Below are 55725 nucleotides of genomic sequence, written 5' to 3'. Positions count from 1 at the left end.
ATTGTGCGTGTCCTCCATCCTGCAGGGCGCTGCGAAAGCGCATCCAATCAAAAGCGGGCCCGGGATCGGTCTTGCGCCCCGGGGCGATATCGCTGTGACCACAAATGCGCTGACGGGTGATGCCCGGGTAAGTCGCCAGCAACTGACGTGTCAGGTCGATCAGTGACGCATATTGGGCATCGGTAAAGGGCAGGTCATCCGTGCCTTCCAGCTCGATCCCCAGGGAAAAGTCATTGCACGTTTCGCGCCCCTCGAAGCTGGAAACCCCGGCATGCCAGGCGCGGTCGAGGCAGGACACAAACTGCGTCACCCCTCCGTCGCGTTCAATCAGAAAATGCGCTGACACGCGTAGGTCGGCAATCCCTGCAAAGTAAGGATGTTCCGTGACATCCAAGCGATTCTGGAAAAATTCCTGCACCTTGCCGGTGGCGAACTGCGCCGGCGGCAGGCTGATGTTATGCACCACCAACAGCGAGACTTCACCTGCGGGGCGCTCGTTGAAGTTGGGCGAAGGGCAATGACGAACACCCTGGCACCAACCGCTGGCGGGGTCCAACTGCATACAGGTTCCTTGAACGTGACTAAGTCTGACCAGTATGCCGCGTTCAGCCCTATGGTTGCGATCACTTGCCGCGATTGAGTTGACGCAAGTTACCCGCCACCGTCGCCAGCGCACGCTCGAACAGCAGGGCTTCGTCCAGGATACGCAACGCACCACGCTTGAACGCCAGGGCCAGTTGGCCGGCGCTGCGCTCGAGCACCTTGAGTCCGGCGCGGTTGACGAAAACATAGCGATCGGCCGGTGCCATGATCGCGTTCAGTTTGCCGCGCAGAGCGGTTTTCTCGGGTTCCAGGAACTCCAGCCAAACGCCAACGCGCAATTGGCGCACCTTGAGCAGGTCGGGATCATCCGCGGCCAGGTCCTGCGCGGCATCGGGCAGGCCTGGGTCGAACACGAAGGGCTCCTGCACCTCGATCAACCTCTCGCCGCCCTCGAACGCCTGAACATGCAGGGCCTGCAGCCGAACAAAGAACTCACGGGTGCTGAAAGGGTCGAACCCCGCGCCGCTCACCCCGTCGCGCAAGGCCTTGAGCAACGCCGGCAACTGCTCCAGCAGATGCCGCCCGGCCTCGGTGTCGTCGTGCAGGCCAACGCTCCAGATCAACTCGTCCAGGGTGCGCAGCCCCGCCTGCCACTGCACCGATTGCTCACCGTGCTTGAGGCTGGCCAGCAACAGCACCTGGCTCCAGGCCTGTTGCACAAACTGCACCACCGAGCGCGGCAGGACCTTGCCCAGCAAACGCCGGTTCAGCACGTCGGCCACGCGCTGTCGGGCCGCCTCGTTACGCAGGCGCGCTTCCTCGGTATCGCGGGTGTGCTGTTCGAGCAATGCACTGTGCCGGCGCTCGTCAGCGGTAAACGCGCAGAACTCCGACAGCAGTTCGGAAAAAATCGCCGGGTCTTCGGCAAAATCATTCAGCAACCGCTGCACCACCTGCTCGATGCGCAGGTACAGGCTGTCACGCGGGTTGCCCTCAGCCGGGCTCCAACCAATGGCGGCACCGGCGATTTCGTTGAGCAGCCGCCGCGCCGGATGGCCGGCGCGGCTGAAAAGGCTCTTGTCCAGCACCGCCAGTTTGAGCATCGGGATCTGCAACCGGGCGATCAAGGCCTTGAAGGCGTCCGGGACGGCGTGGTCATTGAGGATGAATTCGAACAACAGCGCGACCAGGTTGATCACGTCTTCGTCGGCCTCTTCCACGACCCGGGATTTGCCGCTCTTGACGCTGACTCGGGTCAGCAGTTGCTTCAACTGGTTGCGCAGGTCGAAGTCGTCCTCGACATCCGGCTCCGGCACGTATTGCTGCAAATGGGACAACAGCCGCAGCAGGTCGCGAGTGGCAATGGGCTGGGGCTCGGCGCTGGCTTCCAGGGTCGGCGTGACACTGCCGCGCACGGCGCCCAGCAGCGCTCGCAAGGTAGAAAAGGCGTGCTCGCCATTTTCGTCGACTGGCTGGTCGGCGCTTGGCAACCGGGCTTCACGCGTGTGCTTGCACGGTACGCGCCCGCCGGAACGACGGGCCGGCACCGCCTTGAGTTCAGGCAGCACGCCGGTGGCGACCAGCAACTGATTGGCCTCACCGTACAGGTGGTCGGCGTCGCTGAGCACGTACTTTTCAAAGAGCTTGAGCATGACCAGCTTGACGCGAATTTCCACGCCCAGGCTGCGCCCCGCGCGTAGGAAAAACTCGCACAGCAGCGCCGGCCCCAGGGGGTTCTCGCAGTCATCCATGGACCTGCCGAGCAAGGCGCCCAGGCGAGTGGTCAGTTGCCCCAGGGCGAGGCCGTCGCGATGCTGCACCCGCCCGAGCATTGCCTCCAGCGCCAGGGCTTTTTCCAGGTCCTCCCTGAGGATGCCGGGCACCTTGTCGTAGGACACCACCGGCACCAACTGCCGTTCACCACGCCCTGCCCCGCCCAGGTTGGCGAAGGCCTCGAACAGTTGCCCCATGAACACGCGCTCGAAATTCTTGCGCTTGAGACGCAGGTCGCGCATGGCTTCAAAGAAAATATGGTGGTCGACGTTGTTAAGGGCCTTGTCGGCCATTTCGAACAGGGTGTCGTCGGCGTTATCGAACAGCTCCTGCAAACCTTGCTGCAGTTGCTGCGCAGCCTTGTCGCGAACCTGCAGCAACACCACCGGTAGGCGCGCGAGCGGCGATGGCGTGGTCTGTGCCTTATTGATCGGCACCACCTTTCCGTCGTTGTGCATCCAGGCCTCCTGAAACGGCGGTGTGGGTAGGGCAAAGTCGGGGCAGGCCCAGTTGGGCACTGCGAATATCCGGTTACCACCAGGACGTCAAAGCTATGACGCCAATTGCAAGGCGCGAGATTATCTTGCAAATGGGGGTCGTTGCGCCAGCGAACTCTGTCATAACGCTGTAAATGAGCACGCCACTGGGTTCAAACGCGCACAGCCCCTATAATCGGCGCACTTTGTTTGTGGAGCCTGTTATGCCGAATCTCCGTCTTGCCGACCTCACCGCCGAAATCGAAGCCAACGTGCGCCGCGCACTGCGCGAAGACATCGGCAGCGGCGACATCACCGCGCAATTGATCCCGGCCGAACGGCTGGCCAAGGCCACGATCATCACCCGCGATGCGGCCGTTATCGCTGGCACGGCCTGGGTGGACGCGGTGTTCCGCCAACTGGACCCGCGGGTCGCGGTGCATTGGCTGGTGGCCGACGGTGAACGCGTCAGCCCCAACCAGGCACTGTTCCACCTCGAAGGCCCGGCACGTTCGCTGCTCAGCGGCGAACGCAGCGCGCTGAATTTCCTGCAGATGCTCTCCGGCGTCGCCACACGCGCCCAGTACCTGGCGGATAGCGTCGCGAGCACCCAGGTCAAGTTGCTCGATACGCGCAAGACGCTGCCGGGCCTGCGTCTGGCGCAGAAATACGCCGTGACCTGTGGCGGTTGCCACAACCATCGCATCGGTTTGTATGACGCGTTCCTGATCAAGGAAAACCATATCGCCGCCTGTGGCGGTATCGCCCAGGCGATTTCGGCCGCGCACAAGATCGCCCCGGGCAAACCGGTGGAAGTCGAAGTGGAAAGCCTGGACGAATTGCGCGAAGCGTTGGCGGCGGGCGCCGATATCATCATGCTCGACGAACTGAGCCTGGACGACATGCGTGAAGCCGTGCGCCTGAACGGCGGCAAAGCCAAGCTGGAAGCCAGCGGCGGGATCAACGAAAAAACCCTGCTGCCCATCGCTGAAACCGGGGTGGACTACATCTCCATCGGCGCGATGACCAAGGATGTGAAAGCGGTGGACCTGTCGATGCGCCTCAGTATCTGAAGCCCGTTGCAGGAGCCGGGTTGCCGGCTCCTGCAACAGCGGTTCAGACCACCAGGTTATTCATCTCGCAATACTCTTCCCATTCGACACCGAGCACTTCAGCCGCCTCTTGGTGCAAGGCCAGCCGTGCGGCTTCGAACTCGTCCGCTGACGAGGTGTACTTGAGGCTCAGCTCCCATGGCTGGAGGCCCTGGCTCTCGGCCTCGTCCTCAAATGCCCACTGGATCTGGTCGCGCTGATCGTCAGCGCTCAGGTCCTTGATCTCTTCTTTAAGCTGCGGCGATTCCCCGAGGTATTTGTCGAGGGCTGCTTGGTGCCGAACTTCCTGGGTCATTTCAGTCGTGGTCATGTTGTTCTCTTAGATCGAGGAATGGGGATGCATCTGGGTCATCAAGGTTGCGCAGATACAAAAGAGCGGGCACGAATGCCGACTCGCCTGGCCTTCAGAACCATTCTGGGATCATCTGAAAACGGTGTTGCTTTGGTGCCCGAGACAGGAATCGAACCTGCGACCTTCGCGTTACGAGTGCGCTGCTCTACCGGCTGAGCTACACGGGCGGTGGGCTAAAGCTAGCACCGCATCGGGCGTCCGGCAACTCACTGACGTCGCAGGGCAATCACCCCTTGGGCCCAGAAGCGCGGCTGCAGGTGTTGGTTGCCACCTTCAAGATAGTCTTGCTGGGCTTGCTCGATGTTCGGGGCATCACGCATCACGACCCACACCAGCAGGCCAACGGACAGCACCGCCGCCACCCGCCACCCTGCCCAGGCCCATGGCAGCGACGCGCCAGGAGCGGCGCGCCACACGTGCAGCGCCATCAACCAGCCCACCACCAGCGCCAACCAGACCTGCGAGTTGGGCATCACGATGACGCCGTCGACCATCGCTTGCGTGAGCGCGCCCAGCAATGCCGCGAACAGGCACCCGCGCAGCAAGTCCACGCGCTCTGTAGAACAAGCCCGCGCCCGCAACACGCGGAGGGTGGCCCAGCCACCGCGCCACGCCAAGGCTGCCACGCACAAGGCCGAGGGAACGCCCCACTCGCTGGCCCATTGCAGGATTGCCTGGTGCGGGTGCGCGGCGACCGGGTTGGCGATATCCGCGAAATGCATCGGCCCGAACCCCAGCCACGGACGCTCGGCGATCATGTGCCAGGCCTGCCACCAGATCGGACCACGCCCCGACAGCGAAGTGGTGAGGCGATCGCTGACGCCACTGCCGACCTCGACACCCAGCGCACCCGTCAACAGCGTGAACAACGCCGTATACAGCAACAAACCGCCGCACACCGCAGCCAATTGCCAGGCCAACCAGCGTCGCCCCCACGGCCCGAGCAGCGCCAACGCCACCCCGGCCACCGCCATGCCGAGCCAGGTGCCGCGGGTGCCGCCGCTGATCGCGATCAACCACCACACACACAGCAACGCAAACACCGCGCCGCGCACGGAGCGGGAGACCTTGGGCATCAGCAAGGGCAGCGCCAGCAATGGCAGGGTGAAGGTCTGGAATTGACCGTAGAAGCGCTTGTTGGAAAACCCGGACAGCAACGCGTCCGGATCAAGAACCCGCGCGCCACTGGCGAAGGCGAGCGCGCCGGCATACAGATATTGGATCGACTTGATCAGGCACAACAGCACCACCATCAGGATCAGCACGCGGTCCAACGGCTCACCTGCATGACGGCGCAGCAGGGCAACCGCGACGGCGATCGCCCCACAACTGATGAACAGCGCGACCTCGGTGAAGGCCCAGAGCGGCTGATGGGCCAGTGCCGATGACACCAGGCCCAGCCCAACGATCAGCACCAGGCCCAGGGCCGTCGGCCGGTCCACCAGACGCTCGACGGGAACGACCGTCAGCCCATACACCACCGCACCCAGGCCCATGGCCACCTGCATTGCGCGCTGCCAGTCATGCCCGCTGAACGGTGCGCAGATACCCAGCGCGAGCAAGCACGCTGCAATCACCAGGAACGTCTTGTCGCGCTGCTGCGGGGATAACGACATCGGCCACCTTTACGTCCGTGCGCAGGGTTTGGCAGTCATGCTCCGTCGGCGCCACACCCTTTGGCGGCGTACTTGGCCTCTGCCGTCGTGGCGCATTTCCAGCCGGCGGTGGCGCTGCGCGTCAGGGTAATGGTCTTGCCCAGTACCGGTGCCGGGGCGTCGAGTATTTCGCAACTGATGGAACCGGCGCCGGTGGCGACATCCCCTGCCACATCGATCTTGCAATTGGCGGTCGGGCTAGTGCCACCGATCAATGCCACGGTTGGCACTGTGCCTTGGTTGAATACATCCTCGTAGCCGGCTTTCAACGCGGTGATTTCAGCCAGCCCGGCCGTGAACTTGGCCTTGGCCTGATGCGTGGTGTACATGGGCAAGCCAATGGTGGCCAAAATGCCGATGATTGCCACGACGATCAATAACTCGATCAAAGTAAAACCTTTCTGACGCATCACATTCCTCTCCAGAACAGAACCCATGACAAGGCGCGTCCTGCGCCCCGTATCGTGCAGCCGCGCCAGTGTACTCACCCGCGAGCGGCCAATCGCGTCCAAGACGCACAATCTGACATTTTATCGTTGAACGCCGAGCAATCCGAATCCGTCACCTGGCTACGCTATAAAGATTCGACGACCTGTGTGCGGAACAGAGACATGACCAACGCTGCCACGACATACGCCTGGGAAGGCATCAACCGCCAGGGACGCAGGGTGTCCGGGCAAACCGTCAGCCACGACCTCGCGCGGGTCAAGGCACAACTGCGCCAGCAAGGGATTTGCCCTGGCCGCGTGCGCAAACAATCCGCCGGCCTGCCAAGCCTCGCTGCGCCGATCAAACCGGCGGACATTGCCCTGTTCACCCGCCAACTGGCGACACTGCTGAAGGCCGGCATTGCCTTGCTGCAAGCCTTCGACGTGATCAGCGAAGGCTTCGACAACCGCCACATGTACAGGCTGGTAAAAGGCCTGAAACAGGAGATCGGCGCCGGGAATACCCTGGCGTCGGCACTGCGCAAACAGCCGCGCTACTTCGATGACCTGTACTGCAACCTGGTGGCAGCGGGTGAGCAGGCCGGCGCCCTGGAAACCCTTCTGGAGCGGGTGGCGGATCACCTGGAAAAGAGCGAACGGCTCAAGGCCCGGATCAAGAAGGCCATGACCTACCCCATTGCAGTCATCGTGGTCGCCAGCCTCGTCAGCAGTCTCTTGCTGATCCATGTGGTGCCGCAATTCCAGAACCTGTTCGCCAGCGTGGACAGCGAGTTGCCCGGTTTTACTCTGTACGTGATTGCCTTGTCCGAGTTCCTGCAACAAGCCTGGTGGATGCTGGCGCTCAGCCTGGGCGCGGGAGGTCTGGGGTTGCGCCGGGCCTATCGCGTATCGCCGGGTTTTCGTCATTGGCTGGATGCCGGTTTGTTGAAAGCGCCCCTGGCGGGCACACTGCTGAAAAAGTCGGCAGTCGCCCGCTACGCACGCACGCTTTCAACTACGTTCGCGGCCGGAGTGCCGTTGGTGCAGGCCCTGGATTCAGTGGCGGCCGCTGCCAGCAACCAGCTATTCAAACAGGCTATCGAACATATGCGTCACGATGTATCCACAGGCATGCCGCTGAATCGGGCCATGGCCGCCAGCGGTCTGTTCCCTGGCATGGCGATCCAGATGACGGCGATTGGTGAAGAATCCGGCACCCTGGAGCACATGCTGGAAAAAGTCGCGAGCCACTATGAGTCGGACGTCGACACGCTGGTCGACCAACTCACCAGCCTGATGGAACCGCTGATCATGGTGGTGCTCGGCGGGATTGTCGGCGCTTTGGTAATCGCCCTGTACCTGCCGGTCTTCCAACTCGGTACGGCATTTTGAGCCTGCTGTTGAGCCAGCAGCCGTGGGCCTTTGTCGCCATGGCAATGGTGCTGGGCTTGATCGTGGGCAGTTTCCTCAACGTGCTGGTGTGGCGCCTGCCGAAAATGCTTGAACGGGAATGGCGCGCACAGGCCCATGAAGTGCTCGGTTTGCCCGGCGACCCCGTCGGGCCGAGATACAACCTGATGCAGCCCAATTCCTGCTGCCCGCACTGCAATCAGCCGATTCGGCCGTGGGAAAACATCCCGCTACTCAGCTACCTGATGCTCCGGGGCCGCTGTGCCCATTGCCGCGAAGCGATCAGTGCGCGTTATCCCTTGACCGAACTGGCGTGCGGGTTGATCTCGGCCGTGGTGGCCTGGCATTTTGGCTTTGGCTGGCAAGCGGGCGCAGTGATGCTGTTGAGCTGGGGCTTGTTGGCGATGAGCCTGATCGATGTCGACCACCAACTGCTGCCCGACGTGCTGGTCCTGCCGCTGTTGTGGCTGGGGCTGATGCTTAACAGCGTCGAGCTGCTGGTGCCCCTGCCCGATGCACTGTGGGGTGCGGTGATCGGCTACATGAGCCTGTGGACGGTGTTCTGGCTGTTCAAGCTGGCCACCGGCAAGGACGGCATGGGCTACGGCGACTTCAAGTTGTTGGCGCTGCTCGGCGCCTGGGGTGGCTGGCAAATCCTGCCGATGACGCTGCTGATGTCATCGCTGGTGGGCGTGTGCGGCGGGCTGATCCTACTGCGTCGGAGCAAGATCCAGGCGGCCACGCCGATGCCGTTTGGTCCCTATCTGGCAATTGCCGGCTGGATTGCCGTGCTCTGGGGTGGTCAAATAACCGACTTCTATTTGCAGTCTGTCGGTTTCAAATGACCACTCCTGTTGCAACACCCTGGATTCTTGGCCTTACGGGCGGCATCGGCAGCGGCAAGAGCGCCGCGGCCCAGCACTTCAGCGACCTCGGCGTAGACCTGGTAGACGCCGATCACGCCGCGCGCTGGGTGGTCGAACCCGGCCGGCCGGCGCTCGCCAGCATTGTCGAACACTTCGGTGCCGGCGTGCTGCAGCCCGACGGCCAGTTGGACCGCGCCGCATTGCGCAAGTTAATCTTTGAAGTGCCGCAAGAACGCCGCTGGCTGGAAGCCTTGCTGCACCCGTTGATTGGCGAAGAGATTCGCAACCACCTGGCGCGTGCGCGCTCGCCTTACGCGATCCTGGTGTCGCCGCTGCTGATCGAATCCGGCCAGCACAGCATGACCCAACGCATCCTGGTGATCGACGTGCCGCAATCCCTGCAGATTCAGCGTACCCTGCAGCGCGACGGCATCAGCGAACAACAGGTGCAGGCGATACTCAAGGCCCAGTCCAGCCGCGAAGACCGCCTGAGCCATGCCGATGACGTGCTGGTCAATGACCGCGACCTCGCCTGGTTGCACAGCGAGGTCGAACGACTGCACCACTTTTACCTTACTTTGCGTGGAGGCCGATCATGAGCCAACCCTTGACCGTCGAATGCCCAACCTGCGGCGCACCCGTGGAATGGAAAGCGACCAACCTCAACCGGCCGTTCTGCTCGGACCGTTGCAAGCTCATCGACCTGGGTGCCTGGGCCGCTGAGGAACATAAGATCCCCGTGGCGCCGGACGCCGAAGACGAGCTGTTTTCCGAAGACCTGCCACCGCGCCATTAAGGCCGCATAAAGGCATATTCCTGCTGGTCGTCGAGGTTCTCTGCCAGGTATTGCAACTCGTCGGCCAGGTCTTCGAAACTGCGCACGCCCTTGCTCTGCTGCACCACCGCGCTGAGCATCGCGCGCAAGGTCAAGCCTGGATCAAAGCCGATTTCTTGTGCCGCGTCCTGGCTTCTGCGCAACTCCTGACGTGCCCATTCATACACACTCATGATCCGTGCTCCCATCTTGCTCAGGAAAAGTTTCGCAAAGCATGGGCCCGCCACGCTGGGCGCGATTTGATCTGAGTCAAGTCTGCGAATTGTCGTCTTTCCAGGGCGCCGAGAGGTAGCGCGTGCGGTTGAATGTCTCCAGCCATTCCGGGCAAAACACCACCAGGGCGCTGATGACCATGCCGTTGATGAAGGCCTCGGGGAAGATGATCAGCCACAGGTAACCGATAAAATCCTCCAGCCATTCCGGCATCGCGAAACGCCCGTCGAACCACAGCAACCCCAGCCCGGCCAACAGGCAGAGCAAGGCCGACAATGCAGCGGCGAAAAAGCCGGAACAGAAGATATAGACGAACGGGTTACGCGGTTGTGCCCGCTCGACAAGCACCGCGCAGGTTTCAGTGACCAGCACCGGCAGCACGATCAGCAGCAGGCCGTTGATGCCCACGGCGGCCAGGTCCTGGCGACCCAGCAACAGCAAGCCCAACGGCGCGGCGAAACCGCCGACGATTGCCAGCGGCCAGTCGAGCAGCAGGGTCACGGCCGTCATGCCGATAAAGTGGTAGGAGACCCCGGTATCGAAGTCCCGTCTCACCAACCACAACATGAATAACGCGAACACCGTACCGAACAGCAAATGCTGGCGCCGCCGGTCAGCAAACAGCTCGACCCACGGCGAACGCAAGATCGCCCACAACAGCACCGGCGCGTACAACAGCCAGCCGATGCCGAGGGTTCCCGGCGCCAGCACCGCGGCACTGATCACGGTTTCACCTGCTCCAGGGCCTCGCGCAGTTCAGCCGCAGAGCCGTACTCGTGGCGCGCTGTCAGCTTGCCATTATCCAATTGCAGCCACAGCACCTTATCCACAGGCGCGGGATAACGCGGAGCGATGCGTGCGTCCCGGTCCAGCATGACCCGGTAGTTGTAGGACTGCATGGCCGGCACCGCGAACAGCTTGGCGACCAGCCGAGGCATGCGCTGGATATCCGCGACAAACACCCCATGCCGCGCTTCGAGATAGCCTTTGGGCTGGCCTTGCAGGGCGGCGTTCACTAGCTTGGCGGCATCCATGCTGCGGGCCACCAACAGGACCTGTGCCTGGTCATCCAGGGTGTAGGCCTGATCGAACTGATCCAGCAGAGTCCAGGGCGCCACGCGCTCACCCACTTCAACCGCCTGGGCCCACACGGGCAACAGGCTCAACAACAGCACGGCGAAAAACTTCACTGCACACCTCATGCTTGAGAGAAAACCGAGTCGACAGTTTACACCGGGCTTTCACGTCGGGACTTCCTGAGGTCATCATTTGGGCGCTAAGCTGCACGCATGGATGACTCAGATTATTTGCGCCTGCTCACCGTGGCAGCCGAACAAGCCAATGCGTTCCTGTCCAATGCCCGTAAATGGGAGCGTGAGCGTTGGGTCTGCCAGCGCCTGCTGCAAGGCTTGAACGTGCCGTACCGCGCCGAAGAGTTTCATGCCGCCGGGCAAGAACCGCCGGACGTGCTGTTTCGTGACGCCAGTTTCGAAGTGTTTTTCGTGCTGGACGAAGGACGCCGTCTGAACGATGAATGGCGCGACGAATTGCTGCGTCGACGCAGTGCGTTTTCCCTCAGCCAACTGGTCAGGCGCGAAGCCAAGCCGCGGCGGATTCCGGCCCATGAATTCCTGCTGCGCCTGGCGCCGACCCTGCGTAAAAAAGCGCACAACTACAAAGAACGCGGGATGGACCTGGGCGAGCTGGATATCGTCGCCTTCGCCAGCCTCAAGCGCGAGGTGCTGGACCTCAACAGTCATTTCCCGCCGCCCACCGAATACTTGCGCCAGGGCTGGCGCTCGCTGTCGCTGGTGGGGCCGACGTTTGCCCGGGTACTGTTCGCCCACCCGGACGCGCCGGATTTCTTGCGCAACAATCTGGGGCGCAGCATCGTGTTCGACGTGGGCATCAGCCTGTGACGCGAGCACAGGCTACGCTTATGGCGATACCGCCAACTCCCTGACCGTAACGTGACACCCTTTTGCAACGTCTACCTGACGAGGCCTTATATGACCAGCCGCCTGAACCCCGACGACCAACAGCATGTCGAAGAGTACCTGCAACTCTCCCAGAACCGAGTCGAGCGCAAGCCTTTCCGGCCGTGGCTGCTCCTTGGTGTGGTGCTGGTGGTGGTGATCGGGCTCGGCCTGCTGAGCCGCCTTTTGAGTTACCTGACGCTATGAGCTGCCTGGCGCTCGCGGGGGTAACCGCTCCGATTTCTTTTAGCCTTGCGAGATATCCCCATGACCCATCGTATTATTATCGTCGGCGGCGGCGCCGGCGGCCTGGAGCTGGCTACCCGCCTGGGTAAGACCCTGGGCAAGCGCGGCACCGCCAGCATCACGCTGGTGGACACCAACCTGACCCATATCTGGAAACCGCTGCTGCACGAAGTGGCCGCCGGCTCGCTGAACTCTTCGGAAGACGAACTCAATTATGTCGCCCAGGCCAAATGGAACCACTTCGAGTTCCAGCTGGGGCGCATGAGCGGGCTCGACCGTGAACAGAAGAAAATCCAACTGGCCGCGACCCTCGACGAAGAAGGCCGCGAACTGGTGCCTGCGCGCGTACTGGGCTACGACAGCCTGGTGATCGCGGTCGGCAGTACCACCAATGACTTCGGCACCGAAGGCGCGGCGCAACACTGCCTGTTCCTCGACACGCGCAAACAGGCGGAGCGCTTCCATCAGCAGTTGCTCAACCACTACCTGCGTGCCCATGCCGGGCAAACCGACGTGGTGGAAAAGATCAGCGTGGCCATCGTCGGCGCTGGCGCCACCGGGGTTGAACTGGCGGCCGAACTGCATAACGCCGCCCATGAACTGGCAGCCTACGGGCTGGACCGGATCAAACCGGAAAACATGCACATCACCCTGATCGAAGCCGGCCCACGGGTCCTGCCTGCCCTGCCGGAGCGGATCGGCGGACCTGTGCATAAAACCCTGGAGAAGCTCGGCGTGACGGTGCTGACCAACTCGGCGGTCAGCGAAGTGACGGCCGACGCGCTGATCACCAGCAGCGGCCAAGTGATTCCGGCCAGCCTGAAAGTGTGGGCCGCCGGCATCCGTGCGCCCGCCTTCCTCAAGGACATCGACGGCCTGGAAACCAACCGCATCAATCAACTGCAGGTGCTGCCGACACTGCAAACCACCCGCGATGAAAACATCTTCGCCTTCGGTGACTGCGCCGCCTGCCCGCAACCCGGCACCGACCGCAACGTACCGCCACGCGCCCAGGCCGCGCACCAGCAGGCTTCATTGTTGGCCAAATCGTTGAAGCTGCGGATCGAAGGCAAGGACCTGCCATCGTACAAGTACACCGACTACGGCTCGCTGATCTCGCTGTCGCGCTTCTCGGCGGTGGGTAACCTGATGGGCAACCTCACAGGCAGCGTGATGTTGGAAGGCTGGTTGGCGCGGATGTTCTATGTGTCGCTGTACCGCATGCACCAGATGGCGCTGTATGGCGCCTTCCGCACGGCGATGCTGATGCTGGGCAGCCGGATTGGGCGCGGAACTGAGCCACGTCTCAAACTTCACTAAACACGCGATCAATGTGGGAGGGGGCTTGCTCCCTCCCACATTGGTGTTGTGGTGGATTTGGGATAATTTCAGGCAAAAAAAATCCCCATATCTTTCGATACGAGGATTTTTAATATGGTCGGGGTAAGGGGATTCGAACTCCTGACATCCTGCTCCCAAAGCAGGCGCGCTACCGGACTGCGCTATACCCCGGTGAAACAAAGGCGACCTCTCAGCCGCCTTCTTCGATCAGGGCTTTTGGCCGCTGATCTTAAGATCTGATTCCAGCGTTAACTGGTTTCAAAAATGGTGGGTCGTGTGGGATTCGAACCTACGACCAATTGGTTAAAAGCCAACTGCTCTACCAACTGAGCTAACGACCCAAAAATGGTCGGGGTAAGGGGATTCGAACTCCTGACATCCTGCTCCCAAAGCAGGCGCGCTACCGGACTGCGCTATACCCCGGTTTTGAAATTGGCTCCGTGACCAGGACTCGAACCTGGGACCCAATGATTAACAGTCATTTGCTCTACCGACTGAGCTATCACGGAACTACACATTTCAAATTTACAACTTTTACTGCGGTGTAACCTTCTCTTCGATGCGTCCGTATCGCTACGTTCGTGTCTCTGAGGCGCGCTATTCTACAATCTTAAAAACCCCTGTCAACCCTTTAAATTGCTTTTAAGACAATGATTTGCGCTTCTTTCTGATTTCTTCTTGGGGAGAAGAAACCCGTGGGCTGACGTTGCTGCGGGGCGCACTTTACAAGCCTTTGCCTTACAGTTCAACGCCCTATCGAAAAAAAAGGCCTCGCAACGCGAGGCCTTCTCTTTATAGCCCGACCGACCGAACTCAGTGGAAGACGATTTCGTCGTTTTCCACCGTGGCCTTGACGCTGGTGCCCGGCATAAAGCTGCCCGACAGAATCAACTGGGCCAGCGGGTTTTCGATCCAGCGCTGGATCGCACGCTTCAACGGCCGTGCGCCATACACCGGGTCGTAACCGACCGCGATCAGCTTGTCCAACGCCTCGGGGCTCAGCTCCAGCGCCAGCTCGCGCTCAGCCAGACGGCTGCGCAGGCGGCCCAACTGGATCTCGGTGATGCCCGCGATCTGATCCCGTGCCAAAGGCTCGAAGATCACCACTTCATCGACCCGGTTGATGAATTCCGGGCGGAAGTGCGTGGTCAGCGCATCCATCACAGCTGCGCGCTGGGCTTCACGATCGCCCACCAGTTCCTGGATCTGCACCGACCCCAGGTTGGAGGTCATCACGATCACCGTGTTGCGGAAATCCACAGTACGCCCGTGGCTGTCCGTCAGCCGGCCATCTTCCAGCACCTGCAGCAAGATGTTGAACACGTCCGGGTGGGCCTTCTCGACCTCATCCAGCAGGATCACCGAGTAAGGCTTGCGCCGTACCGCTTCGGTCAGGTAACCGCCTTCCTCGTAGCCTACGTAGCCCGGTGGCGCCCCGATCAGGCGAGCCACGGAATGTTTCTCCATGAACTCGGACATATCGATCCGCACCATGGCTTCTTCGGTGTCGAAGAGGAACTCGGCCAAGGCCTTGCACAACTCGGTCTTACCCACACCGGTCGGGCCGAGGAACATGAACGAGCCACTTGGACGATTCGGGTCGGACAACCCGGCACGGGAACGCCGTACCGCGTTGGACACCGCCACCACCGCCTCTTCCTGGCCGATGACGCGCTGGTGCAACAGGCTTTCCATCTTCATCAGCTTGTCGCGCTCGCCTTCGAGCATTTTCGACACGGGGATACCGGTCCACTTCGAGACAACTTCGGCAATTTCTTCCTCGGTCACCTTGCTGCGCAGCAATTGGTTCTCGCTGTGACCATGCTGGTCGACCATCTGCAGGCTGCGTTCCAGGTCCGGGATCACCCCGTACTGCAACTCGGCCATGCGGTTCAGGTCGCCCTTACGGCGTGCGGTTTCCAGCTCCTGGCGCGACTGCTCGATCTTTTGCTGGATCTGTGCCGAACCCTGTACTTCGGCTTTTTCCGCGTTCCAGATTTCCTCGAGGTCCGAATACTCGCGTTCCAAGCGGAGGATTTCTTCCTGGAGTTTTTCCAGGCGTTTTTTCGCCGCTTCGTCCTCTTCTTTTTTCAGTGCCTGGGATTCGACTTTCAGTTGAATCAGGCGCCGATCCAGACGGTCGAGCACTTCCGGCTTGGAGTCGATCTCCATGCGGATACGGCTGGCCGCTTCGTCGATCAGGTCGATGGCCTTGTCGGGCAACTGCCGGTCGGTGATATAGCGATGGCTCAACTTCGCCGCCGCAATGATCGCGCCGTCAGTGATCGCTACCTTGTGGTGGACCTCATAGCGTTCTTTCAGGCCCCGCAGGATCGCGATGGTGTCTTCTTCGCTCGGTTCTTCCACCAGCACTTTCTGGAAACGCCGCTCAAGGGCCGCATCCTTCTCGATGTACTGGCGGTATTCGTTGAGCGTGGTGGCACCCACGCAGTGCAACTCGCCCCGCGCCAAGGCAGGCTTGAGCATGTTGCCGGCGTCCATCGAGCCTTCGCCTTTACCGGCGCCGACCATGGTGTGCAGCTCGTCGATAAACAGAATGATCTGCCCTTCCTGCTTCGACAGCTCGTTAAGCAGGGATTTGAGACGTTCTTCGAACTCGCCGCGGAATTTCGCGCCGGCGATCAGCGACCCCATGTCCAGGGACAGCAGGCGCTTGCCCTTGAGGCCGTCCGGCACTTCACCGTTGATGATGCGCTGGGCCAGGCCCTCGGCAATCGCGGTTTTACCCACGCCAGGCTCACCGATCAGCACCGGGTTGTTCTTGGTACGGCGCTGCAGGACCTGGATGGTGCGACGAATCTCGTCGTCACGGCCGATCACCGGGTCAAGCTTGCCTTCTTCGGCGCGCTTGGTCAGGTCGACAGTGTATTTATCCAGGGCCTGGCGCGACTCCTCGTGGTTGGGGTCGTTCACCGCTTCGCCGCCACGCAGGTTGTTGATGGCGTTTTCCAGGGCTTTTTTGCTGACGCCCTGGCCCAGCAACAATTTGCCGAGCTTGCTGTTTTCGTCCATGGCGGCGAGCAGCACCAGCTCGCTGGAGATGAACTGGTCGCCCTTCTGCTGGGCCAGGCGGTCCGCTTGATTGAGCAGGCGCGCCAAATCCTGGGACATATTCACGTCGCCGGTAGGATTCTGGATTTTCGGCAGTTGGTCGAGCTCTTTGCTCAACTCTTTGCGCAGGCTGTTGACGTCGAAGCCTACCTGCATCAGCAAGGGCTTGATAGAACCACCTTGCTGCTCCAGGAGCGCCTGCATCAAGTGCGCAGGCTCAATGGCCGGGTGGTCGAGGCCGACCGCCAGGGATTGGGAGTCGGATAAGGCCAATTGCAATTTACTGGTTAAACGATCAATACGCATTAGTCACCTTCCTTTTGAGCAGGCCGGAGCTACAAACACATCCTGAATGAAGAAACCTGCCAGATAGCCCTATAGATGTGGTCGATTCTGGGAGATTCAAGCGTCGGACAGTTGACGTAGATCAGAAGAGTCTAGCGCTCCAGCCAAATAAGGGAGGCGAACCGACCCGTGCGTGGACTGCGGCGGAAAGAAAAGAAGCGCGGATCGTTCACGGTGCAGAACCCGCCACCGTAAACGGCAGTGATACCGCGGGCAGCCAGGCGCAAACGGGCCAGTTGGTAGATGTCGGCCATGAACTTGCCGGGGTTGCGACTGGGCACAAAGGCCTGGGCAGTGCCCGGCAGTTGCTGCACGAACGCTTCCCGCACTTCCGGGCCGACTTCGAAGGCTTGCGGGCCAATGGCCGGGCCCAGCCAGACCAATATGTCGGCAGGCTCGGCTTGCAGGCTTTCGGCGGTGGCCTCCAGCACGCCCGCGGCCAAGCCACGCCAACCCGCGTGAGCGGCGGCGACGCGTGTGCCGGCGCGGTTGCAGAACAACGCAGGCAGGCAATCGGCGGTCATGGAGGTGCAGGCGATGCCCGGCGTGCTGGTCCAACTGCCGTCGGCTTCGGCAATGCGCTCGGGGTCAGCCTCGACCACGTTCACGCCGTGGACCTGGCGGAGCCAGGCCGGCCGGACATGAAAGACTTCGGTGAGGCGACGGCGATTTTCAAGCACAGCCTCGGGGCTGTCCTCGACGTGATCGCCCAGGTTGAGGCTGTCGAACGGCGCCAGGCTGACGCCGCCCGCACGGGTGGTGACGCAGGCCTTGACCTGAGCCGGCGCGGGCCAGTCAGGAATCAGCCAGTCACTCATCCGATAAATGCCTCGCGATCCTGCCTGAGCAGCGACAGCAACCAGACCAGATCGTCCGGCAGAGGCGATTCCCAGCTCATCCGTTTACCGCTCGTCGGATGATCCAGCTCCAGGAACCGCGCATGCAGCGCCTGACGCGGGAAGGACTTCAGCGATTCAACCATGGTGGCACTGGCCGCCGGCGGAATACGGAAGCGACCGCCGTAGGCCGGATCTCCGACCAACGGGAAGTTGATGTGCGCCATGTGTACGCGAATCTGGTGGGTACGGCCGGTTTCCAGCTTGACCCGCACATGGGTGTGGGACCGGAAACGCTCCAGCACACGGTAGTGGCTGACGGCCTGCTTGCCGCCTTCCATCACCGCCATACGCTGGCGCTGCTGGCCGTGACGACCGATAGGCGCATTGATCTTGCCACCCGCCACCACGACGCCGATCACGATGCACTCGTAGATCCGGCTGACGCTGCGGCTCTGCAACTGTGTAACCAGCTGCGTCTGGGCCTGAATGGTCTTGGCCACCACCATCAAGCCGGTCGTGTCCTTGTCCAGGCGGTGTACGATGCCGCAGCGCGGGACATTGATGATGTCCGGCACATGGTGCAACAGGGCATTGAGCAAGGTGCCATCAGCGTGCCCGGCCGCCGGGTGAACCACCAGGCCTGCGGGTTTGTTGATGACCAGGATGTCGTCGTCTTCATAGACGATGTCCAGCTCGATGTCCTGGGCGATCCATTCTCCCTGGGCTTCCTGCTCGGCAGTCAGCTCAAGAATCGCACCGCCATGGACTATGTCTCGCGGGCGGATAACCGCTCCATCCACAGTCAGGCGGCCGTCTTTGATCCAGGCGGAAAGGCGCGAGCGCGAGTGCTCAGCGAATAATTGTGCGGCGACTTGATCGAGGCGTTGGCCGCCCAATTCGGACGGCACCTCTGCGCGAAGTTCAATTTTATCGGACATGCTCAGACTAGGCGTGGCACAGCCTTTGGTTTCGGCTGCGCGCTTGTGGTTAAATACGGCGTCTTTTGCCCCGATGCTTTCAACGGGGCGCTCATCATAACAGGACGGCCCCGCCCAAGACAGCGGCCGTCATAGGGACGCAAGCCGCCATGCAAGTGAAACACCTGCTGCTGATCGCCATCCTCGCCATGACTGCTGCTTGCTCGTCAACAAAGGAAGTCGTCGACGAAAACCTGAGCGAAGTCGAGCTGTATCAACAAGCTCAAAAAGACTTGGACAATAATAGCTACACCAGTGCCACAGCCAAGCTGAAGGCCCTGGAGTCGCGCTATCCGTTCGGGCGCTACGCCGACCAGGCCCAGCTCGAGCTGATCTACGCCAACTACAAGAACGCCGAGCCGGAAGCCGCCAAGTCCGCCGCCGAGCGTTTTATCCGCCTGCACCCGCAGCACCCGAACGTCGACTATGCCTACTACCTCAAGGGCCTGACCTCGTTCGACCAGGACGTTGGCCTGCTGGCGCGCTTCCTGCCGCTGGACATGACCAAGCGTGACCCGGGCGCTGCCCGCGACTCCTACAACGAGTTCGCCCAGCTGACCAGCCGCTATCCCAACAGCCGCTACGCGCCGGACGCCAAGCAGCGCATGATCTACCTGCGCAACCTGCTGGCCTCCTACGAAATCCACGTGGCCCACTACTACCTGACCCGTCAGGCTTACGTGGCAGCCGCCAACCGTGGTCGCTATGTCGTGGAAAACTTCCAGGAAACCCCTTCCGTGGGTGATGGCCTGGCGGTGATGACCGAGGCCTACCAGCGCCTGCACCTGGACGCCCTGGCGGCCACCAGCCTGGAAACCCTGAAGCTCAACTACCCGGATCACCCAAGCCTGAAAGACGGCCAGTTCGTGCCTCAGGTTGCCGAAGCGGACAACCGTTCGTGGCTGAGCAAGTACACCCTGGGCCTGATCGAGTCGCGTCCACCGCTGCCGCCGGGTGAAACCCGCGCCAACCAGGACGTGATGAAACAGTTCCAGGACGCCAAGGAAGCCATCCCAGCGGACCTCAAGCCCCATGATGAAAATGGCGATGTGATCGAAGAACAAGCGCCGCAAGCCCTGGGCAACAACCAGGACCGCTCGTGGTTCAGCTACATGACCTTCGGTGTGTTCGACTGATCATCCGACGCAACGTAAAAAGGGAGCCCTCGGGGCTCCCTTTTTTATGCGCAAGCATTATTGCGCTGTGCGCCTGCCACGTCCTTGGCTAAACTGGCGCATTCCTTGTCGAGAAACTGCCCATCATGGTTCGTCTACTGTTCTGGATTGCCGTCATTGCTGCCGCGGTATGGTTCTGGCGCAAATTCAAAAACCCGGCCGTCAAACAACAACGTTCCGGCGAACCCGACGCAACGCCAATGGTGCGCTGCGCTCACTGCGGCGTGCATCTGCCGCAGGACCGAGCACTGAGCTCACGGCAAGAATGGTATTGCACCCAGGCGCATCTGGAGCAAGGGCCGAAAGCTATCCAACGTTGATCCGACCTGCGGGCGCGTAGGGCGCCGGGTCGATGATCGGCGTGTGCCCCAGCAACAAATCGGCGAATAACTGGCACGACGCCGGCGCCAGCACGAGGCCGTTGCGGTAATGCCCGCAATTGAGCCACAGCCCGTTGAAACCGGGGACCGGACCGATGTAGGGAATACCTTCCGGCGAGCCTGGCCGCAGGCCCGCCCAATGGCCCACCACCTCGGCATCCGCCAGGGCGGGAATCAACTCCACGGCCGAAGCCTTCAGGCTCTCCAGCGCTGATCCGGTCGGCGTCTTGTCGAACCCTTCATGTTCCAGGGTACTGCCAATCAGAATGTGCCCGTCACGCCGCGGGATCGCATAACGCCCGTTGGCCAGGACCATGCTCGACAGAAAGTCCGAGGCGCATTTGTACAGAATCATCTGGCCCTTGACCGGCTCAACCGGCAGCGACAGGCCCAGCTTGTCCAGCAACTGCCCACTCCAGGCCCCCGCCGCAAGCACGACCTGATCACCAAGCACCGGCCCGGCAGGCGTATTCACGCCGACGACGTTGTCGCCGTCCAACACAAACCCGTCAACTTCGCACTGTTCATGAATCGTCACGCCTGGCAGCGCCAGCAGCGCCGCCTTGAGCGATTTGATCAGGCGCGGGTTGCGCACATTCGCCACATTCGCCATGTAGATCGCCTGGGAGTAACCACCGCCCAACACCGGAACCGCATCATGGGCGACCGACACATCCACCTTGCTCAATGGTCGTCCTTCGCGCGCGGCCCAGGCCAATGCGTCGGCTTCATCCTCCAGGTCCAGCCAGTAGAGGCCGGTGGTGTGGACCTCCGGGTCAACGCCGGTATCGGCAAACAAGCGCTCGGCCAGTTGTGGATAAAAGTCCTGGGACCAATGAGCCAAAGCCGTGACTGCCGGGCTGTAGCGCCACGGGTACAGTGGCGAGACAATGCCGCCACCTGCCCACGAGGACTCCTGCCCGAGCCCCGAGCGCTCCAGCAGTACGACTGCCAGGCCCTGGGTCGCCAGGTTGAACGCCGTCAACAAGCCGATTACTCCGCCACCGACCACCACCACTCGCTGTTGCTTAGCCATCATTTGATCCAGCCGATAAACAGGGAAAAGCGCACTCGGCGCCCACTCATGGAGTACACCCATCACTGCCCCCAGCATGTCTTGCGTGACATGCCTGGGGCCGCTCCGGGGTTGGTCCGCGCACCGCTACTGGTCAGGCTGAATGCCCCGCAAGCGTCGCCTGCCATGACAGAGTCGACGCCTGGTGTGGCCAGCAGGCTGAAATCCTGAGGGTTCAGCGCAGCCGTGATTCTATAGCGATCATTGCCGACGCTGACGCCGCTTGCATCAATAAAACTGCCATTGCTCGTGTAATACCGCTCCAGAGACTGAGCTTGCTCGGTCAACAGCACGACAATTTCCGCGCGATAGGCCTTGTTCACATGGCCGACATACGCCGGATAAACGACACCGGCCAGCACCGCGACGATCGCCACGGCAGTCAGTAACTCAATCAATGTAAAACCCTGGCTATCCATGCCCATTGCGCCGCTCCTCAGTAAAGTTGTCGCCACATCACTCGCTGAAACCGCGAGCGCCCCCCCTCGTCCACCCGCGCATACATGGCCTCCAGCACCGTGCGCGATTGGCCACGGAGCCCCACCGCCGTAACCCGATAGAGCATTGCCGGCATCTGCGCAGGCAAATGAGCCAGCCCCACGACAGGCCCGAGCGCCTGAACCGCGTAAAGACCGCCGTCCATGGCGGCCCAGTTCACCCTCGAAACGGGATCGGTTCCGGGAGCTATCACCGAAGACGACTCGCGCGGCGGCGCACAGGTGATGATCGCCGCGCACACAGGCCACGCGGCGCCTGCCCGCCGCACGGCCGCCTCCCCCAGCCTCAGGCCACTTTCGGCACTTTGTAGCGACTGGTTGCGATGCCAGACACTGCCAACGACCTTCTGCTGGGACACCGCACCCTGCATCGAAGACAACGCGATCAGCGATAACAGCAACAGGAACACCAGGCTGATCAGCAGCACCATGCCCGCCTGCCGTCGCTCAACAATACGAAACCCTGCCATGGTCGCCCTACCCCAGCCGGTTGCGCAGCGCTGCAACCACGCTCCAGGTTTGCGCCTTCACCAACCCGTCCGGGTCTTGCAGCGTCAAACGGATGCGTACACTGCGTATCAGCGAATTGTCGGCCGGGCCGGGGTCATAACCCACCACCGGCGTCGAGTCAGGCTTGGCTGCGACGCCGAAACTGATCTCGAACGCCTGCACGTTGTCCACCAGCACCGCCCTGGCCGGGGCTGACGGGGTACTGACTTTCAGCTGGCCAGCCTCGAAGGTGTAGGTGAGCTGGCGTATCGCAAAGCGTATCTGCCCCGGCACGGCGGGTGGTGGCGTACCGGTATAAGCGTGGGCAGAGCCGGAGCAGTCGGACAATACGGTCCAATCCGGCTTGCCGCCGTCCTCGCCGACCTCAGCGCTGACCAGCGTCAGCGACCTTGCGTCACCCGTGGCACTCCAGCTGATTGGTCGATCGAAAGCCAACGGCGCACCTTCGATCGATGCCGTAGCCAGGCAACCGAACATGCCCGCCAGGCGAATGTCCTGAATCAGCTTGCCGAGCGCAAACCGCGCATCATCCTGCAGCAGCATGGCGGCCTGCTGGCTGGCATCGGTGGTTCGAGCGCTGATGGCGATTTGGCTGAACCCAAGGCTCAGCACCAACCCGAGCGTCAACGCCAGCAGCAGCTCCAACACACTGAAACCCCGCACCCGCCGATTCATTGCGACACCTGCGATTCATCGGCGATGCGGCTGGTGAGTGTGAGCGTTTCCCTCGCCCCGGCTTTTTTTTCCCCCCTGGCATCATCCCAACTGATGCTCACGGTCACCTCGTCGGCACGAACGAGCACCGAGCCACTGCCGCTGTCGCCGGCGAAACCGATGATATTGGCCTCGAAATCGTGCAGGTCGAGGTCGCGCACGCTGCCCGTCGACGTGAACAGTGGCGCGCGCTCGGTTCGCACCCACGAATAGTCGGCGCCAGCATTGGCGCGAATGCGGTCCAGCATGTCGTAGGCGATGAAGCTGGCCTGGCTGGTCATCCGCGTACTGTCGGTGTACTTGAGCGCATTGAGCTGGACCACCGCAGCGCCCAGCAGGCCGATCACCAGAATCAGCACCGCCACCACCACCTCGATCAGGGTCATGCCGGTTTGGTGGCGGGAAGTCACCGGTCGAAACAAAGCAGTCGAGCAAGCAAGCATTACCGTCGTCATCCCTGTCAGAGGCCGGAAAAAGCAGGAAAAACCTGCTGTGCGGCCCAAGACTAGCGGCGGTTTTCGGCCTGTGCCGCTCCCGGAACAAAGGGAAATACTTTGGACATAAAGGCCAGCATTCAACGCCACGACCGGAGCGCTATACCTAGGCATGCCACCTGAATATTCATCGAGTCCACGGAGGGACCGCACATGACACAACGAGGCTTCACCCTGATCGAACTACTGCTCGGGCTGATCCTGAGCGGCATCCTCGCGCAGCTGGCGGTCCCCAGTTTCAAGGGGTTGCTGGAGTCCCAGCAGCGACACAGTGCGGCCCAGTCTCTGGTTGGCGGCCTGCGCTATGCGCGCAGCGAAGCCATCGCACGCAACCGGGCGGTAGTCATTCATGCCTTGGACGACGATTGGAGCCGGGGCTGGCGGGTGATCGTGGACCTGAACGGGCGCGGCCATCTGGACGACGATAATCCCGTACTGCTGGAACACCAGGACAATGGGCGCGTACCGATCGTGGGCAATGGCCCGGTCAGGAGCCAGGTACGCTTCAGCGGGCTGGGCGAGCCGGTCTTTGCCGGCGGGGGCTTTCGTGCCGGCACCGTGCATGTATGCGCCACGGATCAGGCACAAAGCCTGTTTCAAGTGGTGCTGGCCCCCAGCGGACGCATCAGCCTGCGCCGGGATAAAACCGAGCAGGCATTATGCCGGGGCTCGCTCAACACCCTGGGACTCAGAGCAGCGAACGCACCCGCAGCTCCTTGGGCATGGAGAAAGTGATGTTCTCCTCACGACCGGCCAACTCATCGGCACCGGTGGCGCCCCAGGCCTGCAACTGCTGGATCACACCGCGCACCAGCACTTCCGGCGCCGAGGCGCCCGCAGTGATGCCGATGCGCTCGACACCGTCGAACCAACTGCGCTGCATGTCCTCGGCGCCGTCGATCAGGTACGCCGGCGTGGTCATGCGTTCAGCCAGTTCACGCAGGCGGTTGGAGTTGGAGCTGTTAGGGCTGCCGACAACCAGCACCACATCACATTCATCGGCCAGCTGCTTGACTGCGTCCTGGCGGTTTTGCGTGGCGTAGCAGATGTCGTCCTTGCGTGGGCCGCCAATTGCCGGGAAGCGTGTGCGCAGGGCATCGATCACTCGGCTGGTGTCGTCCATCGACAACGTGGTCTGGGTGACGAAGGCCAAACGCTCAGGGTTGCGTACCTGCAGGTTGGCGACGTCTTTTTCGTCTTCCACCAGGTAGATCGCGCCACCGTTGCTGCCATCGTACTGGCCCATGGTGCCTTCGACTTCCGGGTGGCCGGCGTGGCCGATCAGGATGCATTCACGGCCATCGCGGCTGTAGCGCGCGACTTCGATATGCACCTTGGTAACCAATGGGCAGGTGGCATCGAACACTTTCAGGCCGCGGCCTGCCGCTTCGGTCCGCACCGCCTGGGATACGCCGTGGGCGCTGAAGATAACGATAACGTCGTCCGGCACCTGGTCGAGTTCTTCGACAAAGATGGCGCCGCGAGCGCGCAAGTCTTCGACCACGAATTTGTTGTGGACGACTTCATGGCGCACATAAATCGGCGGCCCGAAGACTTCCAGGGCACGGTTGACGATTTCGATCGCGCGGTCCACGCCGGCGCAGAAGCCACGGGGGTTGGCGAGTTTGATTTGCATGCTGTGCCTCGTGTCTTTGTGGGAGCTGGCTTGCCTGCGATGCGGTCGACTCGGTGTATCAGGTACACCGAGGTGATGCCATCGCAGGCAAGCCAGCTCCCACACAAGCCAGCGCCCGCAGGAGCCGGTTCTGTCAGTTAGAGCGCTTTAACGTCGAAGATTTCTACGTCAAACGTCAAGGTTTTACCGGCCAACGGATGGTTGAAGTCGATGGTCACTTGCGCGTCATCGAAGGCTTTGACCACACCCGGCAGCTCGGTGTTCGCTGCATCGTTGAAGATCACCAGCAGGCCTTCCGACAGCTCCATGTCCTGGAACTGCGAACGCGGGATGATCTGTACGTTTTGCGGGTTGGGCTGGCCAAAGGCGTTTTCCGGCAGGATCTGCAGGGTGCGCTTGTCGCCGGCCTTGAAGCCGAACAAGGCCGCTTCAAAACCCGGCAGCAGGTTGCCATCGCCCACCTTGAAGGTCGCGGGGGATTTGTCGAACGTGCTGTCGACCGTGTCGCCATTCTCCAGGCGCAATGCGAAATGCAAGGTGACTTCCGTGTTCTGGCCGATGCGTTGTTCAGCCAATACCTGATCAGTCATGAACGGTCTCTCCGGTTTTCTTACTTTTGAACATATCGAGTGCCAGCATGATTGCACCGACGGTGATGGCGCTGTCGGCAAAATTGAACGCGGGGAAGTACCAGCGGTTCTGCCAATGCACCAGAATGAAGTCGATCACATGGCCCAGGGCGATGCGGTCGTACAGGTTGCCCAGCGCGCCACCCAGCACCAGTGCCAAGGCGATGGCCAGCCAGGTGTCATCGCGCCCCAGGCGCTTGAGCCAGACCACCAGCACCGCACTGACCACCACGGCGATCAGGGCGAACAACCAGCGTTGCCAGCCGCCGCCATCGGCCAGGAAGCTGAACGCCGCGCCGGTGTTATAGGCCAGCGTCCAGCTGAAGTAATCCGGGATCACCACGATCTGCTGGAACATCTCCAGGGAGCCCTCGAAGTGAGCCTTGCTGACCTGGTCGATGACCAGGACCAGCACGCTCAATACGAGCCAGCCAAGACGTCCGAAACGACTGGCGTTAGGCATAGTGACGAACCTCGCCGGCACCGCTGATGTTGTCGACGCAACGACCGCAGATTTCCGGATGCTCAGGGTTCACGCCGACATCTTCACGGCAGTGCCAGCAACGGGCGCACTTGGGGAAGGCCGACTTGACGACTTTGAGCTTCAGGCCAGGCACTTCGGTGGCCACGGCGTCCGCCGGGGCCTGGGCGAATGGCGCCAGGCTCGCGGTGGAGGTGATCAGCACGAAGCGCAGTTCGTTGCTCAGCTTGGCCAGGTCGGCGCTCAGGCCCTCCTCGGCAAACAGGGTGACTTCGGCTTGCAGGTTGCCACCGACGGCCTTGGCCGCGCGCTGCACTTCCAGCTCCTTGTTCACGGCCACTTTCACCGCCATCACGCCGTCCCAGTACTCGCGACCCAGTTCGAAGTCGGCCGGCAGTTCGGTCAGGCCTTCGTACCAAGTGTTGAGCATCACCGATTCGTTGCGCTCGCCCGGCAGGTATTCCCACAGTTCGTCGGCGGTGAAGGCCAGGATCGGTGCGATCCAGCGCACCAGCGCTTCGGAGATGTGGTACAGCGCGGTCTGCGCCGAGCGGCGCGCCTTGCTGTTGACGCCGGTGGTGTACTGGCGGTCCTTGATGATGTCGAGGTAGAAACCGCCCAGCTCCTGCACGCAGAAGTTGTGGATCTTCGAGTAGACGTTCCAGAAGCGGTATTCGCCGTAGTGCTCTTGCAACTCGCGCTGCAGCAACAGGGTACGGTCCACGGCCCAACGGTCCAGGGCGAGCATGTCCTCGGCCGGCAGGATGTCGGTGGCCGGGTTGAAACCGGTCAGGTTCGACAGCATGAAGCGTGCGGTATTGCGGATACGGCGGTAGGCATCGGCGCTACGCTGCAGGATCTGCTCCGACACGGCCATCTCGCCCGAATAATCGGTCGAGGCCACCCACAGACGCATGATGTCGGCGCCCAGGGTGTCGTTGACCTTTTGCGGCGCGATCACGTTGCCCAGGGACTTGGACATCTTGCGGCCGTTTTCGTCGACGGTGAAACCGTGGGTCAGCAGTTCGCGGTACGGTGCGTGGTCGTCGATGGCGCAACCGGTCAAAAGCGACGAGTGGAACCAGCCACGGTGCTGGTCCGAACCTTCCAGGTACAGGTCGGCGCGCGGGCCGGCTGCATGACCCATCGGGTGCGAACCGCGCAGCACGTGCCAATGGGTGGTGCCGGAGTCGAACCACACGTCGAGGGTGTCGCTGATCTTGTCGTACAGCGGCGCTTCGTCGCCCAACAGCTCGGCGGCGTCCAGCTTGAACCAGGCTTCGATGCCTTCCTGCTCAACGCGCTGGGCCACGACTTCCATCAGCTCGACGGTACGCGGGTGCAGCTCGCCGCTTTCCTTGTTGAGGAAGAACGGGATCGGCACGCCCCAGTTGCGCTGGCGGGAGATGCACCAGTCCGGACGGTTGGCGATCATCGAGTGCAGGCGCGCCTGGCCCCAGGCCGGGACGAACTTGGTGTCTTCGATGGCTTTGATTGCGCGATTGCGCAAGGTGTCGCCGCTGGCTGGTTCTTTATCCATACCGATGAACCACTGCGCGGTGGCGCGGTAGATCAGCGGGGTCTTGTGGCGCCAGCAGTGCATGTAGCTGTGCTTGATGGTCTCGGTGTGCAGCAGCGCGCCGACTTCCGACAGCTTGTCGATGATCGGCTGGTTGGCCTTGAAGATGAACTGGCCACCGAAGAATTCCAGGGACGGCGCATAAACACCGTTGCTCTGCACCGGGTTCAAGATGTCGTCGTTGACCATGCCGTAGGCCTTGCAGGTCACGAAGTCGTCTACGCCGTAAGCAGGCGCGGAGTGAACGATGCCGGTGCCGGCGCCCAGTTCAACGTAGTCAGCCAGGTACACCGGCGACAGGCGGTCGTAGAACGGGTGACGGAAGTTGATCAGTTCCAGCGCAGAACCGGTGGTGGTGGCGATCACCGAACCTTCCAGCGCGTAACGCGCCAGGCAGGCTTCGACCATCTCTTCGGCCAGCACCAGCAGGCGATCACCGACATCCACCAGGGCGTAGGTGAATTCCGGGTGGACGTTCAGCGCCTGGTTGGCGGGGATGGTCCACGGGGTGGTGGTCCAGATCACGATGGCGGCTGGCTTGGCCAGGCTTGCCAGGCCAAAGGCCGCGGCCAGCTTGGCGTCGTCGGCGATCGGGAAGGCCACGTCGATGGTCGAGGACTTCTTGTCTTCGTACTCGACTTCCGCTTCAGCCAGGGCCGAACCGCAGTCGAAGCACCAGTTCACGGGCTTGAGGCCCTTGAACACGAAACCGCCCTTGACGATTTCGGCCAAGGCGCGGATTTCACCGGCCTCGTTCTTGAAGTCCATGGTCTTGTAGGGATTGGCCCAGTCGCCCAGGACACCCAGGCGGATGAACTCGGACTTCTGCCCTTCGATCTGCTCGGTGGCGTAGGCACGGCACAGTTCGCGGGTTTTATCGGCGCCCAGGTTCTTGCCGTGGGTCACTTCGACTTTGTGTTCGATCGGCAGGCCGTGGCAATCCCAACCCGGGACATACGGCGCGTCGAAGCCCGACAGGGTCTTCGAGCGGACGATCATGTCCTTGAGAATCTTGTTCAGCGCATGACCGATGTGAATCGTGCCGTTGGCATAAGGAGGGCCGTCGTGCAGGACGAATTTCGGACGATCCTTGCCAATTTCGCGCAACTTTCCGTACAGGCCAATACTGTCCCAGCGCTGCAGGATCTGCGGTTCGCGCTGTGGCAGGCCGGCCTTCATTGGGAAGGCGGTGTCCGGAAGGTTTAGCGTGGCTTTATAGTCGGTCATTTAAGGCTCTTCGGTTAGCGATGGGCGCTAGGTGCGGCTAGGGCACGGGCGGCGGCGACATCCGCATTGATCGCCGTTTTCAACGCCTCGAGGGAGGCGAAACGCTGCTCTTCACGCAGCTTTTGGTGGAAAACCACCGTCAAACGCCGGTCATACAGATCACCGGCAAAATCCAAAAGGTGAACTTCCAGGTGGGCCTTGCCATCACCTGCAACCGTGGGCCTAACGCCTATATTGGCGACTCCCGGCCACGATTGGCCGTCGATGTCGACGCTCACCAGGTAAACCCCGGTCAGCGGCACACGACGGCGCTTGAGCTGCACGTTGGCGGTTGGCGTGCCCAGTTGGCGCGCCAGCTTCTGGCCGTGCAATACCCGCCCGGCAATGCGGAACGGGCGACCGAGCAAACGCTCGGCCAAGGCGAAGTCGGCAGCGGCCAGGGCATTACGCACCTGGGTACTGCTCACGCGCCGGCCGTCCAGTTCGACGGTTTGCGCGGCTTCGACGGTAAAACCCTGGGTTACGCCGGCGTGCTGCAGAAAATCGAAATCGCCGACCCGATCACAGCCGAAACGGAAGTCGTCGCCGACCTCCAGGTGCTGTACGCCCAAGCCATCCACTAGGATACGGTCGACGAACTCGGCGGCGCTGAGGCTGCGCAAACGCTGGTTGAAGGCCAGGCACAGCACACGGTCCACGCCCTCCTCGGCCAACAGTTGCAGCTTGTCGCGCAAGCGGGCCAGGCGCGCTGGCGCCGTTTCCGGGGTAAAGAATTCCCGCGGCTGTGGCTCAAAAATCACCACGCAGCTGGGCACGCCCAACTCGACCGCGCGCTCGCGCAGCCGGGCCAGGATAGCCTGGTGGCCACGGTGTACACCGTCAAAGTTGCCAATAGTGGCGACGCAGCCCCGATGCTGGGGGCGCAGGTTGTGGAGACCTCGAACCAGCTGCATAACGCGCTTCTTGCTCATAAAGTGGTCGATTATAACCACACCCGGCCCCGGATCACAGGCAACAGCGCAGGGCAAAATGGATGGAATCGATAAAACACCGGTTTTATCGCGGCAAACTCGCTAACCCAGCGCCTTGCGATTGAAATCCCGCAGGCGGAAACCTTGCAGCAGCAACATCCCGAAGTACACCACCACGCCCGCCACCACCAGCACGCCCAGGCGCAAGAAACGCTCGAGCATATGGCCTTGATCCCAGGCCGGCATGAAGTGCATCAGGCCCAGCAATACCGCCGACATCATCGCCACCGCCACCAGCAGTTTGAGGGCAAACATGCCCCAGCCAGGCTGCGGCTGGAACATCTGCTGTTTGCGCAGTTGGTAAAACAGCAGGCCGGCATTGATACAAGCACCAGCGCTGATGGCCAGGGCCAGGCCGGCATGCGCCAGCGGACCGATGAACACCAGGTTGAGCAGTTGCGTGACGACCAGCGTGAAGATCGCAATCTTCACCGGCGTGCGGATGTTTTGCTGGGCGTAGAACCCCGGCGCCAGCACTTTGATCACGATAATCCCAAGCAGACCGACCGAGTAAGCGATCAGCGCGCGCTGAGTCATCAAGGCATCGTGTGCGCCGAATTGCCCGTACTGGAACAACGACACCGTCAGTGGCTCGGCGAGGATTCCCAGGGCCAGCGAGCACGGCAACACCAGCACGAAGCACAGGCGCAGGCCCCAATCGAGAATGCGCGAGTATTCATGGCGGTCCTTGCTCGCGTAAGTACGCGCCAGCGTCGGCAGCAGAATCGTGCCCAGGGCCACGCCGAGGACGCCGGACGGCAGCTCCATCAAGCGATCGGCGTAGTACATCCACGACACCGAACCGGACACCAGCAATGAGGCGAACGCGGTGTTGATGATCAGCGAAATCTGGCTGACCGACACCCCGAGGATCGCCGGCAGCATATTGCGCATCACACGCCAGACGCCGGTGTCCTTGAGGTTCAGGCGCGGCAACACGAGCATGCCGATCTTTTTCAGGTGCGGCAGTTGGTAGAGCAATTGCGCCAGACCGCCGGCCAGGACGGCCCAGCCCAGGGCCATGACCGGCGGATCGAAGTAAGGCGTGAGGAACAGCGCGAAAATAATCATGCTGACGTTAAGCAGGGTCGGCACGAACGCCGGCACCGAGAAACGGTTCCAGGTATTGAGGATGGCGCCAGCCAGGGATGACAGGGAAATCAGCAATATGTAGGGGAAAGTCACCCGCAGCAGATCAGTGGTCAGTGCGAATCTTTCCGGCGTATTGGCAAAACCAGGCGCCGTGGCCCAGATCACCCACGGCGCGGCGAGCATGCCGGCCACAGTCACCAGCATCAACACCAGGGTCAGCAAGCCCGAGACATAGGCGATGAATGTGCGGGTCGCCTCCTCGCCCTGCTGCGTCTTGTATTCCGCCAGAATCGGCACGAACGCTTGGGAAAACGCGCCCTCGGCGAAGATCCGCCGCAACAGGTTGGGCAGTTTAAAGGCAATGAAGAACGCATCCGTGGCCATGCTGGCGCCGAAAATGCGTGCCAACAAGGTGTCACGCACAAACCCCAATACCCGGGAAATCATCGTGATTGAGCTGACGGCAGCCAACGATTTGAGCAGATTCATTGAAAGAGTTTGCGCCTATAGATAAAGAGCAGGCGAACTACGCGCCTACTTATGCGATACTGCGCGCCTGCAACAGCACAGCGCCAAAGCTCGCGAGTTTACAGGTCAAGCGCCGGAAATAAATCACCCGCCTCTTCAGATCGACCACTCAGCAGTTCGCATCAACCGCCCTTGACAACCCATCAACTCATCGGCATGATTCGCGGCCTATTTTGTTTGCTATTTCCTAAAAAGTCTTTCGAGGAGCTCGACGGTGGCCAACACACCTTCCGCCAAAAAACGTGCAAAACAGGCTGAGAAGCGTCGCAGCCACAACGCCAGCCTGCGTTCCATGGTTCGTACCTACATCAAGAATGTAGTTAAGGCCATTGACGCAAAAGACGCTGAAAAAGCTCAAGCTGCTTACGTTCTGGCCGTGCCAGTTATCGACCGTATGGCCGATAAAGGCATCATCCACAAGAACAAAGCTGCTCGCCATAAAGGTCGCCTGAACGGCCACATCAAGGCTCTGAACCTTGCTGCTGCAGCCTAAGCGATAAACTGCCACGCAGGTTTACCTGCGTAACAGTTAAGAAATGCCCCGTACCGAAAGGTCCGGGGCATTTTTGTTTGGGCGCCATACATCTTTATTGCGCGCACAAAAAAACGCCCCGAACCAGTCGGGGCGTTTTTGCTACCACCTGATCAAAACATCGATCAATGGTGATGACCGCCTTCACCGTGGACGTGGCCGTGAGCGACTTCTTCCTGGGAAGCGTCGCGGATGGCAACGATCTTCACTTGGAAGTTCAGGCGCTGGCCTGCCAGAGGGTGGTTACCGTCGACAGTGACGTCGTCGCCGTCCAGATCACGGATGGTGACGATCTGCATTTGGCCGTCTGGCGCGGAAGCGTGGAACTGCATGCCCACTTCCAGTTCGTCGACACCTTCGAACATGCTGCGGCTCAGGGTGCTGACCAGTTCGGCGGAGTATTCGCCGTAAGCATTTTCAGGCTCTACGACAACGGTCAGTTCATCACCGACGCTCTTGCCGACCAGGGCGTTTTCCAGGCCCGGGATAATGTTGCCTGCGCCTTGCAGGTAGACCAGCGGCGCGCCGCCGGCTGAGCTGTCGATGACCTCACCAGCGTCGTTGGTCAGGGTATAGTCGATGGAGACAGCCTTGTTAGCGGCGATCGTCATGGGGCGAGACCTTTTGCATAAGAATGAAGAACGGACAAGTCTAAACAAGGATTTGCCCGAAAGCGAACAGAACCCGGACGGACGGGACCAATCAACGGCCGTCGTCATCATCGGATTCCACCAGGACGACGACCGGCACTGGGTTGCCGAGCTGTCCTGCGGCCACACCCAGCACCTGCGTCACCAGCCGCCCTGGCAATCGCGCGCCTGGGTGCTCGACCCCGCACGCCGCCTGGAAAAAATAGGCCAGCCCTTTGCCTGCGGCTGGTGTGCGCAGGAGCGCGAATAACGATAACCTTGGCGCCTGATTCCCGGTAGGCACTCAACCATAGAGCGCCACCGAAGCCATGCACCTCCAGAGAATTCGCATGCAGACTTTTTTTATCGCGCCCACCGATTTTGGTGTGGGTCTGACCTCCATCAGCCTTGGGCTGGTCCGCACCCTTGAACGTGCCGGGTTGAAAGTCGGCTTCTTCAAACCGATTGCCCAGCCGCACCCCGGCGACACCGGCCCCGAACGCTCCACCGAGCTGGTCGCGCGCACCCACGGCCTCAAACCGCCGCAGCCCCTGGGCCTGGCCCATGTCGAGCGGATGCTCGGCGACGGCCAGCTCGACGAGTTGCTCGAAGAAATCATCACGCTGTATCAGCAGGCCGCCGTGGGCAAGGACGTGCTGATCGTCGAAGGCATGGTGCCGACCCGCAGCGCCAGCTATGCGGCGCGGGTCAACCTGCATCTGGCCAAGAGCCTGGACGCGGAAGTGATCCTGGTCTCGGCGCCGGAAAACGAAGTGCTCACCGAACTCTCCGGCCGCGTGGAGCTGCAGGCCCAACTGTTCGGCGGCCCGAAGGACCCGAAAGTGCTCGGCGTGATCCTCAACAAGGTACGCACCGATGAAAGCATGGAGGCCTTCTCGGCGCGCCTCAAGGAGCATTCGCCGTTGCTGCGCAGCGGGGATTTCCGCCTGCTCGGCTGCATTCCTTTCCAGCCCGAACTCAACGCGCCGCGCACCCGTGACGTCGCCGACCTGATGAGCGCGCAGATCCTCAACGCCGGGGATTACGAAACCCGGCGCATGACCAAGATCATCATCTGCGCCCGCACCATGCGCAACACCGTGGAACTGCTCAAGCCGGGCGTGCTGGTGGTGACACCGGGTGACCGCGACGACATCATCCTCGCCGTCAGCCTGGCGGCGATCAACGGCGTGCCCCTGGCCGGCCTGCTGCTGACCAGCGACACCCTGCCCGACCCGCGCATCATGGACCTCTGCCGAGGCGCGTTCCAGGCCGGGCTGCCGGTGCTGTCGGTGAGTACCGGTTCCTACGAGACAGCGAACCTGCTCAACAACCTGAACAAGGAAATTCCCATCGATGACCGTGAGCGGGCCGAGATCATCACCGATTTCGTCGCCAGCCACCTCGATGCGCGCTGGCTGCACCAACGCTGCGGCACGCCACGGGAGATGCGCCTGTCTCCGGCGGTATTCCGCTACCAGTTGATCCAACGCGCCCAGGCCGCCAACAAGCGCATCGTCCTGCCCGAAGGCAGCGAGCCGTTGACCGTGCAAGCCGCCGCGATCTGCCAGGCCCGCGGCATTGCCCGCTGCGTGTTGCTGGCCAAGCCGGCGGACGTCGAAGCGGTCGCCCGCGCCCAGGGCATCGAATTGCCCGAAGGCCTGGAGATTCTCGACCCGGACCTGATCCGCGAGCGTTATGTCGAACCGATGGTCGCGTTGCGCAAAAGCAAGAGCCTCAACGCGCCGATGGCCGAACAGCAGCTCGAAGACACCGTGGTGATCGCGACCATGATGCTCGCCCTGGATGAAGTCGACGGCCTGGTCTCCGGCGTTATCCACTCCACCGCGAACACCATCCGCCCGGCCCTGCAACTGATCAAGACCGCGCCGGGCTGCACCCTGGTGTCGTCGGTGTTCTTCATGCTGTTCCCCGAACAGGTGCTGGTGTACGGCGACTGTGTGATGAACCCACACCCGAGCGCCGTCGAACTGGCGGAAATCGCCCTGCAGAGCGCCGACTCGGCGGCCGCGTTCGGTATCACCCCGCGGGTGGCGATGATCAGCTATTCCAGCGGTGAGTCGGCCAGCGGCGAAGAGGTGGAAAAAGTCCGCGAAGCCACCCTGCTCGCCCATGAACAGCAAAGTTCGCTGCTGATCGACGGCCCGTTGCAATACGATGCCGCCGCCAACGAAACCGTCGCCCGGCAACTGGCGCCCAACAGCCTGGTGGCGGGCAAGGCCACGGTCTTCGTGTTCCCCGACCTGAACACCGGCAACACTACCCACAAGGCGGTACAACGCAGCGCCGATTGCGTCAGCCTCGGGCCGATGCTCCAGGGCCTGCGCAAACCGGTGAACGACCTGCCGCGCGGCGCCCAGGTCGACGACATTGTGTACACCATCGCCCTGACCGCGATTCAAGCCGCCAACCGACCTATGGATATCTAAATGCTGGATTTTCTACCTGCCGCCGTGCGCGGGGTAATCGCGTCGTTGCTGCTGGCGCTGAACACGATCCTGCTGTGTTCGTTCCTGTTCATCGTCGCACTGTTCAAGGCCCTGCCGTTCGCCAAACGTTTCAGCGAATGGCTGATGAACCACACCCATGAAGCCTGGATCAGCAACAACAAGGCGTGGATGAACCTGGTACGGCGCACCCGCTGGCACCTCAAAGGCCTGGAAGGGCTGGACTACCAGCACTCTTATCTGGTGACCAGCAACCACCAGAGCTGGGTCGACATCATGGTCCTGCAATACGTGCTCAATCGCCGGATTCGCCCGCTGAAGTTCTTTCTCAAGCAGGAACTGATCTGGGTGCCGGTGATTGGCCTGGCCTGGTGGGCGTTGGGCTTTCCGTTCATGAAGCGCTACTCCAAGGCCTACCTGGAAAAACACCCGGAGAAGAAAGGCAAGGACCTGGAAACCACCCGCAAGACCTGCGCGAAGTTTCGCGCCAACCCTGTGGGCATTTTCAACTTTGCCGAAGGCACGCGGTTTACCGTCGGCAAGCATGCGCAGCAGAAGTCGCCGTTTCGCTACCTGCTCAAGCCCAAGGCTGGCGGTATCGCGTTTGTGCTGGATGCCATGGGTGAGCAGCTCAAGTCGTTGGTCAATGTGACCATCCACTACCCCGCCGGGCGCCCAGGCTACTGGGACTTGTTGTGTGGGAATGTGCAAGACGTGGTGGTGCAGTTCGAAGAAGTGCAGATTCCGGCCGAGTTCATTGGCAAGAATTATGAGCAGGATAGTGAGTATCGGCTGGCGTTCCAGGCCTGGATCAACCGGTTGTGGGAAGACAAGGATGCGCTGCTGGAACAGTTGCACACCGACTACCCAGGCCGCCACTGATCAAAAGGTGGGAGGGGGGGCTTGCCCCCGATAGCGGTGGTTCAGTCACCCGATGCTCTGACTGACACTCTGCAATCGGGGGCAAGCCCCCTCCCACATTCAACCGAGCCCGATCTTGAGGATGTGAAAAAGCCCGCCACCGATCACTCGGTGGCGGGCTTTTTTGTAGCGGCGAGGTTTAGATCGCGCCGCGCTGACGCAACAACTCCAGCACTTGCTTGACGCTGTCTTCCAGCGACAGGGCCTGGGTGTCGATCACCAGATCGGCATTCAACGGCACGTCGTAGGGGAAGGACTCGCCAGGGATGTTATCCCCACCGGCCGCGTACAAGCCTTGTGGATCGCGCTCGGCGCACACCAGCGGCGAAGCCTGCACGTAGACCGTCAGCAAGCGGTCGGCACCGATCAGTGCCTTGGCCTGTTCACGCCCTTCGGCATCCGGCGCAACGAACGCGGCCAGGGTCAGCAGGCCGGCTTCGTTGAACTGGCGCGCGACGTGAGCCGCACGACGCCAGTTCTCGGTACGCCCGACGCGATCCTGCGGCAAGCCTTTGTTCAGGTCGTGGCGCAGGTTCTGGCCATCCAGTACAAACACCGCGCGGCCCATGTCGAACAACTTGCGTTCAACCGCATAGGCCAGGGTGCTTTTGCCGGCGCCCGACAAGCCGCTGAACAACACGGTGGCCGGCTGCTGACCGAAGCGCTGGGCGCGCTCTTCGGTGGCCACATGGGCCAACTTGCCGTGCTGCGCAACGCTGCCGTGGCTGACCGGCGGCGCGATGATCATGCCCGCGGCCACGGTGCCATTGGTCAAGCGGTCGATGACGATGAACGCGCCGGTGGTGCGGTTGCTCGCGTAACCGTCCAGGGCGATGGCGGCGTCGAGGCTGACCTTGACCCGGCCGATTTCGTTCAACTGCAGCGAACTCGCCGGGCCTTCGGCCAGGGTGTTCACGTCCACGCGATGCACGATGCTGGTGATGGAACCCGGCACGTAGCTGGTGGCGCGCTTGATGTCGTATTTCTTGCCCGGCAGCATCGGCTCTTCGGCCATCCACACCAGCATGGCGTCGAAGGCGTCGGTCACTTGCGGCACGTTGTCGGCATGCACCAGCAGGTCGCCACGGGAGATGTCGATCTCGTCTTCCATGGTCAGGGTCACGGCCTGGCCGGGACCGGCGTGTTCCAGTTCACCGTCGAAGGTGACGATGGATTTGACGCGGCTGCTCTTGCCCGACGGCAGCACCACGACTTCGTCGCCCTTGTGGACGATGCCGCTGGCCAGGGTGCCGGCGAAACCGCGGAAGTTCAGGTTCGGACGGTTGACGTACTGCACCGGGAAACGCAGGTCGGTGTAGTTGCGGTCGTTGGCGATCTCGACGGTCTCGAGGATCTCCATCAGCGACTGGCCGGTGTACCACGGCGAACGCTCGCTCTTGTTCACCACGTTGTCGCCCTTGAGCGCCGACATCGGCACGAACGCCATGGTGCTCGGCTTGAAGGCGATACCGTCGGCGAACTTCAGGTAGTCCGCCTTGATCTGCTCGAATACGCCTTCGTCGAAACCGTTGAGGTCCATCTTGTTGATGGCGACCACGATGTGCTTGATGCCCAGCAACGAGGCAATGAAGCTGTGGCGACGGGTCTGGGTCTGCACGCCGTAGCGCGCGTCGACCAGGATGATCGCCAGGTCACAGGTGGACGCACCGGTAGCCATGTTGCGGGTGTACTGCTCATGGCCGGGGGTGTCGGCGATGATGAATTTACGCTTGGCGGTGGAGAAGTAGCGGTAGGCGACATCGATGGTGATGCCTTGCTCGCGCTCGGCCTGCAGGCCGTCGACCAGCAACGCCAGGTCGATGTCGTCACCGGTGGTGCCGACCTTCTTCGAATCGCGGGTGATGGCTTCCAGGTGATCTTCGTAGATCATCTTGGAGTCGTGCAGCAGGCGCCCGATCAGGGTGCTCTTGCCGTCGTCGACGTTGCCGCAGGTCAGGAAGCGCAACATTTCCTTGCGCTCGTGCTGGCCCAGGTAGGCGAGGATGTCCTCGCTGATCAAATCAGATTGATGCGACATGACAACCCCTTAGAAATAGCCTTGACGTTTTTTATCTTCCATCGAGCCGGCACCATCGTGGTCGATGACCCGGCCCTGGCGCTCGGAAGTTCGCGTCAGGAGCATTTCCTGAATGATGTCCGTCAGCGTCTCCGCTTCAGACTCCACCGCGCCCGTCAACGGGTAGCAGCCAAGGGTACGGAAACGGACTTTCTTTTTGACGATGCGGGCTTTGTCTTCGTCGGACAAGTGCTCGAGGATGCGGTCGTCGTCGATCATGATCAACGTGCCGTTCTTCTCGATCACATCGCGCTCTGCAGCGAAGTACAGCGGCACGATCGGGATGCCTTCCAGGTAGATGTATTGCCAGATGTCCAGTTCGGTCCAGTTGGACAGCGGGAACACACGGATCGACTCGCCCTTGTTGACGTTGCCGTTATAGACGTTCCACAGCTCCGGGCGCTGGTTTTTCGGGTCCCAGCGGTGCTTGCTGTCGCGGAACGAGTACACGCGCTCTTTGGCACGGGATTTCTCTTCATCGCGACGGGCACCGCCGAAGGCTGCGTCGAAACCATACTTGTCCAGGGCCTGCTTGAGGCCTTCGGTCTTCATGATGTCGGTGTGCTTGGCGCTGCCGTGGGTGAACGGGTTGATGCCCTGCGCCACACCGTCCGGGTTGACGTGGGTGATCAGGTCCAGGCCCAGTTCTTCAACCATGCGGTCGCGGAACGTGTACATCTCCTGGAATTTCCACTGGGTGTCGACGTGCATCACCGGGAACGGCAGCTTGCCCGGGAAGAACGCCTTGCGTGCCAGGTGCAGCATCACGGCGGAGTCTTTACCGATCGAGTAGAGCATCACCGGGTTGTCGAACTCGGCGGCGACCTCGCGGATGATGTGGATGCTTTCCGCCTCCAGCTGTTTCAGATGCGTCAGTTTGTCGACCATGGCTACTCACGGAAAAACGATCTTATGGACGGCCAGCGGGCCGTGTTCGAGCGAGGCATGCTAGCACAGCACCTGCTTCTATTCAGGGCGCCGACTAGATCGAAACGGTATATGGATATGCCCCGAGGTTTGGCGGCGATGGGCGGCCGAACCCTCCCAAATGTGGGAGGGTGGTGTGCGTTAGATCGGGTTGGGACAATCGATGAACAAATGCTCCAGGGCGAAACGCCGCGCCAGGTAATCGCCCAACGCCTGCACACCGTAACGCTCGGTGGCGTGATGGCCGGCGGCGATAAAGCTGATGTCGTTTTCGCGGGCGCTGTGGAAGGTCTGTTCGGAGGCTTCGCCGCTCAGGTACAGGTCGACGCTGGCCGCAATCGCCTGATCGATGTAACCCTGGCCACCGCCGGTACACCAGCCGACGCGGCGGATCATCTCGCTGCCTTCGATCAGCAGCGGCTCGCGCCCCAACACGCTCTGCACGCGGTGGGCGAAGTCACGCGGCGACAGCGGCTCGGCGAGAGAGCCGACCAGCCCGACGATCTTGAGGTCGGCCGGGTCCAGCGGGCCTTCGACGGTGATGTCCAACTGCCGAGCAAGCTGTACGTTGTTGCCGACCTCGGCGTGCAAGTCCAGCGGCAAGTGGTAGGCCAGCAGGCTGATGTCGTGCTTGAGCAGGGTCTTCAGGCGGCGCTGCTTCATGCCGGTGATGCACGGGTTCTCGCCCTTCCAGAAATAACCGTGGTGGACCAGCACCAGGTCGGCCTGGGCCTCGACGGCGGCGTCCAGCAATGCCTGGCTGGCGGTGACGCCGCTGACGATACGCATCACCTGCGGGCGCCCCTCGACCTGCAGGCCGTTGGGGCAGTAATCGGCAATTTTTGCGCTGCCAAGGTAGCGGTCCGCTTCCTCGACGAGGGTGCTCAAAGCAACGGCCATAAAAGACTCCTAAATATCCCGTTCCGAGGCGCTCGCAGCCTCGTATAATGCGCGACATTATGGGCGCTCCCCCGCCCCCTGCAACCTGTCAGGACTTACTTGATGCTCAAGGCACTGCGTTTTTTTGGATGGCCATTGCTGGCTGGCGTGCTGATCGCGATGATGATTATTCAGCGTTACCCCCAGTGGGTGGGCTTACCGAGCCTTGATGTGAACCTGCAACAGGCCCCGCAAACCAATACGATGGTGCAAGGCCCGGTGACCTACGCCGACGCCGTGGTCATCGCCGCCCCTGCGGTGGTCAACCTGTACACCACCAAGGTCGTCAACAAGCCGGCGCACCCGCTGTTCGAAGACCCGCAGTTCCGCCGCTATTTCGGCGACAACAGCCCCAAGCAGCGACGCATGGAATCCAGCCTGGGGTCCGGGGTGATCATGAGCCCGGAAGGCTACATCCTCACCAACAACCACGTGACCACCGGCGCCGACCAGATTGTGGTAGCCCTGCGCGACGGCCGCGAAACCCTGGCCCGCGTGGTCGGCAGCGACCCGGAAACCGACCTCGCGGTGTTGAAGATCGACCTGAAAAACCTGCCCGCGATCACCATCGGCCGCTCCGAAGGGCTGCGGGTCGGCGATGTCGCGCTGGCCATCGGCAACCCGTTCGGCGTCGGCCAGACGGTCACCATGGGCATCATCAGCGCCACCGGGCGTAACCAGTTGGGCCTCAACAGCTACGAAGACTTCATCCAGACCGACGCCGCGATCAACCCGGGCAACTCCGGCGGCGCGCTGGTGGATGCCAACGGCAACCTGACCGGCATCAACACGGCGATTTTCTCCAAGTCCGGCGGCTCCCAGGGCATCGGTTTTGCGATCCCGGTCAAGCTGGCGATGGAAGTGATGAAGTCGATCATCGAGCACGGCCAGGTGATCCGTGGCTGGCTGGGGATCGAAGTGCAGCCGCTGAGCAAGGAACTGGCCGAGTCGTTTGGCCTGACCGGGCGCCCGGGCATCGTGGTCGCCGGGATCTTCCGCGATGGCCCGGCGCAAAAGGCCGGCCTGCAACTGGGCGATGTGATCCTCAGCATCGACGGCGAACCGGCCGGTGATGGCCGCAAGTCGATGAACCAAGTGGCGCGGATCAAACCGACCGACAAGGTCACGATCCAGGTGATGCGCAACGGTAAAGAGCTCAACCTGACGGCGGAAATCGGCCTGCGCCCACCGCCCGCGCCGGTGACGGAAGAGGAATAACCCGCGCCCTCCGGGTGCCCGTTCGCGGGCACCTGTAAGCACATATTTCAGAACCGAATCGCCGACATAATGACATGTTATATTGTTTCAATATCGCTATTGGAACGCTCTATCATGTCGCCTCGCACGTTTCCCCCCTTGGCCGGCCTGGCCTTGGGTTTGCTGCTGGACCCCGCCTGCGCCGAAGACACCCGCATTGAACTGGACGCCATCAGCGTCACCACCGACGCCTACGAATCCGCCACCGGCCCGGTCAACGGCTATCGCGCCACCCGCTCCGCCAGCGCAACCAAGACCGACACCGCGCTGCGCGACATCCCGCAATCCATCAGCGTGATTCCCGCCAACGTGCTCAAGGACCTGGGCAGCACCGACGTGGAACGCGCCCTGGAATTTGCCGGCGGCGTCTCCAAGCAGAACAACTTCGGCGGCCTCACCCTCTACGAATACAGCGTGCGCGGCTTCACTACGTCGGAGTTCTACCAGGACGGCTTCAGCGCCAACCGCGGTTACCCGAGCACGCCGGATGCCGCCAATCTCGAACGCATCGAAGTGCTCAAAGGCCCCGCCGCCAGCCTGTACGGGCGTGGCGATCCCGGCGGCACGGTGAATATCGTCACCAAGAAACCCCAGCCCGACGCGTTCACCACCCTGCAAACCAGCGCCGGCAGTTGGGACCGCTATCGCACCGCGCTGGACGTGAACACCCCGCTCGACAGCGAAGGGCAGCTGCTGACGCGGGTCAATCTGGCGGTGGAAGACAACCATAGTTTCCGCGATCACGTAGACGCCAAGCGGGTGTTCGTCGCGCCGTCCTTCAGCTGGCAACTGGCCCCCGACACGCACCTGCTGGTGGAAAGCGAATTCGTGCGCCACCGCTCCACCTTCGACCGCGGCATCGTCGCGCCGCGCGGCATGTCGCGCTCCACCTTCCTCGGCGAGCCCAACGACGGCGACATCAACAACCACAACAACCGCCTCCAGGCCACCCTCGAACATCACCTCAACGACACGTGGGCCCTGCGCCTGGCCAGCCATTACAAACAAGGCAGCCTGTGGGGCGACGCTTCGGAAAACCGCGCGCTGAACAGCGACGGCCACACCGTCAACCGCCGCTACCGCGAACGCTCCATGGGTTGGCACGACAGCATCACCCAACTGGAACTGCGCGGTCTGTTCGACATCGGTCGTTGGCAACACGAGCTGCTGATCGGCACCGAGTACGAGGATTACCGCAAGAAGGAACGCGTGACCGCCATCGCCGGTAGCCCCTACGCGATCGACATCTACAACCCGGTCTACGGCCAGCCCAAACCCGATGGCGAGCGCTCCGGCACTGACTTCTCCGAACAGGTAAAAAGCCAGGCACTGAACCTGCAAGACCAGATCGTCTTCACCGAACGCCTGCGCGGCATGTTCGGCGCGCGCTTCGAGCACTTCGAGCAATACACCGACGACTTCACCCGCGATCACGCCAAGAGCCGCCAGACCCACGACGCCCTGACCCAGCGCGCCGGCCTGCTCTATCAGCTCACACCTGAAGTCGGGGTGTTCGCCAACGCCTCGACCTCATTCAAGCCGAACAACGGCCTGGACGCTGGCGGCCAATCCTTCAAGCCTGAAGAGGGCGTGGGGTATGAAGTGGGGATCAAGAGCGAGCTGTTCGACGAGCGCCTCAGCGCCACCCTCGCCGCGTTCCACATCGAGAAGGAAAACGTGCTGGCCGTGGACCCCGCCACCGACACCCAACGCGCCATGGGCAAGGCACGCAGCCAAGGGTTTGACCTGCAACTGAGCGGGCAACTGAGCGAGGCGGTGCGCGTGATCGGCGCGTTCGCCTACATCGATGCCGAAGTGACCAAGGGCGATAAAGCCATCCCCACCGGCAGCCGCATTCTCGGCGTGGCCAAGCGCAGCGGCAGCCTGTTGGGCGTGTATGAATTCCAGGACGGCACGTTGCGCGGTTCAGACGTGGGCGCGGCGTTCACCTATGTCGGTGATCGCTCCGGTGAAGCCGGCGGCAGCTTCGAACTCCCCGCTTATCACACCGTGGACCTGCTGGCGCATTACAAAGCCACCGACAACGTCACCGTGGGTTTGAACCTTAACAACCTGTTTGATGAAAAGTACTACGAACGCGCCTACAGCAATTACTGGGTCAGCCCCGGTGAACCGCGCAACTTCACGGTCAGCCTGACCCTCAACCTGTAACACGGTCAAACCTGTGGGAGGGGCTTGCCCCCGATAGCGCTACAACAGTCACCTCACCCAGTGACTGGCAAACCGCTATCGGGAGCAAGCCCCTTCCCACATTACAGTGCCACGGGGGCCCGCTCGCACAGGGTGTTAAGCGCCACCGCCCACTGCTCGCTGTCATTCAAGCACGGCACCAGCACCAACTCCTCGCCGCCCGCTGCGCGGAATTGCTCCCGGCCACGGTCGCCGATCTCTTCCAGCGTCTCGATGCAGTCGGCCACGAACGCCGGGCACATCACCAGCAGCTTTTTCACGCCTTGCTGGGCCAACGCTTCCAGGCGTGCCTCGGTGTAGGGTTCGATCCACTTCGCCCGGCCCAGGCGCGACTGGAATGCCACCGACCATTTACCGTCCGGCAGCCCCATGCGTTCGGCAAAATTGCGGGCGACGCTGAAGCACTGCGCGCGGTAACACGTGGCAAGCACCTGCGGCGAAGCGTTGCGGCAGCAATCGGCATCCTTGAAGCAATGCGCGCCGGTAGGGTCGAGCTTGGTCAAATGGCGCTCGGGCAGGCCGTGGAAACTCAGGAGCAGGTGGTCGTACTCCTGCGCCACGTAAGGCCGCACGCTCGCCGCCAGCGCATCGAGGTACTCCGGCTGATCGTAGAACGGTTGCAGGATCGAGAACTGCACTTTGAGCTTCTTGTCGCGCACCACCCGCTGGGCTTCTTCAATCACCGTGGTCACGGTGCTGTCGGCGAACTGCGGGTACAACGGCGCCAGGGTGATTTTCTGAACCCCCTGGGCGGCCAGGCGCGTCAGGGTCGTTTCAAGGGACGGCTCGCCATAACGCATCGCCAGCTCCACCGGACCCTGGGTCCACTGCGCAGTCATTTTCTGCTGCAGGCGCTGGCTGAGCACCACCAGCGGCGAGCCTTCCTCCCACCAGATCGAGGCATAGGCATGGGCCGACTGCTCGGGACGCTTGATCAGGATCAGCGACACCAGCAAGCGCCGCACCGGCCACGGCAGGTCGATCACGTAAGGGTCCATCAGGAACTGATTGAGGTAGCTGCGCACATCGGCCACCGAAGTAGACGCCGGTGACCCCAGGTTGACCAGTAACAACGCGTGATCCGTCATGCAACATCCTATCTCTAGAGGCGGCTGGACAAGTCGTCCAAGGCCGCCTTCAACTCAGTGAACTGGAAAGTGAAACCGGCCGCCAACAGGCGTTCGGGCAAAGCTTTCTGGCCGCCCAGCAACAAACCGGACAACTCGCCCAACCCCACCTTCAACACGAAGGCCGGCATGGGCATGAACGCCGGGCGGTGCAGCACCTGGCCCAACGTCTTGGCAAACTCGCGGTTACGCACCGGGTGCGGCGCGCAGGCATTATAGGGACCGCGGGCGTCGTGCTGGTGCAGAAGAAAATCTATCAGCGCGATTTGATCGTGGATATGCACCCACGGCATCCACTGCCGACCATTCCCAATCGGCCCGCCCAGTGCCAGCTTGAACGGCAGCAACAGCCGCGACAAAAAGCCGCCCTCGGCCGCCAGCACCAGCCCGGTACGCACCAGCATCACGCGAATGCCCAGGGCTTCGGCGCGCTGGGCGGTTTCTTCCCAGGCGACGCACAACTGGCTGGGGAAATCGTCCTGCACCGGGCCGCTGGCTTCGGTCAGTTCGCGCTCGCCGCCGTCGCCGTACCAGCCCACGGCAGAACCGGAAATCAACACCGCCGGTTTCTCCGCCAGGCCTTCCAGCCACACCAGCAGGGTTTCGGTCAGACTGATGCGGCTGCTCCACAGCAGCGCCTTGCGTTTATGCGTCCAGGGGCGATCGGCGATCGGCGCGCCGGCCAGATTAATGACCGCGTCCACCGGGCCGATAACCTCTTGCAGGCTGGCGACACCGCGCACCGCATCGCCACATAACCGGGCGACCTGTTCAGGGCGACGGCTCCACACCGTCAGGCGATGCCCTTGCGCCAGCCAATGTTGGCAGAGTTGACGGCCGATCAGGCCGGTACCGCCGGTCAGCAAAATATGCATGGGATCTTCCTCATGTAACGTTCGCCACCGATCACTGGTCTATTTTATAAGCAGGGATCATTTGCAATCGGGCGTGACATTGATTTAAGCCTCAGCTTTAACCATAGGTCACTCCAAACGATCAGGTACGCCAAAACTTATACCAAAAAACAATATTGTACAGCTATTGGTGTCGGCGTAGTCTGTACCCAACGGTAAAACGAGGCCTCCCATGACTGTCCCCATCGCGATCATCGGCACCGGCATCGCCGGTCTCTCCGCCGCCCGAGCGTTACGAGACGCCGGGCATGTTGTACAACTCTTCGATAAAAGCCGCGGCAGTGGTGGCCGCATGTCCAGCAAGCGCAGCGACGCCGGCGCACTGGACATGGGCGCGCAGTACTTCACCGCCCGCGACCGCCGCTTCGTCAACGAAGTGCAGCGCTGGCAAAGTAATGGCTGGGCCGAGCAATGGAAGCCGCAGCTGTATAACTTCAAGTCCGGCGAACTCACGCCCTCCCCCGATGAACAGATCCGCTGGGTCGGCACGCCGCGCATGAGCGCCATCACCCGCGCCCTGCTTGACGACCTGCCGGTGCAGTTCAGCTGCCGTATCACCGAAGTGTTCCAAGGCAAACGGCACTGGAACCTGCTGGACGCCGACGGCGGCAACCACGGTCCGTTCAGCCACGTCATCATCGCCACGCCCGCCCCGCAAGCGACCGCCCTGCTGGCCGCCGCACCGAAGCTGGCAAGTGCCGCCGCCGGCGTGAAGATGGACCCGACCTGGGCCATTGCCCTGGCCTTCGACAAGCCGCTGGAAACCCCGATGGAAGGCTGCTTCGTGCAAGACAGCGCCCTCGACTGGCTGGCCCGCAACCGCAGCAAACCGGGGCGCGACACCGTCCTCGACACCTGGGTGCTGCACGCCACCAGCGCCTGGAGCAAAGAACATCTGGACCTGCCCAAAGAAGCAGTGATCGAACACCTGCACGGCGCCTTCGCCGAACTGCTGCACAGCGCCATGCCCGCGCCTTCGTTCAGCCTGGCGCACCGCTGGCTCTACGCACGACCGTCCAGCGCCCATGAATTCGGCGTGCTGGCCGACGCCGACCTGGGCTTGTACGTCTGTGGCGACTGGTGCCTGTCGGGCCGCGTGGAAGGCGCCTGGCTCAGTGGCCAGGAAGCCGCGCGACGCTTGATCGAGCACCTGTAATGAACCGCATAAACCCCGCTAAATTGCTGCTGTCGAAGTGGACAGCAGCACACCCGCGCAACAAGGAAAGACACTTCCTGGTCACCGAACTGTTTTGTGATGAAGAAGGCAACGTGCTCGACATCGAGCTGCAAGCCGTCATGACCCGGCGCGGTGAGCGCCTGCCCTGGCAAACCCTGCAAAGCGCCGAGGACTGGCGAATCGGCTGGAAATAGCCCTCGCACAAATACTTGTACAAACCATTTGACTTGTACAGCATCAAACCTATGATGAGATTTAGCTGTACATGCTTTTACGCTTGTACAGGAATCTTGCAGAGGTTTGCCCATGTCCAGCACCCCGTCCTTCAAGCCGAAGATTGGCATCAGCGCCTGCCTGCTGGGCGAGAACGTCCGTTTCAACGGCGGCCACAAGCAATCGCAACTCTGCAGCGAGGTGCTCGCTGCATACTTCGACTTTGTGCCGTTGTGCCCGGAAGTGGCGATCGGCCTGGGCATTCCCCGGGAGACCATTCGCCTGGTGGGCGATGCCGCGTCCCCTCAAGCCGTGGGCAGCGTGCATCGCGAGCTGAACGTCACCGCGCCGCTGGGTGAATACGGCGAAAAAATGGCCGCCGAGCACAGCGACCTGTGCGGCTATATCTTCATGCAGAAATCGCCGTCCTGCGGCCTGGAACGGGTCAAGGTCTACCGTGAAAACGGCGCACCGGTGGACGGCGGCGGGCGTGGCATCTATGCCCAAGCCTTTTGCGCGCGCCACCCCAACCTGCCTGTGGAAGAAGACGGCCGCCTGAATGACCCGGTGCTGCGGGAAAACTTCCTGACCCGCGTCTTCGTCTACGCCAGCTGGCAACAATTGCTCGGCGAAGGCCTGAGCCGCCATCGCCTGCTGGCCTTTCACGCGCGCTACAAATACCTGCTGATGGCCCACAGCCCGGCGCATTACAAAAGCCTCGGCAACCTGCTCGGCGGCATGGCCAAGGGCGAGGACCTCGACGCATTGGGCAGCGGCTATTTCAGCGCGCTGATGAGCGGCTTGAAAAAGTGCGCCACCCGCGGCACCCACACCAATGTGCTGCAACACATCAGCGGTTACCTCAAGCAGGCCATCAGCGCCGACGACAAACAGGAAATGCAAACCGTGATCGGCCAATACCGCCAAGGCATCGTGCCGCTGGTGGTACCGCTGACCTTGCTCAAGCACCACTTTCGCCTCCACCCGGACCGCTACATCGCGCAGCAGGCTTACTTGCAGCCACACCCGGAAAATCTCAGCCTGCGCAATGCGATCTGAACCATGAAAAACCTCATGACCGCAGCCTTGCAAGACGAACCCGGCGAAGATATCGCCCAAGCCCTCGAGGACGGCTGGCTGCCGATCCGTGAAGTGGCGCGCCAGACCGGCGTCAACGCCGTGACCCTGCGCGCCTGGGAACGCCGCTATGGCCTGATCGTGCCGCAGCGCACGCCCAAGGGCCACCGGCTGTTCAGCCACGACCATGTGCAACGCATCCACACCATCCTCACCTGGCTCAATCGCGGCGTGCCGGTCAGCCAGGTGAAAAACCTGATCGACTCCGCGCACGTCGCTCCCGACGCCGTCGAAAACGAATGGCACACCCTGCGCCAGACCCTGGTGCAGGCCATCAGCGAGCTGGCCGAACGCCGGGTCGACGATGCCTTCAACCAGGCCATGGCGCTCTACCCGCCGCGCACCCTGTGCGAACAACTGCTGCTGCCGCTGCTCCGCGAACTGGAGCAACGCTGGCAGGGCCAATTCGGCGCGCAGATGGAACGGGTGTTCTTCCTGTCCTGGTTGCGCAGCAAGTTCGGCGCGCGGATCTATCACAACAATCGCCAGTTGCACGGCGCACCGCTGCTGCTGGTGAATCATTCCGACCTGCCCCTGGCACCGCACCTGTGGCTCAGCGCCTGGCTGGCCAGCAGCGCCGACTGCCCGGTGGAAGTCTTCGACTGGCCGCTGCCGACCGGTGAACTGGCGCTGGCCGTGGAACACCTGCAACCGCGGGCGGTGCTGCTGTATTCCAGCCAGGCGCTCCATTTGTCGGCACTCGCAAAACTTCTGGGCGGCATCGCTTGCCCAAAGTTGATCGTCGGACCAACGGTATGCATCCACCAGGCCGAGCTGACGGCATTAGCTGGCGACACCCCTGAATTGTTCGTCGCCGAAGACCCATTGTCGGCTCACCAGATACTGATCCAGCATGGACTCGTTTAAATGCACTTGATCTGGCTGCGCACCGACCTGCGCCTGCATGACAACACCGCCCTGACCGCCGCGAGCCAGCGCGGCCCGGTGGCGGCCGTGTACCTGATCACCCCGCAGCAATGGCTGGCCCACGATGATGCGCCGTGCAAAGTCGACTTCTGGCTGCGCAACCTGCAGCACTTGAGCCAGGCCCTCGGCGCGCTGAATATTCCCTTGCTGATCCGCCGCGCCGCGACCTGGGACCAGGCGCCCGCCGTACTCGGCCAACTGTGCCGTGAGCTATCGGTCGAGTCGGTCCACGTCAACGAGGAATACGGCATCCACGAAAGCCGTCGCGATGCGGCGGTGGCCAAGGCTTTGGAAGCCGACGGCGTGAGCTTCCACCGTTACCTGGACCAATTGTTTTTCCAGCCCGGCAGCGTGCTGACCAAGACCGGCACCTACTTCCAGGTGTTCAGCCAGTTCCGCAAAGTCTGCTACGCCCGCCTGCACAGCGCCCTGCCGCGCCGGGTGGCCACGCCCAAGGCTCAAGCGGCCCTCGCGCTGACCAGCGACCCGGTGCCGCAACAGGTCGACGGTTTCGAAACGCCGAGCGAAACGTTGCGCGCCCTCTGGCCCGCCGGTGAAGACGAAGCGCGCCGCCGCCTCGACGCATTCGCCGCGCAGCAGATCAGCTATTACAAGGATGAGCGCGACTTCCCGGCCAAGCCCGGCACCAGCCAGCTGTCGGCGTACCTCGCGGCGGGCGTGGTTTCGCCGCGCCAGTGCCTGCATGCCGCGCTGCAGCGCAACCAGGGCGAGTTCGAAAGCGGCGATATCGGCACGATCACCTGGGTCAACGAACTGCTCTGGCGCGAGTTCTACAAGCACATCCTGGTGGGCTACCCGCGGGTGTCCCGTCACCGCGCCTTCCGCCCCGAAACCGAGGCGGTGGCTTGGCGCGACGCGCCCAACGACTTCGCCGCCTGGCAGCAGGCGCGCACCGGTTTGCCGATCATCGACGCGGCCATGCGCCAACTGCTGGAAACCGGCTGGATGCACAACCGCCTGCGCATGGTGGTGGCGATGTTCCTGACCAAGAACCTGCTGATCGACTGGCGCGAAGGCGAGCGCTTTTTCATGCGCCACCTGATCGACGGCGACCTGGCAGCCAACAATGGCGGCTGGCAGTGGAGCGCCTCCACCGGCACCGATTCGGCGCCGTATTTCCGGATTTTCAGCCCGCTGAGCCAGTCGCAGAAATTCGACCGCGACGGCGTATTCATCAAGCACTGGCTGCCGCAACTGGCGACGCTGAATAAAAACGACGTACACGACCCGCAGGCCGCCGGCGGCCTGTTCGGCGTGGCCGACTACCCGCGCTCGATCGTCGACCTGAAACACTCCCGCGAACGTGCATTGGCGGCATTCCGCAGCCTGCCGTCGCGCCAGGCCGTCGGAGCCGAACATGAGTGACTTCCTGCGCCGCTTCGCCCAGGCCTTCGCCACTCTGGACAAGCACAACCTGCACCTGCTCGACAGCCTGTACAGCAAGGACATCGTCTTCACCGACCCGCTGCACGAGGTCCACGGGCTCACGCCGCTGCACCACTATTTCGCGCAGTTGTACGGTAATGTCAGCCAGTTGCGCTTCGACTTCCACGGCTTCGACCAGGTGGCTGAAGGCGAAGGTTACCTGCGCTGGAAAATGAGCTTTTGCCACCCGCGCCTGGCCAAGGGCAAGGTGATCCGAGTGGAAGGCTGCTCGCACCTGATGTGGCGCGACAAGGTGTACCGCCATCGGGATTATTTCGATGCCGGCGCAATGCTTTACGAACACTTGCCGGTGTTCGGCCGTGTGATCAGTTGGCTGAAAAGGAGAGTCGGATGAACCTCACACCGCCCCGTCGTTATTGGCTGACCGGCGCCAGCAGTGGCATCGGCGCCTCCCTCGCCGTGGAGCTGCTCAACAGCGGCGCCCACGTGGCCCTCAGCTCGCGCTCCAAAGGCCCGCTGCAAGCGCTCGCCCAACGCTTTCCCGGCCAAGTGCTGGTCGTGGCGGGCGACTTGACCAACAGCCAGACAGTGCGCGAAATCGGCGAACACATCGCCCAGGTCTGGGGGTCGCTGGACACCGTGATCCTCAATGCCGGCACCTGTGAATATGTCGATGCCAAGCAATTCGACGCGTCGATCGTCGAACACGTGGTACGCACCAACCTGCTCGCCAGCAGTTATTGCATCGAAGCCGCACTGCCACTGTTGCGCGCCGGGCGCGCACCGCACCTGGTGGGCGTGGCCAGCGCCGTGACCTACCTGCCGATGCCGCGCGCCGAAGCCTATGGCGCGTCCAAGGCCGGTTTGCGCTACCTGTTCGAATCCCTGCGCATCAGCCTGTCGCCGGAAAACATCGACGTCACCGTGATCAGCCCGGGCTTTGTCGACACCCCGCTGACCGAGCGCAATGACTTCCCGATGCCCCTGGCCTGGTCTGCCGACAAGGCGGCCCGGCATATCTTCGCCAAGCTGGACAAACGCCCACTGGAAATCGCCTTCCCGGCGATGTTCATCGCCACCCTGTGGCCGTTGTCGAAACTGCCGAATCGCGCGCAACTGATCATCGGCAAACGCATGCTGCGCAGCCCGCCACCGAAAAAGGACGACCTGTGAAGATCGCGATTATCGGCAGCGGCATTGCCGGGCTGACCAGCGCCTACCTGCTCAGCCGTCGCCACGACATCACCCTGTTCGAAGCGGGCGATCGCATCGGCGGGCATACCCACACGGTCAACGTCACCGTCGAGGGTAAAAGCTATGCGGTGGACACCGGCTTTATCGTATTCAACGACTGGACCTACCCCAACTTCATCCGCCTGCTGGGTCAGGTCGGCGTGAAGTTCAAACCCACCGAGATGAGCTTTTCGGTGTGCGACCGCCGCAGCGGGTTCGAGTACAACGGCAATAACCTCAACAGCCTATTTGCGCAGCGGCGCAATCTGTTGTCGCCGGGGTTCTGGGGCATGTTGCGCGATATTCTGCGCTTCAACCGCGAGGCGCCGGCGGACCTGCAAGCGCAACGCATCAGTGCCGACATGACCCTGGGCGACTACCTCGACGCCGGCGGCTACGGCCCGCGATTCATCCGGCATTACATCGTGCCGATGGGCGCTGCGATCTGGTCGATGTCCCTGGCGGACATGCTCGGTTTCCCCTTGCAGTTCTTTGTGCGCTTCTTCAAGAACCACGGCTTGCTGTCGGTGAGCAACCGCCCGCAATGGTGCGTGATCGAGGGCGGCTCAAGCCGCTACATCGAACCGCTGACCCGCGGCTTTCGTGAACGGATTCGCCTCGATTGCCCCGTGCATCGAGTCGAGCGCGATGCACAGGGCGTGACGATCCACAGCGCCGCGGGCACCGAAGCCTTCGACAAAGTGGTGTTCGCCTGCCACAGCGACCAGGCGCTGGCCCTGCTGGGCGACCCGAGCAGTGCCGAGCAGCAGATCCTCGGCGCCCTGCCCTACGCCGACAACGACGTGGTGCTGCACACCGACACGCGCCTGCTGCCAGACCGCAAACTGGCCTGGGCCAGCTGGAACTACCGGCTCAGCGGCAATGCGCAGAGCCAGGCGGCGGTGACCTATGACATGAACATCCTGCAAGGCATCGACAGCGCCACGACCTTTTGCGTCAGCCTCAACCAGACATCGATGATCAACCCGCTGAAGATCCTCGCCCGCTACACCTATGCCCACCCGCAATACAGCCTGGCGGCCGTGGCCGCACAAGCGCGTTGGGAAGAGTTGAACGGTGCGCAGCATACCTATTATTGCGGCGCCTATTGGGCCAACGGCTTCCACGAAGACGGCGTGATCAGCGCCTTGCGCGTGGCCCAGGCGTTTGGAGAAGCCCTGTGAACAGCGCCTTGTACAGCGGCTGGATCGCCCATCGCCGGTTTGCGCCCAAGGCCCACGCGTTTCGCTACCGCATCGGCTTGCTGTACCTGGACTTGAGCGAACAGGACGCAGTGCTCGGGCTGTCGCCCCTGGCCGGCGCAGGTCGCCTGGCCGCCTTCGGCTTTCGCCAGCAGGATTACCTGCGTGAATTCACCCGTCACGGCATGAGCCTGAGCGATGCCGTGCGCCAGCAAGTCGGCAAGGCGCTGGGGCGTACACCCCAGGGCGCTATCTGCCTACTGACTCAGGCCCGCAGTTGGGGCCTGGCGTTTAACCCGGTGAGTTTCTTCTACTGCTTCGAGGCCGACGGACAGTTGGCCGCGATCCTGTGTGAAGTGACCAACACCCCATGGCGCGAGCGCTATCACTACGTGCTGCCGGCCCTGGCGCTGGGCGCCGACGAGCATCAGCACTTCGCCGTGGCCAAGGCGTTTCATGTATCGCCGTTCCTGCCGCCCGACCTGGAATACCGCATGAGCTTCAGCCCGCCCGCCGCCAGGCTTGGGGTCCACATGGCCGACTGGCAGGGCGATCGGAAAGTCTTCGACGCCACCTTGAGCCTGCAGCGCGAAGCCCTCAGCCGTGCCAGCCTACACCGCTATCTGTGGCGCTTTCCGTGGATGACCGCCAAGACCTGCCTGGCGATCTATTGGCAGGCCCTGCGCCTGTTGCTCAAACGCACACCGATTTTTCCCCATCAGGCCGCCGATGGCGCCTCTCGCACCGCCGTCGGGTACACCAAGGATCGCCGCCATGAAATCCCCTAGCTTATCGGTCAAGGCCAACCGCCTGAACGTCAACGGCGTGACCACCGCACTGCTGCGCAAGGCCGTGCTGCGGCAACTCAGCCAATTGCGCCACGGCCAACTGGTGCTGATCGAGGACGGCGAACGCCAAGTGTTCGGCGCCCGCGAAGCGCACCTGCTGGGCGAGATCCAGATCCTCGATTCGGCGGTGTGGGGCCTGGTGGCGGCCAACGGCTCGATCGGTGCGGGCGAAGCGTTTATCCACGGTTATTGGAGCAGCCCGGACCTGACCGCCGTGGTGCGTGTGATGGTCAGCAACCTGGAGGTGCTCGACGCGCTGGAGGGCGGCCTGGCCAAGCTGGCGCGGCCGTTCACCCAAGGCTTGCATTGGCTCAACCGCAATACGCGCAAGGGTTCGCAGAAGAACATCGCCGCCCACTATGACCTGGGCAACGACCTGTTCGAAGAATTCCTCGACCCGACCATGATGTATTCGGCGGCGCAGTTCCTGAGCGCCGAAGACACCCTGGAACAGGCGCAACTGAACAAGCTGGAACGCATCTGCCAGAAACTCGCGCTTAAACCCACCGACCATCTGCTGGAGATCGGCACCGGCTGGGGCAGCATGGCGTTGTACGCGGCGCGGCACTATGGCTGCAAAGTCACCACCACGACCTTGTCCAGGGAACAGTTTGTCTACACCCAGCAACGCATCGCCGCCATGGGGCTGCAAGACCAGGTGACGCTGCTGTTGCAGGACTACCGCGACCTGAGCGGCCAATACGACAAGCTGGTGTCCATCGAAATGATCGAAGCGGTGGGCCATCGCTTCCTGCCGACCTACTTCAAACAGTGCGCGCGCCTGCTCAAGAGCGATGGGCTGATGCTGCTGCAAGCCATTACCATCCGTGAGCAACGCTTTGAACAGGCCAAGAACAGCGTCGACTTCATCCAGCGCTATATCTTCCCCGGCGGCGCCTTGCCCTGTGTGCAGAACATGCTGCAGATCATCAGCCGCGACACCGACATGAACCTGCTGCACATGGAAGATTTCGGCCTGCATTACGCGCGAACCCTGCGCCTGTGGCATGAGAACTTTCGCCGCGCCCACGGCCGCCTCATGGAATTGGGCTACGACGAATACTTCCTGCGGTTGTGGGAGTTTTACCTGTGCTACTGCGAAGGCGGCTTTATGGAGCGTACCATCGGCACCGCGCAGTTGCTGCTGGCCAAGCCGGCAGCCATCAACCCGCCGTTGCTTGGGCGTTTCAGTGCTTAAACCGCTGGCGAATGCCGCGCTGTTCCAATGCGGCTGGTTTGCCTGCGTGTTGGGCGGCGACAGCACCTGGCACGCTAACGTCTGTCAGCCCTTTCACACCTGTGTCACCCGCTTGCCTTACACTGCGTGCCTATGACCAACATCCCCCACACCCAAATCACCACCCCCGCCGTCACCTGCTCGACGTGCGCGGCCTGCTGCTGCCAGCTGGAAGTCATGCTGATCACCGACACGGGCGTGCCCGAGCGCTATATCGACACCGACGATTGGGGCGGCGAAGTCATGCTGCGCCTGGACGACGGCTGGTGCGCAGCGCTGGACCGGGACACGATGATGTGTACGATTTATACGCGTCGGCCGCTGATCTGCCGGGAATTCGAGATGGGCGCGCCGGAATGCCTGACCGAACGCGAAGGGATTGCGACCGCTTACCGCTGATCTCAGGCCGACGAATATCTCAATGTGGGAGGGGGCTTGCCCCCGATAGCAGTGGGTCAGTTGGCAAATTCTGCGGCTGACACTCCGCTATCGGGGGCAAGCCCCCTCCCACAGGGTTTTGCAGGGTTCTGAAGTTACAGCGGCATCGTGTAGTGCAACGAGTAGTTTTCGATGCCACCGAACGCGAACGGATTCGCGACCGCTTACCGCTGATCTCAGACCGACAAATATCTCAATGTGGGAGGGGGCTTGCCCCCGATAGCAGTGGGTCAGTTGGCAAATTCTGCGACTGACACTGCGCTATCGGGGTGTACAGACGGAGACATCCTTTACAAACGAGACCGGGGACATCCTTTACGTTTCTGGGTGCTGGACAGCCGGCTTGCACCGCTGTCTAGCCTACCCAGTGGATAGTTACATAGGTACATGTCCCACA

General features: G+C 62.1%; 57 protein-coding genes, 5 tRNA genes and 1 pseudogene (2 of these 63 cut by a window edge). 29 read left to right on the top strand and 34 right to left on the bottom strand.

From position 1 onward, the window contains the following. Positions 1-2, bottom strand: partial view of a regulatory signaling modulator protein AmpE gene (ampE, locus tag INT12_RS07265; RefSeq protein WP_193040663.1) — a 2-nt sliver only. 835 nt of this gene lie to the left of the window's left edge; only 2 of the gene's 837 nt are visible here; its start codon straddles the left edge of the window (only 2 of its three bases are visible, at positions 1-2); its stop codon lies beyond the left edge, outside the window. Continuing rightward, positions 1-562, bottom strand: the 5' portion of a protein-coding gene (gene ampD / locus INT12_RS07260; RefSeq protein WP_017845463.1) for a 1,6-anhydro-N-acetylmuramyl-L-alanine amidase AmpD. Its footprint begins 2 nt before the window's first position; 562 of the gene's 564 nt are visible here — the first part of the coding sequence; the start codon lies at positions 560-562; its stop codon straddles the left edge of the window (only 1 of its three bases is visible, at position 1). The genes ampE and ampD overlap by 4 nt, the downstream gene beginning before the upstream one ends. Positions 563-623: 61 nt before the next feature. Next, entirely contained in the window at positions 624-2774 is a 2151-nt protein-coding gene (locus INT12_RS07255) for a DUF1631 domain-containing protein (protein ID WP_193040664.1), read from the bottom strand. A gap of 242 nt (positions 2775-3016) precedes the next feature. On the opposite strand from INT12_RS07255, the gene nadC reads away from it, so the two are divergent. After that, the gene (nadC, locus tag INT12_RS07250) at positions 3017-3865 is read left to right on the top strand and encodes a carboxylating nicotinate-nucleotide diphosphorylase (RefSeq protein ID WP_046384727.1); all 849 of its coding nucleotides are present in this window, start codon (positions 3017-3019) and stop codon (positions 3863-3865) included. A gap of 43 nt (positions 3866-3908) precedes the next feature. Here the strand turns inward: nadC and INT12_RS07245 are convergent, their stop codons facing one another. From INT12_RS07245 to INT12_RS07230, 4 genes are all read right to left on the bottom strand, one after another. Further along, positions 3909-4214 carry a DUF6388 family protein gene (locus INT12_RS07245; RefSeq protein WP_017845466.1) on the bottom strand — a complete coding sequence of 102 codons (306 nt, stop codon included), beginning with the start codon at positions 4212-4214 and terminating at the stop codon, positions 3909-3911. A 133-nt stretch (positions 4215-4347) separates the two neighbouring features. Beyond that, positions 4348-4423, bottom strand: a tRNA-Thr gene (locus INT12_RS07240). A 39-nt stretch (positions 4424-4462) separates the two neighbouring features. Beyond that, positions 4463-5872, bottom strand: a complete 1410-nt coding sequence (locus tag INT12_RS07235; RefSeq protein ID WP_193040665.1) for an O-antigen ligase family protein — start codon at positions 5870-5872, stop codon at positions 4463-4465. 35 nt (positions 5873-5907) lie between these two features. Next, positions 5908-6321, bottom strand: a complete 414-nt coding sequence (locus INT12_RS07230) for a pilin (RefSeq protein WP_017845468.1) — start codon at positions 6319-6321, stop codon at positions 5908-5910. Positions 6322-6522: 201 nt separating this feature from the next. Here INT12_RS07230 and INT12_RS31630 point away from each other — a divergent pair, with 201 nt between their 5' ends. The 4 genes from INT12_RS31630 to yacG are packed head-to-tail and all read left to right on the top strand — an operon-like array spanning position 6523 to position 9411. Further along, positions 6523-7731: a type II secretion system F family protein gene (locus INT12_RS31630; RefSeq protein ID WP_046488093.1), complete on the top strand. Its 1209-nt coding sequence runs from the start codon at positions 6523-6525 to the stop codon at positions 7729-7731. Then, positions 7728-8594: a prepilin peptidase gene (locus INT12_RS07220; RefSeq protein WP_046384730.1), complete on the top strand. Its 867-nt coding sequence runs from the start codon at positions 7728-7730 to the stop codon at positions 8592-8594. The genes INT12_RS31630 and INT12_RS07220 overlap by 4 nt, the downstream gene beginning before the upstream one ends. Next, positions 8591-9214 (top strand): dephospho-CoA kinase, encoded by a 624-nt coding sequence (gene coaE / locus INT12_RS07215; protein WP_017845471.1) that lies wholly within the window; start codon positions 8591-8593, stop codon positions 9212-9214. Before INT12_RS07220 ends, coaE begins: the two co-directional genes overlap by 4 nt. Then, positions 9211-9411 carry a DNA gyrase inhibitor YacG gene (gene yacG / locus INT12_RS07210; protein ID WP_017845472.1) on the top strand — a complete coding sequence of 67 codons (201 nt, stop codon included), beginning with the start codon at positions 9211-9213 and terminating at the stop codon, positions 9409-9411. Before coaE ends, yacG begins: the two co-directional genes overlap by 4 nt. On the opposite strand, the gene INT12_RS07205 is transcribed toward yacG, so the two are convergent. From INT12_RS07205 to INT12_RS07195, 3 genes are all read right to left on the bottom strand, one after another. After that, a complete protein-coding gene (locus INT12_RS07205; protein WP_003171680.1) occupies positions 9408-9623 on the bottom strand; it encodes a hypothetical protein in 216 nt (71 codons plus the stop codon). The genes yacG and INT12_RS07205 overlap by 4 nt on opposite strands. A 76-nt stretch (positions 9624-9699) precedes the next feature. Next, positions 9700-10389, bottom strand: coding sequence for an energy-coupling factor ABC transporter permease (locus INT12_RS07200; protein WP_193058801.1), 690 nt, complete (start codon positions 10387-10389; stop codon positions 9700-9702). Then, a complete protein-coding gene (locus tag INT12_RS07195) occupies positions 10386-10853 on the bottom strand; it encodes a hypothetical protein (protein WP_017845474.1) in 468 nt (155 codons plus the stop codon). The genes INT12_RS07200 and INT12_RS07195 overlap by 4 nt, the downstream gene beginning before the upstream one ends. 99 nt (positions 10854-10952) lie before the next feature. Between INT12_RS07195 and INT12_RS07190 the strand changes: the two genes are divergently transcribed. The 3 genes from INT12_RS07190 (at position 10953) to INT12_RS07180 (ending at position 13205) form a co-directional block, all read left to right on the top strand. Beyond that, positions 10953-11582 (top strand): DUF1780 domain-containing protein, encoded by a 630-nt coding sequence (locus INT12_RS07190; protein ID WP_017845475.1) that lies wholly within the window; start codon positions 10953-10955, stop codon positions 11580-11582. A 90-nt stretch (positions 11583-11672) separates the two neighbouring features. Continuing rightward, positions 11673-11846 (top strand): DUF3094 family protein, encoded by a 174-nt coding sequence (locus INT12_RS07185; RefSeq protein WP_016976295.1) that lies wholly within the window; start codon positions 11673-11675, stop codon positions 11844-11846. Between the two features lie 60 nt (positions 11847-11906). Then, positions 11907-13205, top strand: a complete 1299-nt coding sequence (locus INT12_RS07180; RefSeq protein WP_169885514.1) for an NAD(P)/FAD-dependent oxidoreductase — start codon at positions 11907-11909, stop codon at positions 13203-13205. 115 nt (positions 13206-13320) lie between these two features. On the opposite strand, the gene INT12_RS07175 is transcribed toward INT12_RS07180, so the two are convergent. The 7 genes from INT12_RS07175 to rluD form a co-directional block, all read right to left on the bottom strand. After that, positions 13321-13397, bottom strand: a tRNA-Pro gene (locus INT12_RS07175). A 94-nt stretch (positions 13398-13491) separates the two neighbouring features. Next, positions 13492-13567, bottom strand: a tRNA-Lys gene (locus INT12_RS07170). A 5-nt stretch (positions 13568-13572) separates the two neighbouring features. Next, a tRNA-Pro gene (locus INT12_RS07165) sits at positions 13573-13649 on the bottom strand. A gap of 10 nt (positions 13650-13659) precedes the next feature. Then, positions 13660-13735: transfer RNA gene (locus tag INT12_RS07160), tRNA-Asn, on the bottom strand. Between the two features lie 304 nt (positions 13736-14039). Further along, a complete protein-coding gene (gene clpB, locus INT12_RS07155; protein ID WP_017845477.1) occupies positions 14040-16604 on the bottom strand; it encodes an ATP-dependent chaperone ClpB in 2565 nt (854 codons plus the stop codon). Positions 16605-16735: 131 nt separating this feature from the next. Then, entirely contained in the window at positions 16736-17461 is a 726-nt protein-coding gene (gene pgeF / locus INT12_RS07150) for a peptidoglycan editing factor PgeF (RefSeq protein ID WP_017845478.1), read from the bottom strand. Beyond that, positions 17458-18420 carry a 23S rRNA pseudouridine(1911/1915/1917) synthase RluD gene (rluD, locus tag INT12_RS07145; RefSeq protein ID WP_046488081.1) on the bottom strand — a complete coding sequence of 321 codons (963 nt, stop codon included), beginning with the start codon at positions 18418-18420 and terminating at the stop codon, positions 17458-17460. Before rluD ends, pgeF begins: the two co-directional genes overlap by 4 nt. A gap of 149 nt (positions 18421-18569) precedes the next feature. Here rluD and INT12_RS07140 point away from each other — a divergent pair, with 149 nt between their 5' ends. Then, positions 18570-19595 (top strand): outer membrane protein assembly factor BamD, encoded by a 1026-nt coding sequence (locus tag INT12_RS07140; protein ID WP_017845480.1) that lies wholly within the window; start codon positions 18570-18572, stop codon positions 19593-19595. A 125-nt stretch (positions 19596-19720) separates the two neighbouring features. Continuing rightward, on the top strand, positions 19721-19954 hold the full coding sequence (locus INT12_RS07135; protein ID WP_026139830.1) for a PP0621 family protein: 234 nt from the start codon (positions 19721-19723) through the stop codon (positions 19952-19954). Here INT12_RS07135 and thiO read toward each other — a convergent pair. The 5 genes from thiO to pilV form a co-directional block, all read right to left on the bottom strand. Beyond that, positions 19941-21050, bottom strand: coding sequence for a glycine oxidase ThiO (gene thiO, locus INT12_RS07130; protein ID WP_017845481.1), 1110 nt, complete (start codon positions 21048-21050; stop codon positions 19941-19943). The genes INT12_RS07135 and thiO overlap by 14 nt on opposite strands. A 62-nt stretch (positions 21051-21112) precedes the next feature. Next, positions 21113-21514: a type IV pilin protein gene (locus tag INT12_RS07125; RefSeq protein ID WP_017845482.1), complete on the bottom strand. Its 402-nt coding sequence runs from the start codon at positions 21512-21514 to the stop codon at positions 21113-21115. Between the two features lie 11 nt (positions 21515-21525). Continuing rightward, a complete protein-coding gene (locus INT12_RS07120; RefSeq protein WP_232925416.1) occupies positions 21526-22017 on the bottom strand; it encodes a PilX N-terminal domain-containing pilus assembly protein in 492 nt (163 codons plus the stop codon). A 46-nt stretch (positions 22018-22063) separates the two neighbouring features. Beyond that, complete coding sequence (locus tag INT12_RS07115; RefSeq protein WP_126588906.1) at positions 22064-22771, bottom strand: PilW family protein; 708 nt, start codon at positions 22769-22771, stop codon at positions 22064-22066. Beyond that, entirely contained in the window at positions 22768-23253 is a 486-nt protein-coding gene (gene pilV, locus INT12_RS07110; protein WP_413468882.1) for a type IV pilus modification protein PilV, read from the bottom strand. The genes INT12_RS07115 and pilV overlap by 4 nt, the downstream gene beginning before the upstream one ends. A 204-nt stretch (positions 23254-23457) precedes the next feature. Between pilV and INT12_RS07105 the strand changes: the two genes are divergently transcribed. Then, complete coding sequence (locus tag INT12_RS07105; RefSeq protein WP_046384738.1) at positions 23458-24039, top strand: GspH/FimT family protein; 582 nt, start codon at positions 23458-23460, stop codon at positions 24037-24039. On the opposite strand, the gene ispH is transcribed toward INT12_RS07105, so the two are convergent. The 6 genes from ispH to murJ form a co-directional block, all read right to left on the bottom strand. Next, positions 23993-24940, bottom strand: coding sequence for a 4-hydroxy-3-methylbut-2-enyl diphosphate reductase (gene ispH, locus INT12_RS07100; RefSeq protein ID WP_193040108.1), 948 nt, complete (start codon positions 24938-24940; stop codon positions 23993-23995). The two genes, INT12_RS07105 and ispH, sit on opposite strands and share 47 nt — an antisense overlap. 137 nt (positions 24941-25077) lie before the next feature. After that, positions 25078-25515, bottom strand: coding sequence for an FKBP-type peptidyl-prolyl cis-trans isomerase (gene fkpB / locus INT12_RS07095; RefSeq protein WP_169850802.1), 438 nt, complete (start codon positions 25513-25515; stop codon positions 25078-25080). Positions 25516-25522: 7 nt separating this feature from the next. Then, positions 25523-26032 (bottom strand): signal peptidase II, encoded by a 510-nt coding sequence (gene lspA, locus INT12_RS07090; RefSeq protein ID WP_017845489.1) that lies wholly within the window; start codon positions 26030-26032, stop codon positions 25523-25525. Next, a complete protein-coding gene (ileS, locus tag INT12_RS07085; RefSeq protein ID WP_017845490.1) occupies positions 26025-28856 on the bottom strand; it encodes an isoleucine--tRNA ligase in 2832 nt (943 codons plus the stop codon). Before ileS ends, lspA begins: the two co-directional genes overlap by 8 nt. A 14-nt stretch (positions 28857-28870) precedes the next feature. Then, a complete protein-coding gene (gene ribF / locus INT12_RS07080; RefSeq protein WP_193058800.1) occupies positions 28871-29809 on the bottom strand; it encodes a bifunctional riboflavin kinase/FAD synthetase in 939 nt (312 codons plus the stop codon). A 120-nt stretch (positions 29810-29929) separates the two neighbouring features. Further along, positions 29930-31468: a murein biosynthesis integral membrane protein MurJ gene (gene murJ, locus INT12_RS07075; protein WP_017845492.1), complete on the bottom strand. Its 1539-nt coding sequence runs from the start codon at positions 31466-31468 to the stop codon at positions 29930-29932. Positions 31469-31721: 253 nt separating this feature from the next. Between murJ and rpsT the strand changes: the two genes are divergently transcribed. Further along, complete coding sequence (rpsT, locus tag INT12_RS07070; RefSeq protein ID WP_003215870.1) at positions 31722-32000, top strand: 30S ribosomal protein S20; 279 nt, start codon at positions 31722-31724, stop codon at positions 31998-32000. A gap of 164 nt (positions 32001-32164) precedes the next feature. Here the strand turns inward: rpsT and INT12_RS07065 are convergent, their stop codons facing one another. Then, positions 32165-32650, bottom strand: coding sequence for an FKBP-type peptidyl-prolyl cis-trans isomerase (locus INT12_RS07065; protein ID WP_017845493.1), 486 nt, complete (start codon positions 32648-32650; stop codon positions 32165-32167). Between INT12_RS07065 and INT12_RS07060 the strand changes: the two genes are divergently transcribed. The 3 genes from INT12_RS07060 to INT12_RS07050 all read left to right on the top strand — a co-directional run bounded on the left by INT12_RS07060 (position 32649) and on the right by INT12_RS07050 (position 36018). After that, on the top strand, positions 32649-32939 hold the full coding sequence (locus INT12_RS07060) for a DUF3565 domain-containing protein (RefSeq protein ID WP_046384743.1): 291 nt from the start codon (positions 32649-32651) through the stop codon (positions 32937-32939). The two genes, INT12_RS07065 and INT12_RS07060, sit on opposite strands and share 2 nt — an antisense overlap. Before the next feature lie 79 nt (positions 32940-33018). After that, positions 33019-35118, top strand: a complete 2100-nt coding sequence (gene pta / locus INT12_RS07055) for a phosphate acetyltransferase (RefSeq protein ID WP_017845495.1) — start codon at positions 33019-33021, stop codon at positions 35116-35118. Further along, positions 35119-36018 carry an acyltransferase gene (locus INT12_RS07050; protein WP_017845496.1) on the top strand — a complete coding sequence of 300 codons (900 nt, stop codon included), beginning with the start codon at positions 35119-35121 and terminating at the stop codon, positions 36016-36018. A 178-nt stretch (positions 36019-36196) separates the two neighbouring features. Here the strand turns inward: INT12_RS07050 and cysN are convergent, their stop codons facing one another. The 3 genes from cysN to INT12_RS07035 all read right to left on the bottom strand — a co-directional run bounded on the left by cysN (position 36197) and on the right by INT12_RS07035 (position 39961). Then, on the bottom strand, positions 36197-38095 hold the full coding sequence (gene cysN / locus INT12_RS07045) for a sulfate adenylyltransferase subunit CysN (protein WP_104903965.1): 1899 nt from the start codon (positions 38093-38095) through the stop codon (positions 36197-36199). Positions 38096-38104: 9 nt separating this feature from the next. After that, on the bottom strand, positions 38105-39022 hold the full coding sequence (gene cysD, locus INT12_RS07040; RefSeq protein ID WP_010565604.1) for a sulfate adenylyltransferase subunit CysD: 918 nt from the start codon (positions 39020-39022) through the stop codon (positions 38105-38107). A 180-nt stretch (positions 39023-39202) separates the two neighbouring features. Next, positions 39203-39961, bottom strand: coding sequence for a Nif3-like dinuclear metal center hexameric protein (locus tag INT12_RS07035; protein WP_102617163.1), 759 nt, complete (start codon positions 39959-39961; stop codon positions 39203-39205). Positions 39962-40063: 102 nt separating this feature from the next. Here INT12_RS07035 and algW point away from each other — a divergent pair, with 102 nt between their 5' ends. After that, complete coding sequence (gene algW / locus INT12_RS07030) at positions 40064-41218, top strand: Do family serine endopeptidase AlgW (RefSeq protein ID WP_017845499.1); 1155 nt, start codon at positions 40064-40066, stop codon at positions 41216-41218. A gap of 114 nt (positions 41219-41332) precedes the next feature. Further along, the gene (locus tag INT12_RS07025; protein ID WP_193058799.1) at positions 41333-43429 is read left to right on the top strand and encodes a TonB-dependent siderophore receptor; all 2097 of its coding nucleotides are present in this window, start codon (positions 41333-41335) and stop codon (positions 43427-43429) included. A gap of 101 nt (positions 43430-43530) precedes the next feature. On the opposite strand, the gene hemH is transcribed toward INT12_RS07025, so the two are convergent. Both hemH and INT12_RS07015 read right to left on the bottom strand, forming a co-directional pair. Continuing rightward, complete coding sequence (hemH, locus tag INT12_RS07020) at positions 43531-44556, bottom strand: ferrochelatase (protein WP_017845501.1); 1026 nt, start codon at positions 44554-44556, stop codon at positions 43531-43533. Positions 44557-44570: 14 nt separating this feature from the next. Further along, positions 44571-45470, bottom strand: a complete 900-nt coding sequence (locus INT12_RS07015; RefSeq protein ID WP_193040110.1) for a TIGR01777 family oxidoreductase — start codon at positions 45468-45470, stop codon at positions 44571-44573. 211 nt (positions 45471-45681) lie between these two features. Here INT12_RS07015 and INT12_RS07010 point away from each other — a divergent pair, with 211 nt between their 5' ends. From INT12_RS07010 to INT12_RS06955, 12 genes and pseudogenes are all read left to right on the top strand, one after another. Beyond that, complete coding sequence (locus tag INT12_RS07010; RefSeq protein ID WP_057005761.1) at positions 45682-46665, top strand: NAD(P)/FAD-dependent oxidoreductase; 984 nt, start codon at positions 45682-45684, stop codon at positions 46663-46665. Further along, positions 46665-46880 carry a TIGR02450 family Trp-rich protein gene (locus tag INT12_RS07005; RefSeq protein ID WP_193040111.1) on the top strand — a complete coding sequence of 72 codons (216 nt, stop codon included), beginning with the start codon at positions 46665-46667 and terminating at the stop codon, positions 46878-46880. Before INT12_RS07010 ends, INT12_RS07005 begins: the two co-directional genes overlap by 1 nt. A 112-nt stretch (positions 46881-46992) precedes the next feature. After that, entirely contained in the window at positions 46993-47958 is a 966-nt protein-coding gene (locus INT12_RS07000; RefSeq protein WP_017845505.1) for a YbgA family protein, read from the top strand. Between the two features lie 15 nt (positions 47959-47973). Further along, positions 47974-48903, top strand: coding sequence for a MerR family transcriptional regulator (locus tag INT12_RS06995; RefSeq protein WP_017845506.1), 930 nt, complete (start codon positions 47974-47976; stop codon positions 48901-48903). Next, complete coding sequence (phrB, locus tag INT12_RS06990; RefSeq protein WP_193040112.1) at positions 48904-50349, top strand: deoxyribodipyrimidine photo-lyase; 1446 nt, start codon at positions 48904-48906, stop codon at positions 50347-50349. Next, complete coding sequence (locus INT12_RS06985; RefSeq protein WP_017845508.1) at positions 50342-50764, top strand: nuclear transport factor 2 family protein; 423 nt, start codon at positions 50342-50344, stop codon at positions 50762-50764. Before phrB ends, INT12_RS06985 begins: the two co-directional genes overlap by 8 nt. After that, positions 50761-51543 (top strand): SDR family NAD(P)-dependent oxidoreductase, encoded by a 783-nt coding sequence (locus tag INT12_RS06980; RefSeq protein WP_046384752.1) that lies wholly within the window; start codon positions 50761-50763, stop codon positions 51541-51543. The genes INT12_RS06985 and INT12_RS06980 overlap by 4 nt, the downstream gene beginning before the upstream one ends. Then, entirely contained in the window at positions 51540-52787 is a 1248-nt protein-coding gene (locus INT12_RS06975; RefSeq protein WP_193040113.1) for an NAD(P)/FAD-dependent oxidoreductase, read from the top strand. The genes INT12_RS06980 and INT12_RS06975 overlap by 4 nt, the downstream gene beginning before the upstream one ends. Beyond that, on the top strand, positions 52784-53593 hold the full coding sequence (locus INT12_RS06970) for a DUF1365 domain-containing protein (protein WP_193058798.1): 810 nt from the start codon (positions 52784-52786) through the stop codon (positions 53591-53593). The genes INT12_RS06975 and INT12_RS06970 overlap by 4 nt, the downstream gene beginning before the upstream one ends. Further along, the gene (locus tag INT12_RS06965; protein WP_017845512.1) at positions 53580-54851 is read left to right on the top strand and encodes an SAM-dependent methyltransferase; all 1272 of its coding nucleotides are present in this window, start codon (positions 53580-53582) and stop codon (positions 54849-54851) included. The genes INT12_RS06970 and INT12_RS06965 overlap by 14 nt, the downstream gene beginning before the upstream one ends. After that, a pseudogene (locus tag INT12_RS06960) lies at positions 54844-54921 on the top strand (DUF2878 domain-containing protein); the annotation flags it as partial. The gene INT12_RS06965 and the pseudogene INT12_RS06960, both read left to right, overlap by 8 nt. A gap of 62 nt (positions 54922-54983) precedes the next feature. Further along, positions 54984-55289 (top strand): YkgJ family cysteine cluster protein, encoded by a 306-nt coding sequence (locus tag INT12_RS06955; protein WP_026139835.1) that lies wholly within the window; start codon positions 54984-54986, stop codon positions 55287-55289. Positions 55290-55725: the final 436 nt, after the last annotated feature.

It is taken from the genome of Pseudomonas sp. K8 (genome assembly GCF_014889455.1).
Classification (GTDB): domain Bacteria; phylum Pseudomonadota; class Gammaproteobacteria; order Pseudomonadales; family Pseudomonadaceae; genus Aquipseudomonas; species Aquipseudomonas veronii.
The sequence above is the reverse complement of the archived record's forward strand: the minus strand, read 5'-3'. Positions and strand labels throughout refer to the sequence as shown.

Bases quoted from the DNA above. Each gene is read 5' to 3' on its own strand.
- INT12_RS07255 (WP_193040664.1), bottom strand. From the start codon at position 2,774: ATGCACAACGACGGAAAGGTGGTGCCGATCAATAAGGCACAGACCACG.
- nadC (WP_046384727.1), top strand. From the start codon at position 3,017: ATGCCGAATCTCCGTCTTGCCGACCTCACCGCCGAAATCGAAGCCAAC.
- INT12_RS07245 (WP_017845466.1), bottom strand. From the start codon at position 4,214: ATGACCACGACTGAAATGACCCAGGAAGTTCGGCACCAAGCAGCCCTC.
- INT12_RS07235 (WP_193040665.1), bottom strand. From the start codon at position 5,872: ATGTCGTTATCCCCGCAGCAGCGCGACAAGACGTTCCTGGTGATTGCA.
- INT12_RS07230 (WP_017845468.1), bottom strand. From the start codon at position 6,321: ATGCGTCAGAAAGGTTTTACTTTGATCGAGTTATTGATCGTCGTGGCA.
- INT12_RS31630 (WP_046488093.1), top strand. From the start codon at position 6,523: ATGACCAACGCTGCCACGACATACGCCTGGGAAGGCATCAACCGCCAG.
- coaE (WP_017845471.1), top strand. From the start codon at position 8,591: ATGACCACTCCTGTTGCAACACCCTGGATTCTTGGCCTTACGGGCGGC.
- yacG (WP_017845472.1), top strand. From the start codon at position 9,211: ATGAGCCAACCCTTGACCGTCGAATGCCCAACCTGCGGCGCACCCGTG.
- INT12_RS07205 (WP_003171680.1), bottom strand. From the start codon at position 9,623: ATGAGTGTGTATGAATGGGCACGTCAGGAGTTGCGCAGAAGCCAGGAC.
- INT12_RS07190 (WP_017845475.1), top strand. From the start codon at position 10,953: ATGGATGACTCAGATTATTTGCGCCTGCTCACCGTGGCAGCCGAACAA.
- INT12_RS07185 (WP_016976295.1), top strand. From the start codon at position 11,673: ATGACCAGCCGCCTGAACCCCGACGACCAACAGCATGTCGAAGAGTAC.
- INT12_RS07180 (WP_169885514.1), top strand. From the start codon at position 11,907: ATGACCCATCGTATTATTATCGTCGGCGGCGGCGCCGGCGGCCTGGAG.
- clpB (WP_017845477.1), bottom strand. From the start codon at position 16,604: ATGCGTATTGATCGTTTAACCAGTAAATTGCAATTGGCCTTATCCGAC.
- pgeF (WP_017845478.1), bottom strand. From the start codon at position 17,461: ATGAGTGACTGGCTGATTCCTGACTGGCCCGCGCCGGCTCAGGTCAAG.
- rluD (WP_046488081.1), bottom strand. From the start codon at position 18,420: ATGTCCGATAAAATTGAACTTCGCGCAGAGGTGCCGTCCGAATTGGGC.
- INT12_RS07140 (WP_017845480.1), top strand. From the start codon at position 18,570: ATGCAAGTGAAACACCTGCTGCTGATCGCCATCCTCGCCATGACTGCT.
- INT12_RS07135 (WP_026139830.1), top strand. From the start codon at position 19,721: ATGGTTCGTCTACTGTTCTGGATTGCCGTCATTGCTGCCGCGGTATGG.
- thiO (WP_017845481.1), bottom strand. From the start codon at position 21,050: ATGGCTAAGCAACAGCGAGTGGTGGTGGTCGGTGGCGGAGTAATCGGC.
- INT12_RS07125 (WP_017845482.1), bottom strand. From the start codon at position 21,514: ATGGGCATGGATAGCCAGGGTTTTACATTGATTGAGTTACTGACTGCC.
- INT12_RS07120 (WP_232925416.1), bottom strand. From the start codon at position 22,017: ATGGTGCTGCTGATCAGCCTGGTGTTCCTGTTGCTGTTATCGCTGATC.
- INT12_RS07115 (WP_126588906.1), bottom strand. From the start codon at position 22,771: ATGAATCGGCGGGTGCGGGGTTTCAGTGTGTTGGAGCTGCTGCTGGCG.
- pilV (WP_413468882.1), bottom strand. From the start codon at position 23,253: ATGCTTGCTTGCTCGACTGCTTTGTTTCGACCGGTGACTTCCCGCCAC.
- INT12_RS07105 (WP_046384738.1), top strand. From the start codon at position 23,458: ATGACACAACGAGGCTTCACCCTGATCGAACTACTGCTCGGGCTGATC.
- ispH (WP_193040108.1), bottom strand. From the start codon at position 24,940: ATGCAAATCAAACTCGCCAACCCCCGTGGCTTCTGCGCCGGCGTGGAC.
- lspA (WP_017845489.1), bottom strand. From the start codon at position 26,032: ATGCCTAACGCCAGTCGTTTCGGACGTCTTGGCTGGCTCGTATTGAGC.
- ileS (WP_017845490.1), bottom strand. From the start codon at position 28,856: ATGACCGACTATAAAGCCACGCTAAACCTTCCGGACACCGCCTTCCCA.
- ribF (WP_193058800.1), bottom strand. From the start codon at position 29,809: ATGCAGCTGGTTCGAGGTCTCCACAACCTGCGCCCCCAGCATCGGGGC.
- murJ (WP_017845492.1), bottom strand. From the start codon at position 31,468: ATGAATCTGCTCAAATCGTTGGCTGCCGTCAGCTCAATCACGATGATT.
- INT12_RS07060 (WP_046384743.1), top strand. From the start codon at position 32,649: ATGGGGCGAGACCTTTTGCATAAGAATGAAGAACGGACAAGTCTAAAC.
- INT12_RS07065 (WP_017845493.1), bottom strand. From the start codon at position 32,650: ATGACGATCGCCGCTAACAAGGCTGTCTCCATCGACTATACCCTGACC.
- pta (WP_017845495.1), top strand. From the start codon at position 33,019: ATGCAGACTTTTTTTATCGCGCCCACCGATTTTGGTGTGGGTCTGACC.
- INT12_RS07050 (WP_017845496.1), top strand. From the start codon at position 35,119: ATGCTGGATTTTCTACCTGCCGCCGTGCGCGGGGTAATCGCGTCGTTG.
- cysN (WP_104903965.1), bottom strand. From the start codon at position 38,095: ATGTCGCATCAATCTGATTTGATCAGCGAGGACATCCTCGCCTACCTG.
- cysD (WP_010565604.1), bottom strand. From the start codon at position 39,022: ATGGTCGACAAACTGACGCATCTGAAACAGCTGGAGGCGGAAAGCATC.
- INT12_RS07035 (WP_102617163.1), bottom strand. From the start codon at position 39,961: ATGGCCGTTGCTTTGAGCACCCTCGTCGAGGAAGCGGACCGCTACCTT.
- algW (WP_017845499.1), top strand. From the start codon at position 40,064: ATGCTCAAGGCACTGCGTTTTTTTGGATGGCCATTGCTGGCTGGCGTG.
- INT12_RS07025 (WP_193058799.1), top strand. From the start codon at position 41,333: ATGTCGCCTCGCACGTTTCCCCCCTTGGCCGGCCTGGCCTTGGGTTTG.
- hemH (WP_017845501.1), bottom strand. From the start codon at position 44,556: ATGACGGATCACGCGTTGTTACTGGTCAACCTGGGGTCACCGGCGTCT.
- INT12_RS07015 (WP_193040110.1), bottom strand. From the start codon at position 45,470: ATGCATATTTTGCTGACCGGCGGTACCGGCCTGATCGGCCGTCAACTC.
- INT12_RS07010 (WP_057005761.1), top strand. From the start codon at position 45,682: ATGACTGTCCCCATCGCGATCATCGGCACCGGCATCGCCGGTCTCTCC.
- INT12_RS07005 (WP_193040111.1), top strand. From the start codon at position 46,665: ATGAACCGCATAAACCCCGCTAAATTGCTGCTGTCGAAGTGGACAGCA.
- INT12_RS07000 (WP_017845505.1), top strand. From the start codon at position 46,993: ATGTCCAGCACCCCGTCCTTCAAGCCGAAGATTGGCATCAGCGCCTGC.
- INT12_RS06995 (WP_017845506.1), top strand. From the start codon at position 47,974: ATGACCGCAGCCTTGCAAGACGAACCCGGCGAAGATATCGCCCAAGCC.
- phrB (WP_193040112.1), top strand. From the start codon at position 48,904: ATGCACTTGATCTGGCTGCGCACCGACCTGCGCCTGCATGACAACACC.
- INT12_RS06985 (WP_017845508.1), top strand. From the start codon at position 50,342: ATGAGTGACTTCCTGCGCCGCTTCGCCCAGGCCTTCGCCACTCTGGAC.
- INT12_RS06980 (WP_046384752.1), top strand. From the start codon at position 50,761: ATGAACCTCACACCGCCCCGTCGTTATTGGCTGACCGGCGCCAGCAGT.
- INT12_RS06965 (WP_017845512.1), top strand. From the start codon at position 53,580: ATGAAATCCCCTAGCTTATCGGTCAAGGCCAACCGCCTGAACGTCAAC.
- INT12_RS06955 (WP_026139835.1), top strand. From the start codon at position 54,984: ATGACCAACATCCCCCACACCCAAATCACCACCCCCGCCGTCACCTGC.